The organism is Ligilactobacillus hayakitensis DSM 18933 = JCM 14209 (assembly GCF_000615845.1).
GTDB classification, from domain to species: domain Bacteria; phylum Bacillota; class Bacilli; order Lactobacillales; family Lactobacillaceae; genus Ligilactobacillus; species Ligilactobacillus hayakitensis.
Genome location: NZ_BAML01000004.1, coordinates 1 through 56,885, shown reverse-complemented (window position 1 = coordinate 56,885; position 56,885 = coordinate 1). Strand labels below are relative to the sequence as shown.

The window sequence follows — 56,885 nt, the reverse complement described above, 5'->3', positions numbered from 1 at the left end:
ACTAAGCGTACAGGTGACTATGACGAAGAATCCATTAGGGATGCCTTTAAACCTAAGATTTACGGTAGAACAGTTGACCAGTATCTCAAGTTAGCAAATGGCAAACAAGCAATAGCTTATACCTACAATGTTGAATCTGCTGAGAGATTAGCTAAGCAGTTCTGCCAGCGAGGTATCTTAGCCAAAGCAGTGTCTGGTACTACTCCTAAAGCAGAACGAGACCAAATTATCAAAGACTATCGAGCCGGAAAGGTAAGGATAGTTACGAATGCCGAATTGTTTACTGAAGGATTAGATTTGCCAAACGTTGACTGTGTAATCATGCTTAGGCCGACCCAATCGCTATCTTTGTACCTACAGTTCGCCATGCGGTCAATGAATCCTCGAGAAGGTAAAACAGCTATTATCATTGATCAAGTTGGAAATGTTCAAAGATTTGGTTTACCTACTCAAGATAGGTACTGGAGCTTAGAAGGAACTAAGAAACAGAAAGAAAGCAATAGACCCAAGATTCAACCAGTATCAACATGTCTTAGTTGTTTTGCAGCTTTTTACAGGAACGGGAATACATGTCCGTTTTGTGGGGCTGACTTAGTTGAAGAAAGAAAAATTGAAGTAGTTGATAAAGCAGAATTGAAAAAGGTTGTAGCACGCAGGAAAGAAATGTTTAAAAAAATCATAAATGATAAAGTCGCTAATAACGTAGTAGACAAGCGACCTTCAGACTTAAAGACTTACGTTGAGGTTAAGGCTTATGCAGAGTTGAAAGGGTACAAGCCAGGGTGGGCTTACTTTTATGCTAAGCAGCGAGGCTTTATCAAATGAAAGGATGATTAAAAGTGTCAATTTTACCACCGCTTAATAGACAGAAAAAGGTTAGAAGAATTCCTAGAAACTTCTTCATTTTCGGAGATACTATGTCAGGTAAATCTTATCTGGCTGAGAGATTTCCAGTACCACTATTTTTAAATACAGATGGAAACTCAGAAATGATTCCGGCGCAAGATATTCAATTATCAAACGTTAGGGATGCTCAAGGAAAACTCAAGCGTTCTGTAATTAACCAATTAGACGAGATTATTTTAGAACTTAAAACTAGGAATCCTGGTTATAAAACAATTGTAATCGACGTTATTGATGATCTAACAGTCATGATTGAACAAGCTATTTGTTATGAGAATGACGTTCAAAATTTAGCAGACATTCCATATGGGAAAGGTTACTCAGCATTTAACAGCGTGTTACAAAGTTTTGTAGTAGAGCTTAAATCGCTGCCTTTGAACGTTGTTTATATTTCAAGGGTTACAACCGTCGGAGAAAGTGACATTGAAGTGCCTAGTCTTAAAACTAAGTACTACAACATTGTTAACGGCAACTGTGATTTAGTTATCCAAACTAAACGCAGAGGGAAGAACTATATCAGAAGAGTTACTGATAGACGCACACATTATGTACGTGAAGAAATTGATGACAAAGATATTTTAAGAATCTTAGATAACGTTGTAGGAGTATTTGACAAACCTGTTAAAACTCCAATTAAAGAGCAAAAGAAAATTGTAGACAAAATTGAAACAGAAAAAGAAGTAAAGGTAGGTAAAGAATAATGGGATTAAGAGACGCAGCAGCTAAGGCTTTAGAAGGATTTGACACAAAAAAAGGAAGTGTAAATAGTTTTGAAGGACTACCTTCTGGAGATTATGTCGTAATGATTGATAACATCAAGAACCAAGATACTCCATGGGGGTCTGAACAATTATCAATTAGAGTTCAAGTTTTAGAAGGTGACTATGCCGGCCAAAAAGAATTTGTTAATTTGAGTTTAGATGAAACCACTGCCAAAGGAAATCCTAATCCAATTCTTGGGCGTAACATCAAATTGATTGCTAAGTTAGCATCTAACTCAGGTATTGAACTTCAAGATCAAGATTGGGAAGACATTGAAACTTTGGCTAATGCATTGGCTTTAGCTGAAGGCAGAACTGTTCTAATGCATTTAACAGTTAGTGAAAACAAGAAGAATCCTCAATATCCATATCGTAATTATGATTTTGAAGAAGCAGACGAACCAGATCAAATTACTGTTGATGATGACGACCTTCCATTCTAAAGACTAAATGGAGCAGTAACTCTAGACTACCGAACGGGTGAGATGCCCGTTAGAAAGGATTTGCTATGAAGAATTTAGTAAATGTAGCACTGGCATATCAAGCTAAAGGGCTGAGTGTGCTACCACTTTTTAATAAAAAGCCATTGATTAAATTCGCTGATAGACCAGCTTTAACAGCAGATGAAATCAAGGAATTATGGAGAAAATATCCCACTGCAAGCATAGCTTTAAAAACTGATAAATTCTTTGTAGTGGATATCGATACACACGAGAATGGAGCAGATGGCTTTAATTCATTTGACCAACTGCCTAAAGAATGGTTTCCAGAAACGCTATCTCAAAAAACTAAGCATGGTGGTAAGCAGTTATTTTATCTTAAAAGAGATGAAATGACACTACATCAAATGATAGCTTGGCAACCTGGAATCGACATAAAAGCACATCCTAATAATTATGTAGTAGTTGCACCTAGTGATGGTTATTCGTGGGAGAATAAAAAACCAATTGTCAAAGCTCCAATAGATTTGATTAGAACTATTAATCAATCTAGAGCTTCTAAAGGTCATCCCAATAGAGTTAGTGAAGATTTAAATCTAACTAGAGAACGTAATTCAACTACAGATGTACTAGAAACCATAGCAAGCGGTTTAGGAAATCAAGGTCAAAGAAATAAAGCTTTAGCTGCCTTATGCGGAGCGTTATTTTTTAGATCAGTTAAACCACGGTTAGCTTATAAATTAGTAAACATAGCAAACGAGAATTCAAATGATCCTTTACCACAAAAGGAATTAGATAGGACGTTTGAATCAATCCTAAATAGAGAAATGCAGAATGGAGGTGGATAAGAAATGAGTGTTGATGATGCAATAAAAAAAGCAGAAAACCAAGAATCAACAAACATTGTAAAGATGCCAATTCCATTCACAATGACTCAAAGCGGTACTATCAAAGCTAATTCTTTGCGTAATATAGGTTTAATTCTAGAACAAGATGATGTTCTCAAAGGAACGTTTGCGTATAACGAATTTTCTTTTGCTGATGAAGTTGTAAAAAGTATTCCACAGTTACACATAAAATGTGGATATGTTGAGGATAACTATATTTCAAGTATTCTTCGATACATTGAAGATAAGTATGGAGTTTTGTTTACTGAAAGATTATTGCAAATGGCTGTTAATAACGACGCTCAAGGGAATTCATATAATCCAGTCAAGAGATACCTAGAAGAAGCTGAAAAGGAATGGGACGGAGAACAACGTGTAGCGTTACTACTACCAGAATTTTTAGGTGTTGAAATCAGTGAAGTAACAACGTTGCAGACTAAAATTTTTTTCGTTGGTGCGGTAGCAAAAGTTTTCAATCCTAACTCTAAGTTTGACTATGTTTTAGATCTGGTAGGTGGCCAAGGTGTAGGTAAAACCACTTTTTTAAAGAAGATTTCAAATGGTTGGTACACAGACCAATTCACAGATTTTAAGGACAAAGATAGTTATATGAACATGCAAAGAGCCTTAATTGTCAATGATGATGAAATGACAGCTACTAACAATTCGGATTTTGAAACTTTAAAGAAATTCATTTCATCTGAGGAATTGGAATACAGACCACCGTATGGCAGAAATGCGGTTAGAAGACCCAAGAATTTTGTCATTGCGAGAACAACAAATGAATCAACTTATCTGAAAGATAAAACCGGTGAGCGGAGATTTATGCCAAACATGGCCAACAAACGCAGACAGATTAAAAGCCCTATCACAGATTTAACACCAGAGATCATCAAGCAATTCTGGGGTGAATGTGTTCATTACTACAAGGACGGTTTTGATTTTATGTTATCAGCCGAAGAAAATGAATTACTCGAAGAAAATCGGAAGTCATTCATGTATATCGACGAGGCTGAAACTCAAATTGAAGAAGTATTAGCAAGGTGGCCAGGGACATTCATAACATCATCCCAAATAGCTAAAGAACTTGGAGAAGAGAATCTGATTAGAAATAGAAAGCTGGCTAAAAAAATCAAATACATTATGGATAATCATAGAGAATGGGAGCCGGCTAAAAAACGAATTAACGGAGTTCCTAAACGAGGATATTCCAAAGTGTAGTCACTGTAGTCACTATGTAGTCACTAAAATTGGAGTTAGTGACTACGCTAAAACGTTGATATATCAAGGATATATTACTACCGTAGTCACTAATACATATATTTTGTATATAAAGTATATAAATATATAGGGTAAGGGGATGGGGGAAGAGAATAAAAATAGTCCTGGAGTTTCTCAAAAAGTTTAAAGTTAGTGACTACGTTTAAAAACGTTTATAAACATTGCCGTATCAATGTTTATGAGGTTTTTTGAAGTGACTACGTAGTGACTACACTAAAAATAAACCTTGATTTAATAAGCTTTTAAAGTGGTCACTGAAAAATGAAGTAGTGACTACGGCTAGATTTTAGTGACTACACTAGAAAGGATTTTACGATTGACTTTAGAACAAAAAATTCAAAATGACATTATGGTTGCTATGGCTAGACATGGATGCACAGTGTTTAGAAGTAACGCTGGGACGGTTCAGACAAAATTTGGAACAGTGATTAAATTAGCTCCAAAAGGTTGGCCAGATATCACAGGATTTAGACACAGCGACGGAAAAATAATTCTAATAGAAGTTAAAAATGAAACTGGAAAACTTAGGAAAGATCAGATTAAGTTTCAGAAATTCATTGAGAATAAACCTGTTTTATACGGCGTATGCAGAAGTGTTGAAGACGCAATTGGATTGATTGAAAGTAATTAGGAGGAGAGAATACCATGAAGTTATTTTTACAAATTCTAAGCGCTGTGTGCCTACTAGGGAGCGCGACATACTTAATCTTCTATAGAACTAATATTAGTGATTCAGCCGTTTTAGTGACTGCACTAGCAGTAAGCGCAGCTTTCTTAGCTGGAACAGTTGGATGCGACGCCGGCTTTGATGAAGGCGTTAAGTACGGCAAAATTTCACGCCGTTAATTGAACTTGTCGCTTGTTAAAGGGCGGCAGGCTATTGGAAGTTTGTTGGTTCTTCCAAAAAAATTAAATCTATGAACCCTGGCTGACACTAGGTAAAAACTAACACTTGTATGTAATACTCCAAAATTAAGTAAACCAAAAAATGTAATTGCAAGACAATGTTATATACAAGTCAACGTGTATGTCAATTTTTGATGGCTCTAAGGCAATTTGAGGTGCCTGCACGTTATTTCATTAGCTGATGAATAAAAACGATAGGAGAAATAAAGATGAAAATAAGAAAAAAAGAACCTTTGGAAGCAATGCGAGGAAAAGAATTGTCAAAGTTGCCATTACAAGAAATTAAAGCATGGTTTGGCGGTCGCTATCGAGAACACAACTCAATTATTGAGATGGTTACGTTTGTCAATAATCAAGGTGGTGTAGTTTCGGTATACGGTGAAGATTGGGTTATCAAATCTCTAGACGGTGGTTTTATACGTAAGATTACTGATCAAGAGTTTAGAGAATTGTACGAAGTTGTTGAAGAATAGAAGTGAGGTTGAAGATGAAAAAATATATTGTAATTGCAAGTCGAAAAAAAGAAGGATATTTAGAAGAAGTTCGCCATAATTCAGAAAAAATCGAGATTTATTGCCGTTGGAAGGTGGAGAAAGAGTGCTTGTTGACGAGGAATCTTCGATTTAAATTGGAAAATTTAGAAGATAACAAAGAAAGATTACTTGCCATCGATTTGTGGACAATGCCTCTAATCAGACTTTGGGGTCTTGAAAAATACGAGCGGATTGAGATTGAGGTGGAAGATTAATGAAGACAATTATAGAAAAATACATTGAAGATATAGACGAACGTATAGAACATCGGAAGAATAGTATAGACCAATGGTTTGATACATTGGCACTTTTACTCCGTGACTACAAAGATGGGAAAAAGAACAAGTTACAAACACTAATCGAAACTAAGAATATCATTGAAGCTATCGAAGCTAGGAGTAGCGAGAACAATGAACTGTTAGCAATCCAAGCTATGTTGACAAGGATGAACCAAGAAGTAAAGGAGAAAAATTAATGGATATATTTTTAGTCACTTATTACGATATGGCATCTTGGATTTGTTTCTGTAATTCTTGGATTGTTTCAGAATAAGTAGAAGTATCAATTTTTAATTTGCAAGTTTTAAATCGAGATTTTTTATCAAATTGAATAGATAAATAAGAAAGGAGGGATGTATTTTGATTTGTGATGGAGATAAAGTTAGAATCATCCAACTGGCGAGACTGGAAAAGTAACAGTCGTAAGTCAGTCGGGAGTGTGTTACGTTAAAGTTTTTGAAACCGGCGAGATTAAGGCGGTAAATCAATGTGATGTCGAGAGAATATAGATTAGGAGGTAAAGGATATGGACTCCAAAGAAAGAGAAAAAAAGAAGATGAAAAAAGCAGCAAGAGTATATCTTGTTGAATTATGTGAGAAATATGGATTTATTTATCCTGAATTTTTTAGCGAGAAAGAGCTTATGAGAATGCTAAATATTGTTGAAGCAAAAGACAGAGAGAAGCTCTATGCTTGTTACGAAGTTTTGAGAAAAGAATTTTCACCATCCCAAAGACCTAGTGATCGTCAAATTATCATGGGTGTTAAAAAATTGGTTAATGCTGGAAGAGTCCATGAAGTGAGTGAGTTTGTTATACATAGCATGGGTAATGTCAGCCGCTCTGTGATGAATGGTTTTTTGGATAGGCATTCCTTGATGGAAAATATTAAAAAAGCAAGAAAAGATACCAGAGAATGGTGTTTGGTTGATGAAAAGAATCAGATAAATTTTGTTTTCTCATCAATGAGTAAAGCTGCTAAGTATTTAGGTATTTCAGAACCTACTGCTCGAAGAAAAGCGACTGAGCGTATATCATTTTCAGACGGGAGTTTTCTAATCAGCTACTATGACTATTATTTGGATAGTGGGATGTTGTATTTCAAATAAAAAAAGCTTCGGGATATCCGAAGCCTCCTGAAAAATTAACACACATACTATTATACAGGAGGTAACTATGGTTAGAGAAGTTTTTTTGAATATTCCACTAGTAGATCAGATTGAAACGGCGGAGAATGTTCTGTATTTTTTGAAACAACATTACGAAAAGCAGTTGAGAGTTTATCATTCAACTAATATGGCGAACTTGCAATCTCCAAGTATCTCCGACATGCCAAAAGGCTCAATTTATGGTAACAGCAATGAAGAAAAAATGACTAAGTTTATTTCAGCGAAAATGATAGTTGATGGATTTAATCACACAGTAGAAATTGGTTCGTATGAATTAAAGATTGTCTGTCAAAACGTTCTAGGTAAGATAACAGCCACTGACGCAATGGAAAAGCTTTATTTGGAACGTACCAGGTACTACGAAGTGAAAAGACGAGCTTTAAACGAATTCGCAGATATCTTTGAGATGCAAACAGGATGTCCCGACTTACATGTATATAAGCAATAAGGTAGTTTTAATGGCTACCTTATTTTTGTATATACAAGTTGATACGTGGATGATATAATAAAACCACGGTTTATTTTTAGGAGGAAAGTGTCATGGCAAGAGGAGAGTTAACCTTATCAAGGTGGGGAAATAGTTTATCGATTAGAGTACCTAAAGCGTTATTAACACAATTTGATTTAAAAGAGAAAGATATTTTATTATTTGAAAGTGATGAAGATAAAATCATTTTAAAACCAAAAAGAAATCAAACGTTATTCGATAAAATGTTTGAAGGATACGATAGAAGCCAACCTTATCCATTTGAAATAGTAGATAAAGGCGGAGCTGTTGGAGAAGAATTATATTAATATTATTCGTGCGAGCATTTGATGCGCCTTAACACGAAAATATACTCTAAAGAAAGGAGGACTTTTATGAATTTAAAAGTCGGCGATATCGTTTTCTTATCAAACGATCCAAAGCCTCAAAATAATAATGAACAGAAAGGAGGACGTCCCTGGTTGGTTTTAAGCGTTGAAGGATTTAATCAAGTTACGCCCTTTGTGTGGGCGGTACCATTCACAACAAGCGAAAGGGATTATCCATTAGCTTATAAGTGGGATGTTGAAGGTAAAACTTCAGGAACGCTACTTTGTGACCAATTAACAACATTAGACGTAAAGCATAGAGATTACCAGTTTATTGAACACGTTAAAGTTCCAAACGAAGTAATGAATAATATACGAGCAGTGCTCAATATATAAAAAAAGCCCTAAGGACGACTTAGGACAAACAGACTATATACTTATGAACGCAACTTAAGTATATGGTCTTTTTTTTATTTTGTAAACATTATTTTGAAAATTTATTTAAAAATTAAAAGTAGGAAAAGGAATTCCAAAAGCGAACAAACGGCGGAATATCAACGAATAAAGAGCGGACGACAGGCGAATACACTAGATGTTATTATGATATTGTCAGATAGCTGACAGAAAATTTATTTTGTTTTTTCATATATACCATTAATTAACTTCTTTTCCTAAGGGAATGAATATTTGTCGAAAGACAGTGCGAGTGTGTGGGCAATAAGGTAGTTCGATTCTACCTACTCGCATTCATAAATAAGCAAGACTAGTGTAATCGCTAGTCTTTTTTTATTGACATAAAAACTATAACGAGAAAGGAGAGCGAATATGAATTCACGTAAGTTCATTCTATCAATCGCTTCACTTATGACAATTGGAACATTAGGAGCTGGAGCAGTTGAAGCTAAAGTAACTGATGAACAGGTCACTAAAGCTGCACAAAGAAACTTCAAGATGACTGATCAAGAAGATGCAAGAGTCGCTATTGTGATGTATGTCAAAGACGAGGTAAAAAATGGGGTTGTTTATGAAGTCGAACGTCCCGTCAAAGTTTTTGAAACTAAAAAAGCTGCGGAAGACTATGTTAAAGCTAACGAAGATATACATCAGTACAGAAGAGGACTATACACGGGTGAATTACGTATTCGAGTAAGCTACATTGAAAGATAGTCTAGATTTTGGAAAAGTACAAACTTATGAAGAGCTAAGGATGTTACGTGAGTTAGAAAAGCACTACAAGAAACATCCAGTAAAACATAAGCGTAAGTACAGTAAGAATACAAGTAAGATTAAATTAAAAGGTGGTGGGTGATGTGCCAAGAGTTAGACGATGTAGGTATAAAGATTGCCATGCGATGGTAGAGTTGCCAGACCATTATTGTCAACGACATTATAGTTATGAAGCAGAGTATATAGCTAATAGACAGAAGTGGGCAAGGTCAAGAAGTAAGGTATATCAGCATCACTACAATACAGTTACACGTAATAGGAATAGTAATAAGTCTGAACAATATAACTTCTATCGTAGTAAGCAGTGGGTAAACTTAAGACAGTTGGTATTGAATAGAGATTATTATTTGTGTCAGTATTGCAAAGTAATTAATAGGATTACCAGTGCTAAGACAGTAGATCATATTGTACCAATTGAATATGACACAGACTTGAGAGCAGATACTGGTAATCTTGCTACAATCTGTTCAAAGTGTCATAGACTCAAGACAGATTGGGAACGTTGGTACTATGGCACAGGTAAGGATAACCAGTTGAAACAAGTGCCTAAAATTACAAATATTAGTGAGATTGTTTTAAAAATGAATAGACTTGCTAAAACATCCCTAAAATAGCCGTAGATGTATTTTAAACAAATCGGATGAATTATATTAAAAGGAAATTTAAATTTATACCCGCCCCTATTAGGAGACAAGGAAGAGCGCACACATAGGAATCTCCTTATAAAAAAGTGCAATTTCTGAAATTTTTACCTAGGGGGGGTACCACAATTGAAAGGAGGTAAGCCGGTGGTTAAAAAAGTCTTTTATCAGCAGAATGATGGGCGTTTAAGCAGTACGCCGCCAAAGCACTTAGGAACAGTAGCAAAGGTATGTTGGCGCAAAATCGTGCCCTTTTTAGAAAGTACAGAGCGAGTTAAAAGAATAGATACTGCATTAGTAGAATTGTACTGCTCGCAATATGAGATTTATCGTCAAGCTTATGATGATGTCTTAGAGAATGGCATTCAAACTAAGATATTTAAATCACTTCAAGACGCAAGTGGTTCGATAGTGGGTAAAGATTTCGTTGGTTATCGTAAAAATCCAGCTGTTGCAACGATGAAAGACGCTAGTATACAGATAACCAGTATTGGTAGTCAACTGGGCTTATCTCCTAAAGCACGAGCTGAATTGATGCAATTGGTTGATAGTAAAGAAAAAGAAGATTCAACTGAAAAATTAGCAAAGATTTTTGGAGGTGAAAGTTAGTGGAAGTAGATTTGACTCAAACTCATGATGTTTTAGGAACATATCATAGTATCGATTTTTCAGATATTAGAAAGAAATATCAAGATGAAGGTACTAAATATGCTTTTAAAGTACTTGATGAAGAAATTGAAACAGGATATCTAATAAAGCTAGCTTGTTTTAGACACCTAAGAGATTTGCAAAGGCAGAACACAAAGGAATTTCCTTATCGTTATTCAGTCAAACAAGCTAAAAAACTATTGTTGTTTGCCTCAATGTGTCCAAATGTGGATACAGATTCTCCAACTGAATTAATGGATTGGCAAAAGTTTATTTTTTGTATGCTATTTGGTTGGAGAAATTTAGAAGGGCGAAAAAGATTTAGTCGTGCGATGGTATCTGTTGCTCGTGGACAAGGTAAAACTTACTTGATGGCAATTTTAATGTGCTACTCCTACTTTATAGAAAGTTTAGGATTGTCTAATCAAGATTATCTAGTGGCATCAATTAACTTTAAACAGACTAATAAGATATTTGGTTATATTAAAACAATGATGAAGTACATTGTTAAGACGGATATGTTTAAAGATTATGCTGCTACTGTTAACTTTAAAGCTCAAAGCGATCAGATGATTATGAAAGAAAAGAATAACGTTTTACGTGCTATCTCTCATGAATCAGGACAATATGATAGTTTTCACTTTACAACAGCTATTTTTGACGAAATTGGAGAAGTAAAAAGTAGAGAAAAGATTAGTAAGATTATTTCAGGTCAAGTTAAAGTGCCTAATCATCAATTCATTCAGATATCAACATCTTATCCAGACCCTAGCGTTCCATTTCATGAAGATCAAAAAATGATTCAGCAAGCGATGGAACAAGACTATAAGCGTGATGCAGATAACTTTTTAGGATTAATTTGGGCTCAAGATAGCTTAGATGAAACTTTTAAGCCAGAAACGTGGTATAAATCAAATCCTTTATTATATCTAGATAGTCAAAAACAAGTTTTAATGGAAGGATTACAAGATAAACGTGATGCAGATATGCTATCTGGTAATGTAGCAGACTTTCAAAATAAGAATTTAAATTTATGGTTAGCAGAAGCAACCAATAGTTTTTTGAAGTTAAGTGATATAGAACGAGCTATCCAGTCTAATTTCAATATTGAAGGTAGGACTGTATATATCGGCTATGACTATTCGATGTTTTCTGACAATACTGCAATAGCATTTGTATATCCTTATTCAGCCAATCATGGTGTTCCTAAATGGAGAGTTGAGCAACATTCATTTATTCCTTGGCAACACGCTGGTTCAATTGAGGCTAAAGAAAAGCAAGATGGTATAAATTATCGTGAATTAGCCAAGCAAGGTTATTGTACTATTACCAGTCATCCACAAGGTTTGATTAATGAAGAACAGGTTTATCATTGGTTATTAAACTACATACACGATAATGATCTTAATGTTATTTTCTTTGGCTATGATGATTGGGGAGCAACCACTACAATAAAGCAACTTGAGTTAAATACTGATTATCCATTGCAAGGTATCAGGCAACGGACATCAGAGCTAAAAGATCCTACAAAATTTTTGCAGAAGTGCTTTATTGAAGGAACAATTACACGTCCTGACGATAAAATCATGGAAAAAGCATTGATGAATGCTCAGATTTATGAAGATAAAATCGGTATTCAAGTGGATAAAGCTAAAGCAACGCTAAAAATTGACGTAGTGGATGCGATTATTGATGCGATGTATCAAGCAATGTACCATTTCGAAGATTTTGGAATAGCTAATGATAAGTCGAAACAAGTTGAATTAATGACAACTAAGCAAGTTGAAGATTGGTATATGAGTGATGAATCTGGATTATTAGGGGGTGATTTTGATGATTTTTAGACGAATTATAGGATATTTATGGCAACTTTCAGACGTTTTATTGTTTATTTCAGCAATGATTGTCCTAGATTATACAGCTTTTAGAGTTAATACTACATTAGGATGGTTCGTAATATCCTTAATATTATTTGTATTAGGTTGGCTAGTTGAAGTCATCTCTGAACGAAAGCGAGGTGATAGTTAATGCCAATATTCAATATTAATAACGCTTTAAAAACAGCAACCATGAGTGTGCCATTTGGCGATGAAAATGTCTTAGACTTTATGACTGGTGAGAATAGTAATACTTACATCAGTGCTAAAGAAGCTTTAAAAAATTCTGACATTTATTCAGCAATCTTTCAATTATCTGGAGATTTAGCATCGTCAAAAATTATTAGTAGTAAGACTAGATATCAAGGAATAATTGATAATCCAACTTTAACATCAAATAGTCATGCCTTTTGGCAAGCAGTATTTGCTCAGTTATTGTTGGGTGGAGAAGCTTTTATATATCGTTGGCGAAACATTAATGGTATAGATAATCATTGGGAATATTTGAGACCATCACAGGTTAGTACATATTTACTAGATGACGGTTCAGGTTTAATTTACAATATTACCTTTGACGAGCCAAAAATTGGAGTAAAAATGAATGTCCCACAAAATGATATTTTACATTTTAGATTACTTTCAAAAAACGGTGGTATGACTGGTATCAGTCCTTTATCTGCTTTAGCTAATGAACTGAACATTAAAAATGATTCTAATAAATTAACTAGAGCTGCATTAAGTCAAGCAATTATGGCTCCTGGTATTTTGAAAATCAAAAAAGAAGGTACTATTGATTGGAAATTAAAAGCTTTACGTTCTAAACAATTTATGAGGCAAGTTCAAGCTGCAAATAATGGACCAGTTGTAATTGATGATTTAGAAGAATATTCACCTTTAGAAATAAAATCGGATATTGCTAAATTATTAGCACAAGCTGATTGGACTGGTAATCAAATTGCTAAGGTGTATGGTATTCCCAATTCTTATTTAAACGGTCAAGGAGACCAACAGTCATCTTTAGACCAGATAAAAGGAATGTATGCTAATGCTTTATCTCGATATATGGAATCAATCGTATCAGAGCTTGATAATAAGTTAAATGCGGATATTAGATACAATATTAGACCAGCAATAGATCCACTACAAGATGGATACGCTCAAGTATTATCTGGTTTAACTAAAAATGGTATGTTGGCACATAATCAAGCTAGATACTTACTTCAAGAAACTGGTTATTTTCCAAAAGATTTACCAGAAGCACAACCTGCATTGTTAAAATCGAAAGGGGGTGATAGCGATGCGGAAAGTTCTAATTAAAGGAGATATTGTTGATGATAATACAGCGATGTTCTATGATTATTTTGGCATGACTTGTACAAGCCCTAAAAAAGTATCAGCAATTTTAGATGAAGAAGTTGCTGAAGGTGATGACGATATTGTTGTTGATATTGCATCGAATGGTGGCGATGTATTTGTTGCCTCTGAAATTTATAGTATGTTAAAGAATAATAAATCTAATGTAAAAGTTAATGTTACAGGGTTAGCTGCATCCGCTGCATCAGTAATTGCAATGGCAGGAGATACAGTATCAATTGCACCAACAGCTCAAATCATGATACATAAAGCGTGGACTCGTGTAGACGGCAATGCTGATGATTTAAATCATGAAGCAGGTGTTTTAAGTGGAATTGATGAATCGATTGCCAGTGCCTATGAATTAAAAACAGGCATGAAACAATCTGACCTTTTACAAATGATGTCAAATGAAACATGGTTGACTGCTCAAGATGCAGTAGATAAAGGTTTTGCTGATGAAATTATGTTCGTTAATGAAGAAGATGAACCAGTTATGAATTCTATGGAAGATATACCTAGTAAATCAGCTATTAATAAGTTAATGAATTTAATTTTAAAAGCAGACAAACAACAAAATAAAGAAACAAGCCAGTTTGAAAATCCAAGTTTAAAGGATAAGAAACTGGCTATTTTAATGGAAAGAAGGAAGTAAAACATGAATATTAATGAACTTAATAACGCTTGGATTGAATCTGGGCAAAAAGTAGCAGATTTAAACATGCAAATTAACGCTGCTTTAATTGATGATAATTACGATGAAGAAAAATTTGCTAACTTGAAAGCGCAACGTGATAAAGAAGTTGCACGTCGTGATAGTTTAAAAGAACAATTAGATACTGCACGAGCTGAACAAGTTTATAACATGCCAGATAGTGTAAAAGAACCATTGAATGATAATGAAAAAGATTTAAAAGCAAAATTCGTTAAAGATTTTATTGGTATGATGAATAACGATCCTAAAGTATTAGCGATGGTTACATCTTCTAAAGATGATAGTGGTAATAATGCTGGCCTAACAATTCCTGAAGATATTCAAACAGCTATTCATCAATTAGTACGCCGTTATGATTCATTAGAACAATACGTAAATCGTGAATCTGTATCTATGCCAAGTGGTTCTCGTGTGTTTGAAAAATGGACTGATGTTACACCATTAGCTAATCTAGATGATGAAACTGCAGCAATTGGCGATAATGATGATCCAAAACTAACATTAATCAAGTTCGCAATTAAACGTTATGCAGGTATTACTACTGTCACAAATACTTTATTGAAAGATACTGCAGAAAATATCTTAGCTTGGTTATCTGCATGGATTGCTAAAAAGGTAGTAGTTACACGTAACAAGGCAATTATTGATGTAATGAATAAGGCACCTAAGAAACCAACTATTGCAGATTTTGACGGTATTATCGATTTAATTAATACAGGAGTAGATCCTGCAATTAAAACAACGTCATTCTTGATGACTAATACATCTGGTTTGAATACTTTAGCTAAAGTTAAGGATGCAATGGGACGTTACTTATTACAACCAGATCCTAAACAACCAGATCAATACATCATTAAAGGTAAGCGAGTAATTGAAATTGCTGATCGTTGGTTACCAGATAATTCTGGAAATCATCCATTATACTATGGTGATCTAAAACAAGCAGTAACATTGTTTGATCGTGAAAATATGTCTCTATTATCTACTAACATTGGTGGAGGAGCGTTTGAAAAAGATTTAACTAAAGTTCGTGTAATTGATCGTTTTGACGTAGTAGCAACTGATAGTGAAGCTTGGGTAGCTGGTTCGTTCAAAACTATTAAAGATCAAGAAGCTAATTTAGCAGGCACATCTAAAGCTTAGAGGTGATTTAGATGGATAAGGAAATATTACTCGATGATTTAAAGTTATCTCTTAGAATTGATGTTGATGATGACGATAGATTACTAAATTCATATATTAATGCTGCTGAAGTTTATATTAAAACTGCAGTAGGTGGCGATAATGAATTTTGGCAACAAGAAGATGTTATTGCAATTCAAAAAATAGCAATTTTAGCTTTAGCTGGTGCTTATTATGATTACAGAGTGGCTTTACAAGATGTAATGACTTATCCTATTAATCTAACTTTAAATGCGATAATCTCACAGTTACGTGGGAAACTGGCGTTATATGAAGAAGGTGATAGCGATGCCTAAGAAGTTATTACATTCTTCATTTAATCAGCGTATCGAGTTCCAGACTGTTAATTTTGTAGCTGATGATTTAACTGGAGATACAGTTGAAAAGCCAGTTGGCTTGTTTAAATGTTGGTGTGCACCGCAGAGACGAACCATGTTTCAACAGTTTCAGTTAACAGGCTTAGGGCTTGATGATACTCTAACTGTGGCAATTAGACACAATGATAAAGTTCAAGAAGCCACATTAGCTAAATATAAAAATGAAACTTATGAAGTAGTGTCTATCTCTCCTGATGATACTAATAACTATATGGCTTATGACTATGTGGTTATTAGGAAAAAGAAAGGAGCTGGCAAGCGTGGCTAATGATTTTGAAAAATTACTACAAGACTTTAGTAAGAGTTTGAATAAACTTGTTCCTAATATGGAGCAAAAAAAGAAAATCACTCAAGCGGGAGCTAAAGTACTAGAAGAGAATTTACGAAAAAATACACCAGTTTCTAAGTTAAATCACAAGAAAGAAAAGCATTTAAAAGAATATGTTATGTCACAAGATACTAATGTTGACGGTCAAGAAGACGGCAGCTCAACAGTTGGTTTTGGTAAAAAGGCTTATATTGCTAGATTTTTAAATGATGGCACAGTTAAAATGCCAGCAACTCATTTTGTAGATAATACTGTTAATGAGTCCAAGACGGAAGTTCTACTAGCTAATAAGGCTGAATATGACAAAATAATGCGAGGTGGTAAGTAGTGGAAACACCAACCACGATAGCAAAAAAATTGATGAAGGATATTACTTGGATAGATGAGTTATACTCTGGTTCTATTCCAAGTAATGTGGAAGTAAATACAAATAAAAATACAGTATTAATTACTGAATATTTAAATGAACCTAGTCTTTATGCCAATATGAAGATCAAGTATTGGCAAGTAGGGGTTGAAGTTCAAATTTTCTATAAATTGAGTGGCGATGATTTTCAAAATCACGAAATAGAATTAGCTCAACTATTCAATAATGATGATTGGGAGATTGAAACTTCAAGGAATAGAATTAAGGACCCAGACACTAAACAATGGACTAAGGTTTTTTATTTTTCAAAAATTTTAAAAGTGAAAGAAGGTATATAGAATGGCAGGAGCAACAACTCATGGTATTTTATACGCAGCATTTGGTATCGTTGACGATAAAGGCGATATTATTAAAGATGCTAAAAAAGGTGTTAGTGAATTAGGAGTTGAAGTAGTTGATGGCGATGGAGAAGGTGCTACAACTGCTAATATTACTGGTTTAGAACAAAACGGTACAATTAAATGGGCAAATAATAAAGCTAAGCGTATCACTCATGGTAAACAACAACCACAAGTTGCCTTAACTATGTTAGATATCAAAAAAGATTTATTAAACCGCCTAAAAGGATATGTATCTGATGGTAAAGGTGGTTACGTGCTTACATCTGGTTCTAAGCCTAATGTGGCATTATTAATTTGTTCTGAAGATATGGACGGAACAAGAATTTATGAAGGCTTTGCAAATGGTGAATTAACTCAACCAGCACAAAACCACGGTACTGATAATAACAATATTACAGAAGCTGATACTGCTTTGACCTATCAAGCTTTAGCTCCAATTAAAGATACAACTTTTGTTGATGATAAAGGAGTAACACAACCTTATAAGGTTTGGGCTGATGATGAAGCAGGATTTGATATTAATGCAATGTTCAAAGAAGTTTTTGGTGGTTTTGATGGTGTTGCAAGCCTTAAAATTCCGGGCGGAACCAAGACTAATAGCGTAGCAGTTGATGGCGGTTCTGAATTACATTAATTAGATAAACAGAGACGAGAAATGTGAAACGTTGGAGGATTATTTATTATGGTTAAAATTAATACAAAAAAACTTGGATTAAAGAAACCAGTTTTTATTAAAGTAACGGTTAAGAAGATCAAATTAGCTGATATGATGATGAATAAACTATTAAAGCTAGGTATTGAGCAAGATAGAGCTGAATTACTAAAAGAAAGAGATACCAGCAATGAAGATTTTATTAACAATGCAATTAAAATGAATAACGCGGAAATTGAATTTGCTGACAGTGCTTTTGATTTCTTGCAAAAAGCTTTGAATTTATCTAATAAAGAGCGTGATCTTGCTGAAGATAACTTAACTTTTGAAGAATTAGGTAATTATATTAATTATGTAATTATGCGAATTAAAGGCCAATCCGAAGAAGATATTAAAGCTATGATGAATTCAGAAGTTAAAAAGGATAAAGATCCAAAAAAAGAATTAGACGCTTAGCAGATACTTTAATTGATACTCAAAATGAATATCAAGACTTGCTATACCTACAACAGAAATTGATGTTGGAATCTGGTATAGCGATATCTGTTAGCGATGAAGAAGAATTTGAAACGATAGTTGAAGTAATGTCTGCTAAAGCTAAGGAAGATAGACCAGTTACGCCAAGAGAAGCGTTAAGACGCTTACGGGGAAAGTAATTTTTTATAAATCACTTCTTTTATAACTTAATATGTTATATAATATTGGTAAATAAAGAAGGTGGTTTATGTGAATTGGAGCGAAAAGATAGATTTTATCTTAGATAGTGATTTAAAGTGTAAGAACATATATTTTAATGATAAAAAAAGACAAATCTTAATCTCATACTGGGACACCGAAAAATGTAAGCTATATAAGTATAGCGATTTGTTACAAGGTAGTGTTAATAGCGAAGAAAAATTAGAAACTAGATATGAAAGTCATAAATTTAGATGGGGAATTTTAGGAAGTTTATTTGGTAATCTTTTAGGAACTTTTATAGGTGTTTTGTATGCTCAAGATCATCCGAAAGAATATAAAGAACGTTTTTTATATAACCCAAGTGTAACTTTAATGTTTAAAGATGGTTTTTTGTATCAGTGTTATTTATATAAAGGTAAACTTCACCGCTATTCAATACGTGGAGAATGTATAAAAGAAAAAATAGAGGAATTTAATAGCAAGACGTTTAAGATAGAATACAATCAGCTATAATTAGGTGTGATAAAAATGGTAAAAAAAACATCAGAGGCACAGTTGAAAGCAAATAGGCGTTGGAAAAACAAAAATAGAGATAAACAAAGAAATTATCAGTATGGTTCATATGCTAGAAAATTTATTCGTGAAATTGCAAATGAAAAGCAATTAAATGAATTGGAAATATTAATAAAGGAACGAAAAAATATACTAAAATAGGTTGATTCTTAAGAAAGTCCCGAAGGTGAGATAGATGAAGAAAGTATTTAATTGGTTAAAGATAAATAATCACTTTTGGTGGATACTAATTATTTCAATAACACTAGCTGTAATTATTGGCACAGTGTTCTTCTGGGACTGGATGTGGAAACATATTTATATTTGGATTTTTTTATATATTATCTTAGGCATAGTAGGAAATGTAAGACCATATTGGCGAAGATAGGTAGGTTATACTTTGAATAATAAAAGTCAACTGAAAAAGTTGGCTTTTTTATTTTGAAAGAAAGGAGGTTAAATTTAAGTGAAAGTTCAAAATGAAATGGCGACAAAAATTACTGTAGATACAGTTCAGGCTGCTAAAAGTATTTCGGCCTTTAGGAATGGTATTTCAGCTTTGACTAATTCATGGAAAGCTAACGAAATGGCATATCGAACAGCAGGCGATAGTTTAAATGCCTTAAAGTCCAGATATGAAGGTATTAGTAATGTTATCGAGCTTCAAAAACAAAAAATTGATGAATTAAAAAATAGGCAAGAAGGACTTGATAGAACTAATAAGGATCAAGCTAATACTTGGTTAAAGTTAGAGAAAGATATTCAGACTGCTACACGTCAATTAGCTAGTTACGAAGCACAACAAGCTAAAGCTAAGACATCAATGAACTATTATAATAGCGGTTTGGCTGATTTGCAGAAAAGCTATAGAACTACACAAGCTTTATCTAAGAGTTATGTTGAAAGACTTAGAGCAGAAGGCAAAGAAGTAGAAGCTAAAAAAGCACAGTTAAGTGGCGTCAAGAATGCATTGAATAGTTTAAATGAACAGTATCAGTTGCAAAAAAAAGAATTAGAGTCTGTTGCAAGTAAAACAGGTATGACGAGTGAAGCATACATGAAGCAAAAGACTAGATTAAACGAAACTGCAACAGCAATAGCCAAAGCTAAAAATAAATTTAATGAGTTAAATAATTCTTTAAAAGAACAACCAACTACGTTTTTTGGCAAATTAAAAGATCAAGTATTATCTTTCGAAAAGCAGACCGAAAAAGTTGATAATAGATTATCAAAATTTAAAGAAAAAATGAATAATACTTTTGTTGCGGTAACTGCATCCAATGCAATTGGTACTCTTACAGGTAGTTTTTCTAACTTGATATCAGAGTCATTTAAAGCAAGTGATGCAATGGATAAATTTAAGTCGACTATGCAACTAGGTGGCTTTGGTTCTAAAGAAATTCAAAAAGTTTCAAAAGAAGTAAGAAAATATGCTGATGATACAGTTTATGAATTAAATGACGTATCTAATACAACTGCACAGTTAGCTGCTAACGGTGTTAAAAATTACATGAAATTAACTGAGGCAGCTGGTAACTTAAATGCTCAAGCTGGTGGGAATGCAGAAACTTTCAAATCTGTAGCAATGGTAATGACACAAACTGCTGGTGCTGGTAAATTAACTACCGAAAATTGGAACCAATTAGCTGATGCAATGCCTGGTGCATCTGGTAAATTACAAGAGGCTATGAAGAAAAATGGTGCTTATACTGGTAATTTTCGCGATGCTATGGAAAAAGGGCAAATAAGCGCTAAAGAGTTTAATAAAGCTATTATGGACTTAGGATCAACGGATTCAGCAGAGAAAGCAGCTAAAAATACAGCAACTATTGAAGGCGCTGTTGGAAATCTTGAAGCAGCAGTTGTTAGCGGTATTCAAAATATTATAGATACTTTTGGCAAAAGTAACTTTACAAATGTAATAAATGAAACTACTAAAAACATAGAAAATATATCTACTAAAATTGGGAATTTTTTTAAAGAAAATAAAGAACCAATACAGGGCATTGTTGATAGTATATCTATAATTTTTAAAACAGTAGGTAATGCAATCTGGGAAACATTTAGTAACACAATAGAAACTATTGGTAAAGCGTTTGGTGTAGTTGGTGAAAATAGTTCAAAAACTAATTCAACTTTAAAAACTATCGATTCATTATTAAAGAAAATCGCATCACATAAAAAGGCGATTGATCTTTTAACAAAGTCTTTAATTGGTTTATGGACTGTGAACAAGGGAAGAAAAATCTTGTCTAATGTGATATTTAAACCTAAAGTTGATAGTAAAGATGCCAAACGGGAATTAACTTTAGTTGGAAGGATTGCAAGAAAAACAGGGATAAGTATAAAAAAAGCTTTAAAATGGACTGCCAAGATTTCAATTAAAGCAGCAAAAGCAGCTTTGAGTGGACTTAGCAAAGCAGCATCAATTACAGGTAAAGCTGTTAAGGTTGCATTCAATGGTATGTTATCTGCAGCAAAGAAACTAGCATTAGGATTTAAAGCAGTATTTCTATCTAATCCATTTGGTATTGCAATTTTAGCGATTACTGCTTTAGGTGTTGCGTTTTATGAACTATATAAACACAATAAAAAATTCAAGAAGTTTGTTGATGGTTTAGTAAAGGATGCTAAAAAAGCATTTGATAATATAGTCAAGTTCTTTAAAAACTTACCTAAAGAGATATCTAAAGTAGGGAAGAATATTACAGGATTCTTCAGCAAAGGTTGGAAATCAATTAAAGATACAACTAACAAAGGTATCAAGAACACTCAAAAGAGTTGGAATAAGTTTAATAAAGATGTTGCTAAGTCTGCCAATAATATGTGGAAAGACACTAAAAAGAAGTTTAGCGATGGCTGGAATAGTTTAAAGAAAAATGCTGATAATGGTAAAGATAAGATTGTAAAATCATGGAATAATCTTAATAATGCAACACTTAATGTCGCTAAAAAAATGGCTAAAGAGAATCCTAAACAGTTTAAATTAGGATATAATGCTATTCAATCCTACACTAATACTTGGAAAGATTTTACCAGTGGACATTGGGATAAATTAGGCGGTGATATTAACGATACTGCTAAAAATATTCGTAAGTTTACTAAAAATATATTTAAGGATATGTATGATTGGTTGAATGATAAAACTGGTGGCAGATTAGGTGATATGGTAAATACTTTTACTGATAAATTCGGACAATTAAAAGATATTGTTGGTTCAGCAGTTAAAGGTGTTAAACATAAAACTGTAGATTTGGTAAACGGTGTGGTTAAACCATTCAATGATATGTTAGGTGGTTTAAAGAATGGTATTAACTGGGTTCTCGATAAAGTTGGCGCTCCACAAATAAATGCTAGTTGGGCAATTCCAACAGTATCTTATGCTAAAGGCACAGCTGATGTACAAGGTTCAAACGGAACACATCAAGGTGGATTAGCTTTAGTTAATGACGGTGTAGGTGAACATTACCGTGAAATGTTTAGATTACCTAATGGAAAAGTAGGTATTTTCCCTAAACAACGTAATATGGTGGTTCCTTTGCCTAAAGGATCAAGCGTTTTAAATGGCGAAGATACTTATAAATTAACTACAATGCTAGGAATTCCAGCATATGCCAATGGTATTGGTAAATTCTTTAAAGGTGTCTGGAATAGTGCTGTTGATTTAGTTGATGAAGCAGAAGATATTTTAAAGAAACCAGCTGAATTTTTAAAAGAAGTCTTTGAAAAACATATTGGTAATTTATCAGCTAAAGGATTAGCTGGCGATATTGTTACTAACTTTCCTAATAAATTGGCAAGTTTAGCGGTTGATTGGGTAAAGAAATTATTTGAAGATTTTGAAGCTGGTGGCGATGGAAATAGCCCTGCTGGTAGAATGGCTAAATCTGAATTTGCCAAGATAGCTAAACACGCTGCTAGATTGATGCATCAAAAACTTAGTAAACGTGATATAGAGCATTTGTACTATCAAGCATCAACTGAATCTGGTGTAGATCCTGCTCAAAATGGTGGTTATGATGATCATGACGGAACAGGTTTACCAATTGGATTATTCCAATATAAACTTGGTACTTGGAAAAGTTGGGCAGTTCCAGGACATGCTAATATTCATTCTGCCTTAGATCAAATTATGGCAGTTTTAAATGATAGTAATTGGAGAAATGATTTCCCACCAATCGGAGTAAAGAGAGGTTGGGGGCCTTCAGGTCATAGAATGATGGCTTATGGCGGAAGAATTGATACTAACCAATTAATCGAAGTCGCTGAAAATAATAAACCTGAATATATTATTCCAACTGATCCAGTTAAGCGTCCTAGAGCTTGGCAACTTATGCATGAATTGACTTCTGAATTTACTAAGCAAGATCCAGGACATTCAATAAATCGTGATAATAGAGATATAAAAGAATTAAACGATAAATTTGATTCGCTATTAGCGATGTTTAGTCAATTATTGGGGTTAAACAGTCAACAATTAAAAGCTATTCGAGAGAGTGGATTTGATAAAAATAAATTGTATAAGCAACAAGCAATAGATCAAAAATTGATTAACTATCAAACATTTTAGAAAGGAGTGATATTTTGAACGAATTTTATATTAAACCACAGAATGGGAAAGAGATGAGATTATCTGATATCACTCAGCATGTAGAATTACTTAGTTTAGATGAAAATCCAGCGATAACTAATACTTATCAATCTAATCCCGCACAAGATGGAGAGTTATGGAATTATTCTACCTATAACCCTACTGTTGTTAGTTGTGAGTTTCTATTATATTTTTCTACTTGGCAAGATTATATATTAGCAAAGCATGATATTATGAGAACTTTCATGCAAAAAGGGTTATTTAGAATTAGGGAAGAAATAAATAGTCAATTGGTGAGATATGTTAGAGCATCTTCATTTACAATTAGTCCTGACGATAAAGGATCAAATTGGGTTACTTTTACTATTCCATTCGATAATCCTAGTGGAATGAAATATAGTCTATATAGATCAGATGAAGTTGATTTAAATGCTTTAAAAGGATGGTCATATGGTCAAAACTTGATTGATAATGATTACTCATATAGATTCTCGGATAAATCCTTTAGAGTTTACAACCCTAGTGATATACCAATTGACCCTTATCTTGGTAAACATGATTTAAAAATCATTAGTAAGTTTAGTGGTAGTTCTCTAAAAATTACTAACACAACTAATGGAACTAGCTGGAGTTACAATAAATCATCTAATGGGAATGAAACTGTTCTACTAGACGGAATTGTAACAACTGTTAATGGAAACCCAGCAACAGTAAACACAGATTACGGTCATATTGTGTTGAATGCTGGATGGAATGATATTGTTGTTAGTGGCACGAATAGCAATGATATCACGTTCAGTTTTCCATTTATTTATATCTGATGTTTCAAGGAAAGATTTTAGTTCAAGGGGTTAATCGTGCTGAAAAAGAGCCTTTGAATTTGTTTGACCCTAAGTCTGTACAAATCCAGTGGGAAGTAAATCAGACTTGGAGCTTACAATTAACTGCATATAATGACGGAAGCTTAGCTTATCAAATGTTGGAAAGTGAAGCTTCTATTTTTTTGGACAATCAAGAATATATCATTAAACAAGTGGCTAATGATTCATCTAGTGGATTAGATAGTATTCAAGTAACAGCTACTCATGTTTATTTTGAAGTACAAAAAATTAGGAAGTATAAAGAGTACGTTGACCCAACAGACAAGGATAAACAAGCAGATGTTAAAGCTCTAAAAGATAATACTGATTCTTCTAAGTCTGATGATAGTGATAACGCTAAAACTAATACTAGCGAAAAAACAGAAGGTAATACCACAACTAAAGTAACAACTAAAACCACTGATGAAACACAACAGGATAATCAAAATCAAGTGACTTATTCAATTCAAGATGTGCTAGATCATTGGTTAAAAGATAACAAACTTGGTTTTGCCTATGAAGTGATTGGTAGCTTTGAAAAGAAAGAATTAGAAGAATTACAGGACGGAACTGGTGCTGATATGTTATCTAAGATTTCCGATACTTGGGATAATGCAATTATATATCCAGATAATCGGAAAATTAGAGTATATTCAACAGATGAGTTTAACCTAAATCGTGGTAATAGAATAGATTACTTGAATAATGCAAGTGAGATTAAATTTAGTATTGATTCAACATCATTAACGAATATGGTCTATTGCATTGGTGGAAAATATTCTGTTGAAACTACTACAGAAACGACTACTACCACAACAACTACTACAACAAGTGGCGGTTGGGGTTGGCCTTTTCCTAGTGTGGGAGAAGGTAATTTTATGCAAGCTCAAAGGTTTGGTAACGATGGTGGATATCGTCAAAACGGCTTTCATGATGGTTTAGATTTTGGTTCTGTAGATCATCCAGGACGTGAAGTACATGCTATTCATGGTGGAAAAGTTACAATCAAGTCATATATGGGTGGGCTTGGTAATTACGTTGTTATTTCTGGTGGCGGATATAATGTTGTTTATCAAGAAGCATTTTCAAGTGCTAGCAATATCATAGTTAATGTAGGAGATACGGTTAAAGTCGGTGATGTTATTGGCTATCGTGATACAAGTCATTTACATGTTGGAGTAACTAAAGCTGATTTCAACGTTGCTGTTGGAAAATCATTTACCAATGATGGAACTTGGTTAGATCCACTAGAATTAATTAAGAATGGTCCTAGCGATACTGACACTGAAACATCATCAGAAACTAACTCAAACTCAAATACGCAAGAATACTATTATTTTGCGCCGTTTATGTATCGTGATGAAGAATCTATCAAGAAATATGGTGAACATCCAGCAGAACCAATTGAAGATGATAGATTTAAGGATAAAAACGCAATGATTGAGTACGTTAAGACTAAATTGCAACCTAATCCGTCATTGTCTATTGATGTAACAACTACTACTGGCGTTAGACCAATAGCTGGAGATGTCATGCACGTCATGGTTAAGTCGCAGAATATATCAACAGACTTTACTTTGACTGGTTTCACCTGGTACCCGTATTCATATCCAGTTGATAATCAAACATCAATAACATTAAACTCCAATGTTCAAAATATCCTTGATTATCAAAACTCAAAGCAAAGACAAGTTAATAAGGCTATATCTGAATTAAAAAGTTCTACAAATGAAGTAATTAATAATGCTAATTCTAATAAATTCAGTGAATTTGGTGGGAATCAACAATTAAAAACGTGGCTGAATGATTTTGTTGGAGGCTAAAGTATGAATATTTGGGAATGGATAGATAAACTAACAAAAGGTCTGCAGAAATTGGATAGCAGAATTACAGTAATTGAGAACGTACTATTTGATGATAAGACAAACAATAAAAGTCCTATTGTTACTAAAGAACAACTTGATGAGATTAATGATAGGTTAGACGAGATAGAAAGAAAGTTAGGTGGTAGTGATGGAACAACTGAACCTTGATGATATTGGTTTGACTGATCGAACTCAGTATAATGCGACGGTTTCCAATTTCAATCAAATTCAGCGTGTTGTTAATGGCAATACTGATGAGATTGAAACAAAATTAGATAGCAAAACTAATTTGAATTATTTTGAAGATGAGATTAAACGATTAGATGATAAAACGGATGCTTTAAACGAAGATTGGAAAGCAAGGTTAAAGCGTGTAACTTTAGGTAGTGATGAGGAAATGATTGAAAATGTAGTAACTAAAATTTTACAAAAGAAAGGAGTAATCTAATGGCACAAACATTAAAATATGTGATTGGTAAAGATTATCGACCACTAACAATGCTAGAAGCTAAGAGCAGTAACGTTTCAAATATTGACTACGGCGCTAATCCAAACTGGGTGCAAGCTAGACAATATGAAGACGGACTAAGACAAGTCTTCGTTGAGATTGCCAACGAAGATGGTACACCGTTTGATTTAACGGGTGCGAACGTTCTTTTTGAGGGGGTTTTACCTGATAATGAACATAAGATTTTGGATAACGAACACGCAGTTTTTTATGAAGATCCAACATCAGGTAAGTTCCGCTTTGATTTACCAGCTCAAGCTTTTACGGTTGCTGGTCAATATAAGCAATCGTTTTTCCGTGTGATGAAAGGATATAAAAATATTGCGACACTTGAATTTAAACTTCAAGTACTTGCTGATTGGGTTATTGGCGGATTAACTCCTAGTGACTATATTAGTCCATTGGAAAAGTTCTTCAGTCAAATCAATGATGAGTTACTAGCCGACAAGAACAAACTTAAGCAAGCAGTTGATGAGTTTAAACAAGAAGTTAATGATATTCAAAAAGCGATTACTGATAAATCTGACGCAGCCGGAAATATGCTAGATAGTTTGACACAACGCATTGTAACTCTTGAAACAAAAATCAAAAATGATGATTTATTTACCAACTCCGATGCGGTTGAGTATAAACTGAAAATTAATGATGAAATTAACGACTTAAAACTATCATTACTTAATACTGATAAAAACTTACAAACTAAGGCCACAGAAATTTCCAATAAATTTGATGAAAACTTACAAACTAAGACCACGAAAATTTCTGACGAATTTAATGAAAAAATTGATAAACTTAATAAAACAGTTACAAGTTCAATGAGCGAAGCTAAGACACTTGTTGAGAATAAAATTGCACAAATGGATAATGGAGTACATGGATATCCCAATGCCAATGCAATTAAGCAAGCTTATCCTAATGGCGCTCAAGGTATTTTTGTTGCCGTTGACACAGGACACCAATGGTACTACGTTAATGGACAATGGACAGACGGCGGCGCTTATCAATCCCCTCGAGGAAACGCTGATGCAACAGCTACAGCGTTGCACAATCAAATGTTGGATGCGTTAGACCAACAAGATAAAATTTGGCAGAGAAAACTATATGTGAATGTTAATACTGGAGAATGGCTTAACGATAAAAATATGAGGGAAACACAAAGTAATTGGTGTTGGACTCCATATTATACTCCAGTAAAAAAGAATTCAGATTATATTTTTGCTGGATATGATGGTGTAAGCGCAACTCTAAAGTAGTTGGCATTTCATCTGTATACATTAATTTATATTCGTCAGATAAATCTTTCATTAAACAGATTTATACAAATAGAACTAATCCAGGTATTTTTAATACGGAAAACGCTGAATACATCAGATTTAGTATGTCAACGAATACCTTTTCAGATGAACAATATCCATCGCTTTTTAAGGGAAACACTCTTCCTAAAGAAATAGAAAACGACATTTATGGGCTTTTTGATACAGCATATAAACAGTTAGGTAATTCTCTTGCAGATTTTAAATTGCCACCTAGTCTTAGTTTGCCTAAAATGGCAAACTTACCTGTGCAAATCTACGATGATACATTAATTGAATATGCAGTAAATACAGACGTAATCAAGGTTTTTCTATATGATAATTTCAGTAATCTTATAGCTAAAAATAATAGTGGTAATGGTTGGAGAATTCCAGCTAATTCTGGTGATAGAGCATTGGATTTTAACGCTATTTTAGGTTCATCACCTGAAAATTATTGGAGATATGCACCAAAACTATACAGAAAACAATCAAAAATTTTTATCAATGAAATTCCAATCGATGCAGGTAAAGGGCAAAACATTAAAGTATTAATAATTGGAGATAGTTTAACAAATTATAATATCTATCCTAATCGTGCTGGAGAGTTAGCTAATTCAGATGAAAACGCTACGATTAAATTTATTGGAACTCGTGGAGATAACACCAAACACGAGGGTCGAGGTGGTTGGTCTGCCAAGATATATACAACTAGAACTCAGTACAATTCATATAATAATCCGTTTATCAATAACGGCAAGTTTGATTTCTCTCATTATATGAATACGAATAATTTTTCTGATGTTGATATTGTAATCATAAATTTAGGAACAAATGATGTAACGTTAAATAAACCTGATATGGATAATGATTTTTCAGAAGATTTCAAAGCGTATGATGAAATGATTAGTAGCATTAAAGCGTATGATTCAAACATAAAAATAGCCTTGGGATCTACAATCGAACCGGCTAGATTAAACAATGCACACATTGATGTTAAAACTAGACGGCAACGTTGGAATAGGTTAATGGCAAAGTATTGTTTGGATAATAATTATACTTATATCCCATATTGGTTTGTTGTTGATCCTATCAATGATTTCAAATATGAAGACGTTCAAATTGATGATTACAACACAGCGACAATTAGAAAAGTTGCTGACAGTACTCATCCAGCAGATAGTGGTTATAAAAAAATGGGCGATTTAACATATGCAACCATTAAGAAGTTAGCTGAAGATATTAGGACAAATAAATAAATTAATTAGCGGTGGGTGGGAGGATAAAGATACATTTAAATGTTCATAAATAGCTAATTTTGAAAAATAATAGTACACTCATCTTATGAATTAATAGAGGTGTTTATTATGAATAATAAAGATTTAGTGATTATGTCTGTTTTAACTGCATTTCTAAGTTCTATAATAGTTTTTATTTGCCTAGATATAAGTAATGGTAACTTTGATAATCTGGCTGATTGGTTCGGAGCTTTGGGTAGCATTGGTGCGATTTTAGCAGTTATATATCAAGTGCATAAACAGAGAGAAGAATTTTTAGATGCTAATCAAAAAGATGGAGAAGTTTGTCTTAAAGCATACAGAGATATGAGTGGATATAAATTAAAACATTGGATAGTAAATACAGGAAAATCTGTTGAAGGATATAGATTTATAGGATTTGTTGCTGAAAAAGATATAGAAGCATTGCTCAACGGAAGTAAGGGAGCTGAAGTAGCAGTTCAATTTTTTGGAAACGTACCTTATTACGATGTGGAGTCTAATCTAGAATCTTTAGTTCCTGCAGGACAATCCGAAAAAATAGAACTTGATATCACAATGTTGAAAAGTTTTTTTGACAGAAAAACTGTATATATAGTTTATAAAGGTTTATCAGGTGATTTTTATACTAAAAAAGTTACTATTAAATACTGAGTTATAAATAAAAATAAGGAGGTGACTATATGTGCACACATTGCTAGGATATTCCTGGGCGGAAATAGCGTCAATTTTGGCAGTTATTTCCGTCCTTTTTAGTGGAATTTATTGGCTAATTAGACATGGGGCTAAAGCATTAAATAATGCTATTACTATTGGAACGTATCCGCTGCAGCAGCAGTTTATAAAGTTATCGAATACGATTAATCGACTTAATAATAATCTTGAAGAACAACATAAAAGTTTGGTAAAACTGGAAGATGAGGTCGAAAAACACCATGACGAATTAATTAAACACGATAAGCGAATTGAAAGTTTGGAGCGTGATATAAAATGATGAAAGCATTATTAACTCAAGATGGTAAGTTGAACGCAAAGACGGTGACATCCTTAGCGTTGCTGGGCGTTGTGCTCGTTCAAGAAGTGGCCAAGTTATTCGGTTGGCATTTAACTGGCGACCCTAAGCAGGTAATGGAAATCGTCAATACAATTTTGACTATTCTCGGAACGCTAGGGCTTGCAAGCAATAGCGCTGACGTTAAAGATGATGAAATCAAAGCGAAAATTGAAGGAAAGGAGTAATATATGAAGAGAAAGAAAAATACTCGATTGATGATGGGACTTGCAACTTTAGGTGCAGGTCTTTTTTTATTGGCGCCTAATGTCAATGCTGCTAAGGGAGATTTCGGCGTAGACTGGGCTGTTTATCAAGGAGCTAACGGTAAGTTTGGATACGCTAAGGATAAGTTTGCTATTTCTCAAATTGGAGGTACAACTAACGGTTGGAGCATGTATGATCAGTGGACTTATCCCAGCCAAGTTCAATATACAATTGCACAAGGTAAAAGAGCACACACGTATATCTGGTGGCAGAACGTAACGACAAATGCTCAAGCAGACCGAGTGCTTGACTACTTCTTGCCAAAAATTCAAACTCCAAAAGGAAGTATTGTAGCTCTTGATATTGAAAGTGGCTATCAAAATACAAATGCTATTGCGCATGCTCTTCAACGAATTAAGAGTGCTGGTTATACTCCAGTTGTATACGGCTATAAGAATTATTTGACTAACAACACTGACTTGCATTATTTAGCAAAGCAAGCACAACTGTGGTTAGCTGAGTATCCAAATTACAATGTCACACCAACTCCAAACTACAACTTCTTCCCGTCATTCGAAAATATCGGCATTTTTCAATTTACTAGCACATACATTGCTGGCGGACTTGATGGTGATATTGACTTAACAGGAATTACTGATAATGGTTATAAAAAAGGAGAAGCCGATAATCCGAAGACGCAAACTCCGGCAGTTAAAGCCGGTATTGTTGCTGATTCTACTTCAAAATCTGATATTAAAGCTGGATATACGGTTAAGATAAACTTTAGCGCTAAGAACTATGCGACTGGACAAGCAATTCCAAGTTTCGTTAAAGGACAACCGCATGAAGTCTTGCAAGTATCCGGCGACAAGGTATTGCTTGCTGACATCATGTCATGGGTTAAAAAATCAGATATCGAAATTTTAGCCACAAACAAGGCGAGTGGCAATGTCGAGTTAAAGCGGCAAACTAAGGATAAATGGACTGATGATTTAGGAGTAACCTGGACTAAAGAAAAAGCAACTTTCAGAATTACTAAAGGTCCATTGCATTTAAGATGGGGAGCTAGTCCAAGATCAAGTGTGATTTCAGTTTTAGGTAATGGCAGTGAAATCAAGTATGATGCTTACGCTAAGACAAATGGATTTACTTATGTAAGACAGCCTCGCTCTAATGGTCAATATGGCTATATCGCCGTAAGGGACTCTCAAAGGAATGCTTACGGAACATTTAAATAACGAACGAAAAATTTTGGCCACTCCTAATAGTTAGTTAAAATCTCTAACCTTTAAAAGTGGCCACAAAAAAATATACGGCTTTAGCTCACTTCCCGTTTGGGAGGTGGGCTTTTTTGTGCTTAGATTTTTGTTTTTGGAAATAATTTAAATATTTAGGTAATTAAAAGAACTAAAAAATTAAAAATAGGCTCTTATTGACTTTTAATTGATTAATATGTACCATTATTTTAATAAAAGCCCAAAAATTAAAAAGAAGGTGATGAGATGGACTACAAAAATTTAAGTAAATGGAGTTATATTAATCCTGGGAAAGATGTGAAACAGGAGTACAATATTAGATACAATAATCCTACGACGATTAAAACCGGTTTATTCATAAACCAGTTTTAAGAGGGGAAAGGTTAAGTGATGTCAGAGAATTATTCGTGATACCTATTCAGGAAATTTTAACTTTACAAGATGCAATTATGCAAAACTCAAAGAAGATTACAGAATTAAGAAACACTCTACCGAGGATTGCGTCAGACCAACTGTTTAACTATACTTTATTAACAGAAATTAAAAGTACAAATGATATCGAAGACGTTAAGACGACTAGCGAAGAAATTACAGAGGCCATAACAAATGTAAAAAATAAGTCGAGGAAAAAAACAAGGTTGAATTCTTTCGTTAAGATGTATTGGAAAATAAACGATGGTGAAAATCTTAAAATAAGCAAATTGGAAGATATTCGGGAAATATATGATTTTTTACTAGAAGGTGAAATATCTAATGATGATTTTCCTGACGGAAAGTTATTTAGAAATTCATTTACGCGAATAGGAAATGATTTTACAACACATCACGTACCTAAGATTAATGAAGAAGATACATCTATTGATTTAATGAGCTGGATTAAATTTGTGAATGGTAACACACCATTTTTAATAAAGGCGTTAGTATCCCACTACTTTTTTGAATATGTACATCCCTTCAAAGATGGAAACGGCAGGACTGGTAGGTATATAGCTTGCGTTTATTTAGGATATAAGTTAGATCCTTTAACAGCAATTACATTATCTAGTGAAATTAATAAAAACAGAAGTAAGTATTATAAATCTTTTTTAGATGTAGAAAATCCCAGAAATTACGGAGAAGCAACTTTTTTTGTAATTGATATGATGAAAATATTGATTAAAGGTCAGAAATCATTGCTTAAAGACCTAGAAGAAAAAAGAGACATGCTCTCCTATGGAGAAAATTTAATTGCATCTTATGCAAGGACGGATATTGAAAAAGTATTACTATTTCTACATTTTCAGTCTTATTTATTTAATGACTATGGTTACGGAATAGAAGATAGAGATTTAAAAGAATATACTAAAGAATTTAAAAATACTCAAGTGAGAAGAACCTTGGATGAGCTTACTCAAGAAGGAGCGTTAGAGTTGACAAAAAAATCACCTAAGACAAGAAGATTATCTGTAGAGTGGTTTGATAAGTTACTGCAAAATTAGCCGCTCTCTTTTCAACGCGAATAAAGAAAAAAATTTATACTTATAGAGCTATGGTTAAAAAATTTATCCGTGATTTTGCGACGAAAAAAGACACTTTGTTTCTACTATTATATAAGTAGAGGCAAGGTGTCTTTTTTGATATAATATTTATGAGGGAAGTAACAGTTATTTTATCTAGGATTTATTGATAAAAATGGTAGCAATTTGGTAGCAAAAAAATAGTAATTTTTAATTAATATAGTAATAGTATAAAATATATAAAGTACAGACTAATATTGGTATATATACGTTTAAATAACCTTTAAGTTATAGAAAAATATCATGTGTAATTACGTGCATTACACGGTAAGGCAGCTCGTATTCCAGAACGCCGTCGTTAATATATTTCAAAAGAACGTTGATTTATCAACGTTCTTTTTTTGTTGTTTCATTAATAATGAATGATAAAATTATAAAAAAATATGCTAAGGGGAAATTTTGGGCAAACTATAAAAAATCAAGTTTACTTTCAAGTTGCTTTTGCTTCAAATCTGATTGAAAACGTTGGAGAAGTAGCTTGGAAAGACTTAGATATTTCATTTCAATACGACTTACCGCTACAGATTGCTCAAGCATTAGCTAGTTTGGGAGTATCAATGGAAACATGGTTGAAAGTTATTTCGGTTGTTGATGATCCTAAGCAAGAAGATAAGATGTTGAACAAACAAAAGCAACAATTCAAAAATAACTTAGAAATGATTGCTAGTGGCAACATTAAACCGGACGGTGAAGTAAATGACAACGGTCCAAGACGAGAAAAATAGAATTGATTACCTGTTACAAAGAGATAAAATTACGGATAAAGAAATTCAAAAAGCGTATGATGACGGCTTATATAAGTTAAAGGCAGTTATCAATCGCGCTTTTTCTTTATATTCAACTGACGGAGTACTTGTTCCAACTAATCTAAACTGTAAGGTTATTAAGAAAGATACAATGATGAGACCAGTTAAAGGAGAGGAGTATTATCATGAAAACCACAGAAGAGATTATAATGATTAATGGAGAAGAATGTATACATTGCCCTGTATGTGGAAGAATAGTGGCTCTTTTTGATGTTTGCGAATGCAACTGGGAAAATACTGGCGAAACTAATATCGATGGTGGTCCTAACCATATGACCTTAGAGGAAGCTAAAAAGGCTTATGCTGAAGGGCGTGAAATTAATTAATGTCCAATGCTCGATGCTCTACTAGCAACAGATCAAGCCCCTTTGCAGAGAGTTGTTTGAATGTGCGCACGAAGGTTTTTATTTCGGTTTTATAATATTCTGTACTGATGATAATTTTAAAACATATTTTAAGATTATCATCAGTATTAATTGACAATGAGCCTAAAAATATAGCCTCCTTGAAATTACCATACGTGGGTTAATCAAGGGGGCTATAAAACTAAGAAATAATAATATTTGTTTTGGCATTAATATAATTTAAAATTTCTTTGAACTCAGGTTCAGTACAACTATGATAATTCTGTTCTAAATCATTTAACATTGAAAGTGCCGAGTCAATTGAAGGCTGTACTTCATCAATTATATGAATACTAGGAGTATTTTGTTCAATGGTAATTGAATCTTCAAAATTGAGAGATTTAAAGTAATTAATTAAATTCAAATACTTTTCAGGCCAAAGTATTTGATAATGATTTTTTTTAGCGATACTGTCAAATCGAATCAATTGTTCTGGATCAAAGAAAGTTAAATTTAATGTAACATTAGATTTTTTCAATAAATCTTTTTCAAAATTTTTTATTGCGCCATTTTTTGAAAGAAAATTCTTGGAGCTTTCCTTATGGCCAATAATTAATGTATTTAAAGAATTAGTATTGAAGATTTTTTTCCAAGTTTTAATTCGTTTTTTATGAATACCTATTGTATTAAATTTTGAAACATAGCCAATTTTATTTTCATTATCTTCTATCAGAAGGGCAATTGAACCAAAAAGATCATCATCATTATTAAATGCGGTAATGCTAACATGCTTAGAAATTTCTACTTTATAGGTATATGGGAGAACTTTGATATTATTTAAGTTCAATTTAAGAAATTCTTCGTGTGTTAATCTTTGTAATAATGTTAATAAATCTTGTGACATATAAATCAGTGGATGCGATTCGTTAGTTAATAAGCGTAGCGTTTTTTTGGTAAGTCTAGTAATGATAATAAAATCGGTAGATGAATTTTCGTTGTAGTCATCAATATAAATGTTAGCATCAGTTAAAGTCAACATATTATTTTCAAATTTCATTTTGCTATCCTACTTTTTATAAATTAGCGTCTGTTTTAAATTTTAAGGGCGACATGTCCGTTGATAAAGTAATTAATTTGCTAATTAATTCATTATATTTGTCTAATCCAGTTTGTTGAAATTTAATTGAAGCTTCGGTTAGATGTTCTTCTAAATTTTCACCTGAAAGTAAAGTAGCTTTTTTATCAGCTTCTTTTAATTGGTTACCAATTAAAATGGCAACTTCTTTTTGAGTATCCTTTAATAATTTATCAAATTCAAGATAATGAGGATCTACTAAGACGCCAGCTAATTTATAAACCCAATAAGCTGAATCGGGGGTATATTCTTGTTTACCAACCTTGTATGCGGGGTGAACATCGGTTGCGCCTGCATACAAAGGAATAAATGAGCTTTGTGCAGTAACACCCATTGCTAACCAATGTAATCCTGAAGTTTCAACTGGTAAATTTGGACGTAATTGAAGAATATGAGATTCTTGAGTGGCTGGTAAACTAATAGGTCTAAATTTATGGCCATCGACATTCTTTTTGTTTAATGGATCATATGGAGTGTTTTGATAATGAGATCCTAATACATATTCAATGTCATCTAAATGTAATAAACGGTTTGGCTTCCGAATAAAAGGTAAACTTTCACTCATAGGATCTTGAGTATCATCACCTGAAAGATATTTTTGTCCATACCAAACACGTGGAGTACTATAAATTTCGTCGCTCAATTCATGTGTTCCAAATATTTCTCGGAAGTTAAACCCACTAACTTGATTATTTAAATTGTTTTGTGAAACGAATTCTTGAATATTTTGAGAAAACATGAAATTATTTGAATCATCAAAATCTATTTCTTGAATTGCTAATTGATTTGCGACAACAGCATAGGAATCATCTGGAATCCGTTGCGCTACCCAATGATGCCCACTTCCTGTTTCTAAATACCAAACTTCTTCATTATCTGAAAATAAAATCCCGTTGCTTTCGCTTGTTCCATATTTTTCAATAATTGAACCAAGTCTTTGTACACCTTCACGTGCTGTTTTAACATAAGGTAAAACAACTGTAACCATCGCTTCTTCGCTAATTCCATTTTCAACAAGGGGATCGCAAGTAAGAACACGGCGGTTGGCATAGGCACTTTCGGTTGCACTCATTGCAACGCCATATTCATTAATTCCATCTTCTTCGAAAACACCAAATTTATCGGTCCATTCCGGAGTAGCAGTATATTTATATCTTGTTTTTGGAAGAGTGATTTTGAAGTCACTTTCATTTGAAATGAATTCTTGTGGTTCTGAAAATTCTTTGTGTTTGTGAATAACTAGATGTTTTGGCCAAGCAGATTTTGAATCTTCATTACGTGCAATGATTGTAGAACCGTCTGCCATAGCTTTTTTTCCAACGAGGATACTAGTACATGCGGATAATTTTTTTTGAATTTGCATTTTATTTTTAATCTTCCTCTCTAAAATAGTTTACAAAGTTAATTGTATCATATGTGAAATTGATTTGAAAAAAGTTGAATTTTTTGGTTTAATTATAGTATTAAAATGAAGAGGAGAATGATTATGCCTTTAGTACATATCGAATTAATCGAAGGTCGTTCACAAGAACAATTAAAAAATTTAGTTAAGGATGTAACAGATGCTGTTACTAAAAATACAGGAGCACCAGCTGAACACGTACATGTTGTTTTAAGCGAAATGAAAAAAGATCGCTATAGTGTTGGTGGAGTATTAAAGAGCGACGAACAATAGATAAAAAAGGCTGAGGCAATAATACCGAAGCCTTTTTTTAGAATAGGGGAATGAAATTTATGGGAAATAATATTACAACAAATCAAGATGGTCATTTAACAATTGGTGGAGTTGATACACTTCAAATTGCTAAGGAATTTGGTACACCAACTATTGTATATGATGTTTCAAAAATTAAAGAACAAATTAATGCTTTTAAAACAGGTTTTGAAACTCAAGGGGTTAAATATCACGTTTCATATGCAAGTAAAGCATTTTCTAGTTTAGCAATGTATAAATTGATTTCAGAGATGAATATTGGAAGCGACGTCGTTTCTGGCGGAGAGTTATATGCTGCATTAAAAGGTGGATTAAATCCAAAAGAAATCGAATTTCATGGAAATAATAAATCTCGTCAAGAATTAGAAATGGCAATTGATAATGGAGTAGGATACATTATTATTGATAATTTTTATGAAATTGAATTACTAGGTGAAATTCTAGATGAGAAGCAAGCAAACGTAGATGTTTTATTACGTTTAGCTCCGGGAATTCATGCGGAAACACACGATTATATTTCAACAGGGCAAGAAAAGTCTAAATTTGGATTTGACATTAAAAGTGGTCAAGCCGATATGGCTTTGAAACAAGTATTAGATAATAATCGCTTTAATTTAATTGGAATTCATGCCCACATTGGTTCACAAATTTTTGCAACTGATGGATTTGTGCAAGAAGCAAATAAATTAATGGATGTTTTGAATGAATGGCAGCAAAAATATGATTTTAGCGCTAAAGTAGTCAACTTAGGGGGCGGATTTGGTATTCGCTATACAGATGATGATAACCCATTAGCGATTCAAGAGTTTATTAAAATTATTGTTGATGCGCTTAAATCAAAGAGTAAGGAATATGGTTATGACCTTCCTGAAATTTGGGTAGAACCAGGCCGCTCAATTGTTGGTGAAGCAGGAACTACACTTTATACAATCGGATCACGTAAAGATGTAAAAGGCGTAGGGAGTTTTGTTGCTGTTGATGGGGGGATGGGTGATAATATTCGTCCTGCATTGTATCAAGCAAAATATGATGCCTATCTTGCAAAGGATCCTACTGCAAAACCACAACAAAACGCTTCAATTGTTGGTAAATATTGTGAATCTGGCGATATCTTAATCAAAGATTATGATTTGCCAATGACAAAACCTGGTGATGTTTTAGCAATGCCATCAACTGGTGCATACGGATATGTAATGGCAAGTAACTATAATCGTAATCCTAAACCAGCCGTTGTTTTTGTCGAAGATGGCAAGGCAAGATTGGTTGTCAAACGAGAAACATATGATGATATGTTGAAAAATGAAATTCTATAATTAAAAGATATAACTGAAAAAGCAAGGTGTTGAAATTTAATCAATACCTTGCTTTTTTGACAATAAATATTATCTACAGTTTTTTAAATCACAGGTTTAATCTAGCTTCAAGATTTTTTCAAGGTGCTTGGCTAAACCATCATGATTGTTATCAAATTCTGTAATATCATCAGCGATGGATTTTAATTTATCTGTCCCATTTTGCATTACGATACCTAATCCAGCATATTCAATCATTGTTTCATCATTTTGTTCATCACCAAATGCAATGATATCTTCGCGATTAATATCGTAGATGTTTGATAAAAATTCGAGCCCATCAGCCTTGGAAACCCCTTTTGGACTAAGCTCTAAGATTGGATGTTCGCCACCCCAAACACTTACATTAATCGTATCACCGAAAGTATTTTCTAAAGAAGTAATAATTTCTGATTTTTTGTTTTCATCAACTAACATTGTCATCGCAGAAGGATCTTGTTGTAAGTTGATTTTATTTAAAATTTCGGTTGATTTTAAAGATGAAGGAAAGAAATCCTTGATAATTTCACTTGCTTTATCGGCAAGGGCATAGTTTTTTCCCTCAGCTGTAATTAACTTAATTCCTAATTCGTCTTTAGCAGAGACCAAATCTAAAGCGATTTTTTTAGAAAAGGTTTTGCTATATTCTTTATCCCATGATTGATGTGGTAAATGACCTAAAGCACCATTGAAATTGATAAGGGGAGTTTTGATACCTAATTCATCGTAAATGTGTTTTGAAATTCTATAGGGACGACCAGTAACAATTGATACGATATGGCCAGCTTGACCTACTTTTTGTAGTGTTTGTTTAGTTTTAGGTGAAATTTTTGATTCGCTATTTAAAGTTGTACCATCAAGATCGATAGTAATTAATTTTCGTTTCATAAAATCATCTCCCATAAAATATGTTAATTATATCTAAATTAACATAAATAATTGTGAAATACTAGAGATAAAGTAGTGTAAAGGGTATAATTTAGAAGATAAAGACAAATTAGGAGGAAGCAACTTGATTATTGTAGACGATAAAGTGATTAATGGGATTCCTGTATTAGAATTAGTTGATTCAAAATTGGAAGCTGAAAAGTTACCGTTAGCCTTTTTCTTTCATGGATGGAACGGTAGTAAAGAACGAGTTTTGCCTCAAGGATATGAGTTGGCTAAAAGAGGTTTCAGAGTAGTCTTGCCTGAAGCAAAATTTCATGGAGCCCGTAGTATGGGAAAGACTGAAACACACTTAATGGAATTTTGGCAAATAGTAAATAGTTCTATTAATGAATTTGGAGGAATTCTTGAACATTACCAATCAGAAGTTGGAATCAAAGATAATTTTGTTGGAATTTCGGGCTTATCGATGGGAGGTATAACAACTATTGGTATTCTCGACAAATTTACTGAAGTAAAAGCAGCTGTTTGTTTAATGGGATGTCCAGAACCAGGTAAATTTTTTGATTTAATGGTAACTAATATCATCGCAAAACAACCAATACCACAAGAAATTATAGATAGTCAAGCTAAAATGGTTGCTGATTTCGATTTAAGTTTAGAGCCTGAAAAAATCGCAAGTAGATATATACATTTCTGGCACGGAACTGCCGATTCAACTGTACCACATGAATTTACGAAGGAATTTTTTGATAAAGTTAAAAATAAAAGTTACGCTCAAAATGTTACTTTAACTTTATCAAAAGGAAAAGGTCACAAAGTTGATCAAGAAACTACGATTGATATGGCTGATAGAATGTTTGAATTTTATCAAGTAAACGATAAATAAAGGTGACTCTATATGTTTCGAAATAAACTACTTATTATATTTTGTACATTATTATTAGCATTTTTTAGTGTCTTTGTCTTTGTAAAAATTCAACAACGAGATACGGTAAATCGGCTAAATAATAATGATTTATCAAATTCTGCATATCTTATTAAATTAAAAAGTTCGGTATCATTACAAAACATTAACGAGAAGTTATCTAAAGAAGAAAAATTAGATAATTTTCAGTTACAATACCAAGATAAGAAAAATAAGAACATGATATTTTTCTATGGAAAAGGTAATTTTTCAAGTCCAGCAATGGAATCAGGAAGCTTTTTTACAGATAATGATTTTAATTCTTTAGTAAGTACGGTAATCGTCGGGAAAGATATCGCTAAAGACTTGTATATTCCTCAAAGCCAAGGATACTTACATTACAATAATCAATATTACCCCGTTTTAGGAGTTATGGGAACTAAGCAAAAATCGGGATTAGATAATAAAATTTTTATTTCTCCGTCAGTAGATATTTTAAAAAATAAGCAGAGTAAGGATTATAATATTATTTTTGATTCAGATAAGCCGGTAGATATTGAACGGATTAAAAAAATATTGAATGCGACTTCAGTTACTTCGATATTTAAAAATAATTTAGGAATTCCTAAAGGTGTCTGGTTCCAATCATTACTAAAAAAGGGAATTGCTCTGTTGGCAATTATAGTTAGTTACTTAATCCTTGCGACAATGTGGGCTAAAACTAAAGAGACTAAATATTATCAATTTATTGACGGTGGAATTTTGAGAGTTGTCTTCTTTGACTGGCAAGTTTATACAATTCTTTCAGCGCTTGGCACATTATTGGGTGTTGTTTTAGGATTATTGTATTTTACAATTTTAGACTATCGAGGATTAATAACATTTAACATTGCTACCGTTATTACAAGCAGTATTGTTTGTTTTGTAATTCTATACGCACGTTTAAACAAATTACGAAAGGAAAATACCAAATAAATATGAAACTACCACAGGATTTTATAGATAAATATACGCACCTTCTTGGGGATGAAGCGCCTGACTTTTTCGAAAGTTTAGATCAAGATAGTGTAATAGGATTTAGATTAAATCCTTTGAAAAATGATTATCGTAACATTAAGTATAGTTTAAATAAAACCATTGATTATACTAATGACGGATTTATTGGAAAAGTTAGTGGACGCTCATTAGAACACCAAACCGGATACGTATATAGTCAAGATTTAAGTGCGATGTATGTTGCAATTGTCGCCGATGCTAAACCAGGGGAAAAAGTTTTAGACCTATGTGCTGCTCCAGGTGGAAAATCAACACAATTAGCTGAAAGTATGCAAAATCAAGGTGTTTTAGTAAGTAATGAAATTAACTATAAAAGAGCAAAAATCTTAGCTGAAAATATGGAAAGAATCGGCGCTAAAAATGTTGTGGTTACTAATGAATCACCCGACAGGTTAGTTTCTGTTTTTAAGCATTACTTCGATAAAATTGTTGTTGATGCCCCATGTTCTGGTGAAGGAATGTTTAGAAAAGATCATGCGGCTACTAAATATTGGCATAAAGAATATCCAAATGAGTGCGCAAAATTACAAAAAGAAATTCTTGTGCAGGCGATGCAGATGCTAAAGTCTGGGGGAGAATTAATTTATTCTACATGTACGTTTGCTCCAGAAGAAAATGAAGAGATAGTATCGTGGTTACTTGAAAATTATGATTTGACCTTAGAACCAATTAAAAGATATGATGGAATGGAACCAGGCAGACCTGCGTGGGGAAATGGCGATCCTACAATCAGTCATACAGTGAGATTGATGTCACATAAATTTCAAGGAGAAGGCCAATTTTTAGCAAAGTTTAAGGATAATACTACAGAAAATAAATTTAAAGTGAAAAAGAAAAAAGCAAAAAAATCAAAAGGAATTTCGCCAAGTGAATTTGAACTTTGGAATGAATTTATTAAACCATTTAAATCAGAATTATCGAATTTAAATATCAATGATCTAAAATTAAATGGCGATTATTTATATTATTATCCACAAGAATTACCTGATATTGAAAAATTGAAATACATGCGTCCAGGGCTAGCGCTAGGTATTTTTAAAAAGAATCGATTTGAACCTAGTTATGCACTTGCATTAAGTTTGAATGAAGTTTCTGATGAAAGAGTAATTAAGGTTACAAAAGAACAGTGGAAACAATATGTAGCTGGAGATGTTATCCCATCAAATGAATCTAAGAAAAATGGATGGTATTTATTGGAAACAGAAGGTAAGTATTTTGCTTTTGGCAAACTTGTTAATGGAACTATTAAAAACTTTATGCCTAAAGGGCTAAGATTTACAGCAATTGATGAATCTGAATATCAATAAAAATGACGACCAAATTAACGGTCGTCATTTTTATATCTAAATTTGATCATTGAAATTCTTAAGTGAGGGACTAAGAATGTAATTTACTTTTGATAATTCTTCAATGTTCCTACAACCTAGCATTAACATAATGCGGCGGATTTGATCCTTCAAATCTTCAATAAATGAAATTAGACCATCTTCACCATCTTTAATCAAGATATGTAAGAATAATCCAGAAATACCAACATTTTTAGCGCCTAATATAAGACATTTAACAATATCAAGGGCAGTTGTTATTCCACCAGAAGCGGTTAATTCAATCTCTGAAGAATATTTTTTTGCAGCAAGTAAACTTTGGGCAGTGGTAAGGCCAATATTTTCTAAATAAGAAAAATCCTTTTTTAAGCGGCGTTGATTTTCAATTGCTACAAAATTCGTTCCGCCTTTACCAGATAAATCAATATATTGAACGCCTAAATTTTCTAATTTCTTAATTGTATTTGGTGTAAGTCCTTGACCAACGCCTTTCACTAAAATAGGAAAGTCAGCTTTTTTAATTATGTCTTCGATATTGCGACTCCAATTAAAATCAACATCACCTTCAGGCATTGTTAATTCTTGAGCAACATTCAAATGGAGTTCCATTGCGTTGGCTTGAATCATTGATTTTGCTTTTTGGAAATTTTCAAATGGATGACTAGCACCTAAATTACCTAATAAAAATAAATCAGGATGAGTAGTCCGAATTTTTTCAAAGCCGTCAGCAAATTCTGCGTTCTTGATTGCGATACTTTGTGAACCAGTTGCCATGGGGATGTTTGTTTTGGTAGCCACATTGGCAAGTTTAATATTAATTTTATTAGTTTGATCACTACCACCAGTCATTGCGTTAATAAAAAAAGGAGCTGGGATTTTTTTACCTACAAATGAAGTTGAAATATCAATATCATTTAAAGATAATTCAGGTAAGTTATCAAAAATTAGTTGAATCTCTTCTAGTTGATTAGAAGAAGGGGAGTATAACTTTTCTGCGATAAAAAAATGTTCATCCTTACGTTTTTGTTGAATATTCATACCAATTCACCTTTATTTTTCAATGTATACTCTAAAATTTAATGGGGTAATCCCAATTTCTTCCCATTTTTGGTAAAGTTCTTTATAATTATTTGATTTAGAAATGATTCCAATTCCACAATCACCGCCGCCAGCACCAGAAGTTTTAGCCATCCCGTCAAATAAAATAACAGATTCAATTAATTTCGTTAATAACGGAGTTTCAATTTCAACATTACTTGCAAGAGATAACTCTTTAAGTATTACTCTATTATTTTCAAGTGCATTTTTGATGCCACAATAATCATTGTGGTTAATTGAGGAAATTAAGTTATTAACGGTTAATGAACTATTTTTAACAAAATCACTATATTCTTTAGGATTAGTTTGTTGATAATCCTTAATTTTAGATACTAGTTTAGAAGTAGAAGCGGGAGAGCCAGTCCATCCAATCACAAGTTCTAAATCATCAGGAAAATCAAGTTGTTGGACTTCGAGTAATGGCCATGTTGCATTTAATAAATCAGTTAAGGTATGATTAGTTTTAAATTCATTGAGCCAATTCCAATCAAATCTTTTGTAGGAAATCCACCCAGTAAAAGCGCTAGCAGCAATATCTCCTAAAGAACCGTTTCCTTGTACATTATAATGTGCAAGGGCTGCAAGTTTAAAAATATCTAACGGCTTTAAGTTTAGTTGATACAATTCTTGTAAAGCTTTAATTGTAGCTACAGTAACGGCTGCAGAAGATCCTAAACCATATTTTTTTCCTTCAGTATTATCAAGATCGCTATCAAAATGAAGGGAAAATAATTTTAATGGGATTTTTTTTTCGATAACTAATTTTTCAACAATATTAATAGCTTCAATAATAAAATTAAAAGCTTCAATTTTATCACTATAAATCAACTTTCCAGAATTATCATGGAAGAAAGTTAAAGATTTATCTTTGTATTGATTAGAAGAAATAGTACCAACTGAATTGTTTTCTTCAATTTCAGCATATACGAAACGATTTAAAGCTACGATTACCGAGGGAATACCAGGGTTAACAACGGCATATTCTCCGGCAATATATAATTTTCCAGGTGCTTTTACTTTAATCAAGTTTAAACCTTCTTTCATTAATCTAAGAATTGGATTCCTTTTCCAGGTTTAGATTCCAATAACTCAATTTCTGGGAATTTTAATTTTAAAGCTTTTTGGATAACTTCAGAGTTTTTTCCTTCACAAATAATTTTTACATTTGGACCGGCATCCATAGTATAATATGCTTCAATGCCATCTTGACGTAATTGTTCGATAGCTTGCATAATTTCAATACTTTGAGGCTCAAAATAACTAAAATGAGGATGCGCTGTTAAATTGAGGGCATGCATTTTCATCGCATTTTCTTCAGAAATTTCGCCAAATGTTGTAAAGTTTTTGTCAAGAATTGCTTTTTTTATTAAGGGGATACTATTGTTGGCATTTTTAACCCATTCTCCATAAAAAGGAGAAGTATTTACTACCGTTTGCATCCCACTTCTAGAAGTTATTTTTTTTGGTTTTGAATTAACAACTGCAGCAATCATGCGGATATCCCATTCTACGTTTTCTTGGAAAGGCTTGGCATATGAATTTAAATCATTATCTCCACCAATCCATTCTGTAAAACCGCCATAAATTGAACGTGTCGCTGAACCTGATCCACGGCGAGCAAGGCGCGAAAGGTCTTTTCTAGAAAGATCTAATCCAAATGCCTTGCTACTTGCAGCAGCTAGTGCCGCATATGCGGAAGCTGATGAAGCCAATCCAGCTGTTGTAGGAACGTGATTTATTGATTCCACTTTAACAAATCCATTTTTTCCAGATAATTGTCGGACATAATCTAAAAAATTAAAAACGTTTTGTGATTCGATTTCTTCACCATTCAAGCTAAAGCTATCTTTTTTTAAATTTTCATCATATGTAACTTTAGTATCTGTATAAAAATGATCTAAAGTTAAAGAAAAAGAATTATTCATCGGGATAATAATATCTGTATTCTTCTTTCCCCAATATTTAATGAGTGCAATATTAGTATGAGCACGAGCTTTTACAATCTTCAATCTTATAATTCCTCCTTGAATAGGGGTTCAATCCAATTTTCGGTAACTCCATTTGCTTGCAAGATATTAGCAAGTTCATTTGCTTCATCGCGAGTTTTAACAAGACTAATGAAACACCCACCACGACCACCGCCTGTTAATTTACTACCAAGGGAACCATTTTCTTCCGCAATAGCGATGAGGTTATCTAATTTAGAAATGCTAACGCCTAATTTTTTTAAATTAACGTGGGCTTTTTTAAAGGTTTTGCCTAAACCAACCAAATTATTAGTTGCTAGTTGATCTTTAGCTGTAAAGGTGAGGTTTCCTAAATTATTTAGTAATTCATTAGTTTGAGTGGGATTGTTTTTTAAATTTTCTTGAACAATTTTAATTGCTTCACTAGTTTGTCCAGCTAAACCACTGTCGCTAATCAATAAATATCCATACATATTAACTGGAATATCAGTCGTTTCAACATCGCGAATCATCCAAATCGGATTTTCGCTTGAACTAGTTGCCGCATCTAATCCACTTGGATTTTTATGGGTGATTTTTTCAGCGATATTAGCTAATTTTAAAAGTTTTGCTTTAGTTAAGGGCTTATTTACGAAGTTATGGAATGCGCGAATAATCGAAATCGATATTGCTGCTGATGAACCCATTCCTCGCTCAGCAGGTAAATTGCTCTTTAGTTTAATTTTGATGCCAGAGGAAATATTCAAGTTTTCGACTAAATAAGTAATTAGATTCTTAATTCCTAACATTTGTTTAGGACTACTTGATAAATTTCCAGTGAAATAATTACTTTCTAATAAAATATCTTGATTAGGTAGAGAAGAAATAACGGTATTGGCAGTTATAGTTTTAAGCGGTAATGCAATAGCCGGCTTTCCATATACAACGGAATGTTCACCAAGTAGGATAATTTTGGCATAACTTGTTCCATTTCCAATCTGTTGTAATTCCACAGGTATGTCTCCTCTCAAAAATAATATATTTATAAATCTTTTTTTAGTTCAAATATTTCTAATTCATTTATAAATAAAAATCTTTTTGTAAGTTTTTATAAGTTTACTTCAAAAGACTTAACCATATTATTATACGCATTTAGCTAAAGAATTGCAGTAGTTTCTACAACATTTTTTTAAATCGTAATGTTTTCAATACGATAATTGCTATGTTGATGATGACAATGTTTTTTACTTCAATGGCGATGAAATAACACGAGAAGATATTGATGTTTTCATCCTTAAACATTCATCAATTGTTCGTGATTATGAAAAGTACCGTAATTACTACAAATCAAAACATACTGAAATCTTAAACGCTAAACCTAAGCCTGATTACAAGCCGGACAATCGTTTAGTAATCAATCATGCTAAGAAAATTGTGGATACTTATTCCGGTTTTGCAGTTGGAAAACCAATTCAAATTAGCTTAACAGAAGACTTAGCGAACACATCACTAGCTGAATTTAATCGTTCACGAAATATGGATACGGTGATTTCTCGTGTCTGGAAAGAAAGCTCTATCTTTGGTAGGGCTTATTTTTATGTCTACGGTGACAATGGAGAGATTAGAGTAACTAATACATCTCCACTAAATACGTTTGTTATCTATGATGATACGGTGGCTCATAAGCCATTGTATGCTGTTCGTTACTCTACTGTTGGTATGGGCTTGCAAAAACGAATTACATTGTATAGTGACAAGTTTATCTATGAGATTTCAGAAAAAAATGCTGGAATGGGTCAAAAGAAAGCTAATCCGTTTGACTTAATTCCAATCGTTGAAGTGGTAGAAAACGATGAACGCTTAGGGTTGATTGAAAATGTGATTACTTTAATTGATGAAGTAGATAAAGCAATTAGTGAGAAATCAAATGATGTTGCTTACTTTGCTGATGCTTATTTAAAAGTATTGGGTGCATTATTAACTGATGAACAGTTAAAAAATCTACGAGACAAACGAGTTATTAACATGAAGTCTGCCGAAACAGAAGATGATACTCCTGAAAGTTTGGAAGTTGATTTCTTGAGCAAACCTAATGCTGATGGAACGCAAGAAAACTTATTAAACCGTGTGATTGATAACATTTATCAAATGTCGATGATTGTTAACTTAAATGACAAGGACTTTGGTAATTCAACTGGAGTTGCTTTAGAAATGAAGTATAAACCAATGCTTAGCTTAGCAACCTTAAAATCACGGTTATTTTCAGAGTCATTAAAGCGAATGTATCAAGTTGTTTTTGCCTCAAATCTGATTAAAAACGTTGGCGAAAAAGCATGGAAAGACTTAGATATTTCATTCCAATACGACTTACCGCACGACGTGCTATCAGAAGTACAGACTGCTCAAGCATTAGCTAGTTTAGGGGTATCAACGGAAACATGGTTGAAAGTTATTTCGGTTGTTAATGATCCTAAGCAAGAAGAAGACAAGATGTTGAACGAACAAAAACAACAATTCAAAAATAACTTAGAAATGATTGCTAGTGGCAACATTAAACCGGACGGTGAAGTAAATGACAACGGTCCAAGACGAGAAGAATAGAATTGCTTACCTTTTGCAAAGGGATAAAATCACAGATAAAGAAATTCAAAAAGCGTATGATGACGGCTTGTATAAATTAAAAGCAGTTATCAATAGCGCTTTTTCTTTATATTCAACTGACGGAGTACTTGTTCCAACTAATCTAAACCGTAAAGTTACTAAGAAAGATATGTTGTTGTTAAAAGAACAATTCGATAAGTTACCAAGCGATTTAGAGTTACCGGAACAAAGTCGGGTAGATTATTATCTTGCGATGAGTCAGACTTCTGTTTCTAAGTTAATCTCAGCAACGCTAGGAATAGCCTTAATTGGAATTACAATGAAGTTAGGTAAAATCCTAAGGAAGAACAATAAAACGGCTGTACTTGAAGAATATCGCTATCAGACAGAACGATTAGATTTAACTCCAAAGCAAGCAAAGAAAGTCAGGGACAAGAAAAAAGAAATCACTAAAGATGATTATGTATTTAGCGATGAAAAAGCAAAAGAATATGTTCCTTGGCTTGATAGATTATGGTTAAATCATGATCAAACGTTAAACCGTATTGACAATAGTATTAATGAAATGCTGAAACAAGGTATGAGATCCCAAGATATAGCTGAAAAAATGTTCCCTGAGAACGCAGAAAGTATGCGGAAGGATAATATACCTAAAGCTATTAGAGAAGCTTCAAACAACGTTAAAAGGCTCGCTAGAACAGAAGCTGCAAGACGAGAAGATGAAATGGCAGAAGCAACATTCCAAGCTACAGGAGTAAAACAAATAAAGTTTGTTAACGAACCTGGAGCATGTAAAAAGTGCATCCCACTTCAAGGAGGTTATCCACTAGATGAGTCTCCAAGAATTCCTAAGGACACACACCCTAATTGTCGTTGTCGGAGAGTTCCGCTAAAGCTTGAAGATGAAACTAAGCCTAAAATTAACATGGATAGTGCTACTAAAGATGTTACATTGATTAAACAAAGATTAGACTGGTATCTTGAAGATTTTAAAAAGGAAACAGATATTGATGTTATGGAAACTATTAAAAACGGAAAATTTGGAGATGAATCAAATCCATACGACGATATTAAAGCTAAATTCATCAAATACTTGTTAGAACAAAAAGGATATACTCAATTACCTAAGCAAGTGAAAGAATATAGTGGAACTACGGTTTATCGTGGTATTCGTCCAAGTTCAGATGGGAAAGTAAGACCTGAAGATATAGATAGACACCTGAAAAAAGGTGACATGCATATTTCCGGAGCGTTGACTTCTGCCAACGGAAGAGGAATATACGTTACTGAGTTCAAACTGCAAGCTGATTTTTATTCTACAAAAGGTAAAGTTAAAGATGGAAAGGTGTTTGAATATGGCATTAGTGAAAACGCAAATGCTATAGATATAAATGAAGCTAACATGATATTATATAAAACTAATCTCACTCAATATGGCACAAAATATGATATTAACGTAGATATTATTGCAATAGTTTCTGGGAATGATATAATCAAAAATGGAGCTACGCTAAACATCTTGAATAGGGGGGCTATTGAATGGAAGAAAGAAACAAAAACAAAAAGTACAGAATAAGTAGCGTTGATTATGAGGGGGCTTTATTGTCTAGACATGTTATCAAAGGTAGTTATACATTTTGGGAACTTGAATCTATTAGGACTTTCATGACTGATTGGTACTGCTGTGATTTTGATAAAACTGATGCATATGATTATGTAGATGACATCGAAGAATTAGTGCCACCTGAATTAACGGACTCAGATAGAAAAAGACTCATTGAATATCTCAATAAATATATTGAAAAGATGAATTAAATATGTCAAGTTATGAAGTAGTAGCCACTAAAATCTTAAAATACTTAAATGACTGCTACGAAACAGGCCAAGTTCCTAGGATTAAATCTCTGAATGCTAAGTCATTACGAATTACAGTCAAGCAGTATGATGACACTTTGAAGATGTTATCTGAAGATAGCTTTATAGCTGGTATAGAGTTTTTTGATGGAGTATCCCCTAAATACAGTTCAGTAAATGATCCAAGTAATTGCAGATAACTCGATTAGGAATTGAGTATTTTAAAGAAAATAGTTTAATTACAAAAACATATAAACAACTAAAGGAAATCAAAGATTGGTTGCCTTTAACCTAGCACTTACGGTTGTAGGTGCTTTTCTTTTTGGAGGAGAATGAATGTTAGAAGAAACATTAAATAAACTAAAAACGAAGTACCCAGAAGTTGATTATCGGGTACTTCGTTTTAGTAATACTGACTTGAACTTTACGATGTCCATGTTTAAGAATAAAGTATCAGTATTAATTAATGGAGTGTGGTACAAGGGAGTATCATATACTGAATTAACTCACTCTTGGGTAAATGACGAAGCTATTTTAACTCTGATTGTTGATATAGAAACATTTAGAACTTCATCAACAATAGCAAGACAGTTAATTAGTCAATATGAAATCGATATCCCCAATCCAACTCCCCTCCCTTCAATGGAATATTAATATTATACCAAGCGTTAATCAAAACGATTAGCGCTTTTTTTATGTCCAAAACATGCTGATGACTCTAAAAGCTGCAAGGAATTAATCAGTCATACAAGACTTAAAAAAGGAGGTATCCGTCATGGATCAAGAAAATCAAACTGTCGAAACAAACGAACAAGATGTTGTTGAAACTCAAGGGAAAGAACAAGAACAACCACGTACTTTTACTCAAGAAGAAGTAGATGAAATTGTGAGTTTACGCTTGGAACGTCAAAAACAATCATTGAGAAAAGACTTACGGGCTGAATTGCAAAGCGAATTTAAGCAAGAACAATCAGAAGCTCGTAAGTTAAACCGAATGAATGAAGAACAACGTCGAGAATACGAGTACAAGAAAAAAGATGAGGAACTACAAACCCTAAGAGCTCAGGTTAACCGAAACGAAATGGAACACACTGCAACAAACATTCTTAACTTAAAAGGTATTGCGGTTAACACTGACATTTTAGATTTTGTAGTTGCTGATACTGCTGAACAAGCACAAGCAAACATTGATAAGTTTGTTGATTTAGTAGATACAACGGCTCGTGCAAATCGCAGAAAAGAATTTACTGACCCAGTACCTAAAGACGGAAACAAAGCTGGTAAAGAGATTGGTGTTGATGAATTCAATAAGATGTCTTACCAACAAAGTGTAGAGTAAGTTTAATTATTAGAATTACGTAATTCACATTTTACTATCATTGAAAGTTCCGTTATTATTAAAAGTATCAATATAAAGGTATTGTAGGTGAAATTTATGTCACAAAACAAGATTTTTGCTGTTGTTGATCTAGAAACTACAGGAACTTCTGTTGAAAATTCTGATAGAATAATTCAATTTAGTTGTGATTTTGTGAAAAATGATAAAGTTGTTAATCATTTTTCTACATACATTAACCCTGGTGTTCCAATTTCAAAAGAAGTCCAAGAATTAACAGGAATTAAGAATAAAGACGTTAAAAATGCCCCTTACTTTGACGAGGTTGCGGGGATGATTTATGCGATGTTACAAAATACAATTTTTGTAGCTCACAATGTTGGCTTTGATTATAATTTTTTATGCAGTGAACTTGAACGAGTGGGGTATCCAGAAATTGATTTGTTGAGTATTGATACTGTCCAATTAAGTCAAATAATCTTTCCTGATTTATTTTCTTATAGGTTAAGTGATATCAGTGAAAGTTTAGGAATTAGAAATGATAATCCACATCAAGCTGATAATGACACTGCAGTTACTGCTCAGCTATTAATAAAATTAAAAGAAAAAGCAATGAATTTTCCGTTGTTAACTTTGCAACATTTATCAAAGATGGGTAAAAATCTTACTGCTGATACAGGGTTATTTTTTGAAGAGATTTATAAACTAAAAAGTAAAGAAGAAGAAAAATTAGCTTCGAATTTAATGACGATAGATAATCTAGTAATTCAACGACCAATATTTAATACGTCAAAAATCCAACCACAAGAATTCCCTACACAAAGGGATGAAAAAAATTTAATTTTTGATGGGAAAATAACACTTCGTAATGAACAAGTTAAATTTATGGATGATATCTATAAGCAGTTAAATGATAATTTTTCGAATGTTACAGTCTTTGATGCACCGACTGGTCTTGGAAAAACATTAGGTACTTACTTCCAGCAGCATATGCATCAACTAGCGATGCTAGGGCTGTAATAAGTACAGCAACAACTACACTGCAAGATCAAATGATGAATTCAGATATAAAATTATTGCAGTCGGTATTACCATTTGATTTAAATATTTTAAATGTTAAGGGAAGCCATCACTATATTGATTTAGAAAAATTTAATCGGACATTGTATTTACCACAAAGTAAAGGTAGTAATTTACTGCAAATGAGAATTTTAGTTTGGCTTCTTCAAACTAAAACAGGTGATTTAGAAGAGTTAAACATTATTGAAAAAAATAATGCATTTTTAATGGATGTTAGACATTTAGGTTTAGGTAGTATTGATAAAAGTAGTAAGTTTAGCTCAGTTGATTTTGTTAAGCGTCAGCAACTATTTTTAGAAAATTCAAATCTAATTATCACCAATCATGCTTATTTACTAAGTCACGTTCAAGATTTTGCAAATGAAAAAACAAGTTTAATCATTGATGAAGCGCATCACTTAGGAGATAATTTAATTCAAAATAATAAGGATACGATTGATTTTGATGATATAAAGATTTTATCAGATACAATTTTAGTTAAGATGCAGTCGCATATTAATACTTCGTTTAGAAATTTAGTTGATATTCAATTCTTGTCAGAATATGAATACTTTAAACTACTTGAACCAATTCAAAAAATTGATCACACAATTGAAGATATTCGAGAAATATTCATGAAATATTTACCGGCAGATAAGGGGTTCATCAATCAAGCTCTCCCAATGAATAAATTAAGGGGAATTATAAAAGGGAACTTGGCTTTATTTAAAGAAATCAGTTTAAGTATTACTGAGTATCAAGAGTTAAATAAAGTGGTTCTAAAGCGTTTCATCGAATTTGTGAAAGAACAAAGATTAACTAATGATGAGGTTCATTTATTAAATGAATATCAAAAATTAACAACACTTCTATTCAAACAATTAAAAACGTGGTCAAAATTAGATTTAGCTAACTTGGAAGAAACTTCCGTTAAAAATTTAATTTGGTTAACTTATGCAAATGAAAACACATCCCATTTGAAGTTGAATTTTAGTATCTTTGATGGAAGAGGATTTTTAACTGAACGGCTATATAATCATTTTAAAAATGTAAGTTTGATTGGAGCTAACTTAGGAAAAAATGTCGTGAAGAATTATACGTTTAGATTTTTAGATTTGAATGAAGATACGCCAGTCATGAAATATCAGCCAATTTTTTCATATAATGATCAATCTAAAACATTCGTAATTGAAGACATACCTAATTTCACTAAATTAACACAAGCACAAGCAGCAGATATTATTACTGATAATTTAGTGAAGATATTAAATACAACTGATAAAAAAACAATGGTATTGTTTAATTCATTAGAGATGATAGATCAAGTATATTCGCGCTTAATTCATAAATTTAGAGGTAAACGTGAAATATTGGCGCAAGGTAATTCGGGCAGTAATGAAAGAATTAAAAAGCGCTTTTTAATGCCAAAATTATATTCACCTGTATTACTGGGAGCTGGGACATTTTGGGAAGGTATCGATTTACCTAAAGACAATTTAGAAATGTTAGTTATTGTGCGACTTCCATTTTCATCACCCACAACTCTTTTCAATCAGGTAAGAAATCAACAATTAAAAGCCGAAAATAAGAATTTCTTCACTGAATATTCACTTCCAGAAGCAATATTTAAACTGCAACAAGGTTGGGGAAGATTATTAAGAACAAAAGAAGATCGCGGTGTTTGTATAATTTTAGATTCCCGTTTGATTTCTAAGAGTTATGGCAAAGAATTTGAACGGGCATTTCCTAGAAAAGTTAAGATACACAGGATTAAATCTGATGACATTAGTCGTGAAATAAATAACTTTTTTAATAAATGAAATTTGGTATAATATTAGACGTAGTTGAATTATCTATTGGAAGGAGAAATTGTTGTAATGAGAAGGGCAAATAATTCCCATAGAAAAAGTAGATTCTACCTTCTAAGTATAGTTTTGATAATTTTTTTATTAGGTTTTTTAGGAATTGCTAAGGCGAAAAGTTCGATAAGTTCAGCTCGGAATACAGCATATACATTGGCTAAGAATTATGGCCATCTTACAGAGACAAATGAGTTTTACTTGTATAATCGAGGTAAAGTATTTTATGGTGTAGAAGGATTAGATGCTAAAAATAAAGAGGTATATGCAATTATTTCTGAAAATGGCAAAAAAATCTCAATTTACTCAAAAAATAAAGTTATCGACCAATTAAAGGCTCGACAATTAGTTCAACAAGAAAGAAATCCTAAAAAAATTACAAAACTCGCGTTAGGGATGTATCATAACAAACCAGTTTGGGAAGTAACATATTATAATCAAAATAATAAGTTATGTTACGATCTTCTTTCTTTAAAGGATGGACATGTCATGCAGTCAATCCAAAATATCTAATTAGGCAAAATATTAAAAATTAATTCAAATAACGACATTAATTATTGATGACATGTTTGGCTAGTTAGTTTATAATAGTAATCAGTTTGTGGCATCTCGTTGAATGAAAAACATATGCTACAATTGTATTTACATACTTGAATATCTAAGGGTAAATTTTTCGTATTTAAGTGAAATAAATATATAAAAATAAGATGGAGGTTATTAAACTGATGGAAACTATTAGTATTATTGAAGCTAAAAACCACGTTGATGAAAAAGTTAAAATTGGTGTTTGGCTTACTAATAAACGATCAAGTGGGAAAATTGCTTTCTTACAATTACGTGACGGTTCTGCATATTTTCAAGGGGTAGTTGTTAAAAATTCAGTTAGTGAAGAAGTTTTTAAATTAGCTAAAGAATTAAAGCAAGAATCAAGCATGTATGTCACTGGTGTTATTCATGAAGATTCTCGTTCTCACTTTGGTTATGAAATCGAAATTGAAGATATTGAACTTGTAGGACAAAGTGATGAATATCCTATCACACCAAAAGAACACGGAACAGACTTCTTAATGGATCACCGTCATTTATGGTTACGTTCAAAACGTCAATTTGCAATTATGCAAATCAGAAACGAAATGATTCGTGCTACATATGAATTCTTCAACAAAGAAGGTTTTATTAAGATTGATGCTCCTATTTTAACTGGTAGTGCACCAGAAGGAACAACAGAATTATTCCATACAGAATATTTTGATCGTGATGCTTACTTATCACAATCAGGACAATTATACGAAGAAGCAGCTGCAATGGCTTATGGAAAGGTATTTTCATTTGGACCAACATTCCGTGCTGAAAAATCAAAGACTCGTCGTCATTTGATTGAATTTTGGATGATTGAACCTGAAATGGCATTTATGCACCAAGAAGAAAGTTTGGAAATTCAAGAACGCTACGTGGCATTCCTTGTACAAAGCGTGATTGACAACTGTGAATATGCATTAAACATTTTAGAACGTGATATTGATGTATTAAAACAATACACTCAAACACCATATCCACGTATTTCTTACGATGAAGCAATTGAAATGCTTCAAAAATCAGGTAAATTCCCAGATGTAAAATGGGGCGATGATTTTGGTTCTCCAGAAGAAACTTTCTTAGCAGAACAATTTAATAAACCTGTATTTGTTTTGAATTATCCTAAAGCTATTAAGCCATTCTACATGAAACCACATCCAACTCGTGATGATGTTGTTGTCTGTGCTGATATGCTTGCTCCAGAAGGTTATGGAGAAATTATCGGTGGTTCAGAACGTGCCGTTGATCCAGAATACTTAGCTGAAAAAATTAAAGAAGCTGGGTTAGATATGGAAAATTATGAATGGTACTTAGATTTACGTCGTTACGGTAGTGTACCACATTCTGGTTTTGGTTTAGGCTTAGAACGTGCAGTAACTTGGATTACAGGTGAAGATCATATTCGTGAAGCAATTCCATTCCCAAGATTATTAAACCGTATTTATCCATAAAAATAAAAAAGACTGCGAGACTCTTAGTCTAAGCAGTCTTTTTTATTAAAATTTACGAGGAGAGGTAAAGTTTATGCAAGATATATTTGACTCGTATGTAAACGCAGGGCAAACTGTTATTTCAAATGTTATGTTTCAAAATTATCATAAATTAGGGATGACGGATGAAGAATTTATTATATATAT

General features: G+C 32.9%; 70 protein-coding genes (1 of these 70 running past the window's edge). 63 read left to right on the top strand and 7 right to left on the bottom strand.

What is annotated here, in order from left to right; all coding sequences use genetic code 11:
- The 47 genes from JCM14209_RS02015 to JCM14209_RS01780 form a co-directional block, all read left to right on the top strand.
- On the top strand, positions 1 to 825 hold the 3' portion of the coding sequence (locus JCM14209_RS02015; protein WP_025021966.1) for a DEAD/DEAH box helicase. It extends 543 nt beyond the left edge of the window; the window shows 825 of its 1,368 coding nt (coding positions 544-1,368); its start codon lies off the left edge, out of view; its stop codon occupies positions 823 to 825.
- A 14-nt stretch (positions 826 to 839) separates the two neighbouring features.
- Positions 840 to 1,604, top strand: a complete 765-nt coding sequence (locus tag JCM14209_RS02010) for an AAA family ATPase (protein WP_025021965.1) — start codon at positions 840 to 842, stop codon at positions 1,602 to 1,604.
- Positions 1,604 to 2,107, top strand: a complete 504-nt coding sequence (locus JCM14209_RS02005; protein ID WP_025021964.1) for a DUF669 domain-containing protein — start codon at positions 1,604 to 1,606, stop codon at positions 2,105 to 2,107. Before JCM14209_RS02010 ends, JCM14209_RS02005 begins: the two co-directional genes overlap by 1 nt.
- A 65-nt stretch (positions 2,108 to 2,172) precedes the next feature.
- Positions 2,173 to 2,952 (top strand): bifunctional DNA primase/polymerase, encoded by a 780-nt coding sequence (locus JCM14209_RS02000; protein WP_025021963.1) that lies wholly within the window; start codon positions 2,173 to 2,175, stop codon positions 2,950 to 2,952.
- A 3-nt stretch (positions 2,953 to 2,955) separates the two neighbouring features.
- Entirely contained in the window at positions 2,956 to 4,212 is a 1,257-nt protein-coding gene (locus JCM14209_RS01995) for a virulence-associated E family protein (RefSeq protein ID WP_025021962.1), read from the top strand.
- 376 nt (positions 4,213 to 4,588) lie between these two features.
- Positions 4,589 to 4,903, top strand: a complete 315-nt coding sequence (locus JCM14209_RS01990) for a VRR-NUC domain-containing protein (protein WP_025021961.1) — start codon at positions 4,589 to 4,591, stop codon at positions 4,901 to 4,903.
- A 14-nt stretch (positions 4,904 to 4,917) separates the two neighbouring features.
- Entirely contained in the window at positions 4,918 to 5,118 is a 201-nt protein-coding gene (locus JCM14209_RS01985; RefSeq protein ID WP_025021960.1) for a hypothetical protein, read from the top strand.
- 269 nt (positions 5,119 to 5,387) lie between these two features.
- Positions 5,388 to 5,651 (top strand): hypothetical protein, encoded by a 264-nt coding sequence (locus JCM14209_RS01980; RefSeq protein ID WP_025021959.1) that lies wholly within the window; start codon positions 5,388 to 5,390, stop codon positions 5,649 to 5,651.
- A gap of 14 nt (positions 5,652 to 5,665) precedes the next feature.
- Positions 5,666 to 5,926, top strand: coding sequence for a hypothetical protein (locus tag JCM14209_RS01975; RefSeq protein WP_025021958.1), 261 nt, complete (start codon positions 5,666 to 5,668; stop codon positions 5,924 to 5,926).
- Positions 5,926 to 6,186 carry a hypothetical protein gene (locus tag JCM14209_RS01970; protein ID WP_025021957.1) on the top strand — a complete coding sequence of 87 codons (261 nt, stop codon included), beginning with the start codon at positions 5,926 to 5,928 and terminating at the stop codon, positions 6,184 to 6,186. Before JCM14209_RS01975 ends, JCM14209_RS01970 begins: the two co-directional genes overlap by 1 nt.
- 329 nt (positions 6,187 to 6,515) lie before the next feature.
- Positions 6,516 to 7,097, top strand: a complete 582-nt coding sequence (locus tag JCM14209_RS01965; protein WP_025021956.1) for an NUMOD1 domain-containing DNA-binding protein — start codon at positions 6,516 to 6,518, stop codon at positions 7,095 to 7,097.
- A gap of 67 nt (positions 7,098 to 7,164) precedes the next feature.
- Positions 7,165 to 7,605, top strand: a complete 441-nt coding sequence (locus JCM14209_RS01960; protein ID WP_025021955.1) for an ArpU family phage packaging/lysis transcriptional regulator — start codon at positions 7,165 to 7,167, stop codon at positions 7,603 to 7,605.
- A gap of 92 nt (positions 7,606 to 7,697) precedes the next feature.
- The gene (locus tag JCM14209_RS01955) at positions 7,698 to 7,952 is read left to right on the top strand and encodes an AbrB/MazE/SpoVT family DNA-binding domain-containing protein (RefSeq protein ID WP_025021954.1); all 255 of its coding nucleotides are present in this window, start codon (positions 7,698 to 7,700) and stop codon (positions 7,950 to 7,952) included.
- A 66-nt stretch (positions 7,953 to 8,018) separates the two neighbouring features.
- On the top strand, positions 8,019 to 8,348 hold the full coding sequence (locus JCM14209_RS01950) for a type II toxin-antitoxin system PemK/MazF family toxin (RefSeq protein ID WP_025021953.1): 330 nt from the start codon (positions 8,019 to 8,021) through the stop codon (positions 8,346 to 8,348).
- A gap of 429 nt (positions 8,349 to 8,777) precedes the next feature.
- Entirely contained in the window at positions 8,778 to 9,119 is a 342-nt protein-coding gene (locus JCM14209_RS01945) for a hypothetical protein (RefSeq protein ID WP_025021952.1), read from the top strand.
- Entirely contained in the window at positions 9,109 to 9,261 is a 153-nt protein-coding gene (locus JCM14209_RS10195) for a hypothetical protein (protein ID WP_155830650.1), read from the top strand. The genes JCM14209_RS01945 and JCM14209_RS10195 overlap by 11 nt, the downstream gene beginning before the upstream one ends.
- Position 9,262: 1 nt before the next feature.
- Entirely contained in the window at positions 9,263 to 9,793 is a 531-nt protein-coding gene (locus JCM14209_RS01935; RefSeq protein WP_025021951.1) for an HNH endonuclease, read from the top strand.
- A 174-nt stretch (positions 9,794 to 9,967) separates the two neighbouring features.
- A complete protein-coding gene (locus tag JCM14209_RS01930) occupies positions 9,968 to 10,429 on the top strand; it encodes a phage terminase small subunit P27 family (protein ID WP_025021950.1) in 462 nt (153 codons plus the stop codon).
- A complete protein-coding gene (locus JCM14209_RS01925; protein ID WP_025021949.1) occupies positions 10,429 to 12,312 on the top strand; it encodes a terminase large subunit in 1,884 nt (627 codons plus the stop codon). Before JCM14209_RS01930 ends, JCM14209_RS01925 begins: the two co-directional genes overlap by 1 nt.
- A complete protein-coding gene (locus tag JCM14209_RS01920) occupies positions 12,302 to 12,496 on the top strand; it encodes a DUF1056 family protein (protein ID WP_025021948.1) in 195 nt (64 codons plus the stop codon). Before JCM14209_RS01925 ends, JCM14209_RS01920 begins: the two co-directional genes overlap by 11 nt.
- Complete coding sequence (locus tag JCM14209_RS01915) at positions 12,496 to 13,662, top strand: phage portal protein (protein WP_025021947.1); 1,167 nt, start codon at positions 12,496 to 12,498, stop codon at positions 13,660 to 13,662. Before JCM14209_RS01920 ends, JCM14209_RS01915 begins: the two co-directional genes overlap by 1 nt.
- Positions 13,643 to 14,353, top strand: coding sequence for a head maturation protease, ClpP-related (locus JCM14209_RS01910; RefSeq protein ID WP_025021946.1), 711 nt, complete (start codon positions 13,643 to 13,645; stop codon positions 14,351 to 14,353). The genes JCM14209_RS01915 and JCM14209_RS01910 overlap by 20 nt, the downstream gene beginning before the upstream one ends.
- 3 nt (positions 14,354 to 14,356) lie before the next feature.
- Positions 14,357 to 15,556, top strand: a complete 1,200-nt coding sequence (locus JCM14209_RS01905) for a phage major capsid protein (RefSeq protein ID WP_025021945.1) — start codon at positions 14,357 to 14,359, stop codon at positions 15,554 to 15,556.
- Positions 15,557 to 15,567: 11 nt separating this feature from the next.
- Positions 15,568 to 15,891 carry a head-tail connector protein gene (locus tag JCM14209_RS01900; RefSeq protein ID WP_025021944.1) on the top strand — a complete coding sequence of 108 codons (324 nt, stop codon included), beginning with the start codon at positions 15,568 to 15,570 and terminating at the stop codon, positions 15,889 to 15,891.
- A complete protein-coding gene (locus JCM14209_RS01895) occupies positions 15,884 to 16,240 on the top strand; it encodes a phage head closure protein (RefSeq protein ID WP_025021943.1) in 357 nt (118 codons plus the stop codon). The genes JCM14209_RS01900 and JCM14209_RS01895 overlap by 8 nt, the downstream gene beginning before the upstream one ends.
- The gene (locus JCM14209_RS01890) at positions 16,233 to 16,628 is read left to right on the top strand and encodes an HK97-gp10 family putative phage morphogenesis protein (protein WP_025021942.1); all 396 of its coding nucleotides are present in this window, start codon (positions 16,233 to 16,235) and stop codon (positions 16,626 to 16,628) included. The genes JCM14209_RS01895 and JCM14209_RS01890 overlap by 8 nt, the downstream gene beginning before the upstream one ends.
- Entirely contained in the window at positions 16,628 to 17,005 is a 378-nt protein-coding gene (locus tag JCM14209_RS01885) for a DUF806 family protein (protein WP_025021941.1), read from the top strand. The genes JCM14209_RS01890 and JCM14209_RS01885 overlap by 1 nt, the downstream gene beginning before the upstream one ends.
- Before the next feature lies 1 nt (position 17,006).
- A complete protein-coding gene (locus JCM14209_RS01880; protein ID WP_025021940.1) occupies positions 17,007 to 17,702 on the top strand; it encodes a phage tail protein in 696 nt (231 codons plus the stop codon).
- Positions 17,703 to 17,750: 48 nt separating this feature from the next.
- Positions 17,751 to 18,176: a phage tail tube assembly chaperone gene (locus JCM14209_RS08805; protein ID WP_025021939.1), complete on the top strand. Its 426-nt coding sequence runs from the start codon at positions 17,751 to 17,753 to the stop codon at positions 18,174 to 18,176.
- A gap of 62 nt (positions 18,177 to 18,238) precedes the next feature.
- The gene (locus JCM14209_RS10190; protein ID WP_164476338.1) at positions 18,239 to 18,376 is read left to right on the top strand and encodes a hypothetical protein; all 138 of its coding nucleotides are present in this window, start codon (positions 18,239 to 18,241) and stop codon (positions 18,374 to 18,376) included.
- Between the two features lie 70 nt (positions 18,377 to 18,446).
- Positions 18,447 to 18,911 (top strand): hypothetical protein, encoded by a 465-nt coding sequence (locus JCM14209_RS01865; RefSeq protein ID WP_025021938.1) that lies wholly within the window; start codon positions 18,447 to 18,449, stop codon positions 18,909 to 18,911.
- A 15-nt stretch (positions 18,912 to 18,926) separates the two neighbouring features.
- The gene (locus JCM14209_RS01860) at positions 18,927 to 19,112 is read left to right on the top strand and encodes a hypothetical protein (protein WP_025021937.1); all 186 of its coding nucleotides are present in this window, start codon (positions 18,927 to 18,929) and stop codon (positions 19,110 to 19,112) included.
- 304 nt (positions 19,113 to 19,416) lie between these two features.
- On the top strand, positions 19,417 to 23,520 hold the full coding sequence (locus tag JCM14209_RS01850; RefSeq protein ID WP_025021935.1) for a tape measure protein: 4,104 nt from the start codon (positions 19,417 to 19,419) through the stop codon (positions 23,518 to 23,520).
- Positions 23,521 to 23,534: 14 nt separating this feature from the next.
- Positions 23,535 to 24,362, top strand: a complete 828-nt coding sequence (locus tag JCM14209_RS01845) for a phage tail domain-containing protein (protein ID WP_051523346.1) — start codon at positions 23,535 to 23,537, stop codon at positions 24,360 to 24,362.
- Positions 24,362 to 26,224 (top strand): phage tail protein, encoded by a 1,863-nt coding sequence (locus JCM14209_RS01840; RefSeq protein ID WP_025021933.1) that lies wholly within the window; start codon positions 24,362 to 24,364, stop codon positions 26,222 to 26,224. Before JCM14209_RS01845 ends, JCM14209_RS01840 begins: the two co-directional genes overlap by 1 nt.
- Positions 26,225 to 26,227: 3 nt before the next feature.
- Complete coding sequence (locus tag JCM14209_RS01835; RefSeq protein WP_025021932.1) at positions 26,228 to 26,434, top strand: hypothetical protein; 207 nt, start codon at positions 26,228 to 26,230, stop codon at positions 26,432 to 26,434.
- A complete protein-coding gene (locus tag JCM14209_RS01830; protein WP_025021931.1) occupies positions 26,415 to 26,714 on the top strand; it encodes a hypothetical protein in 300 nt (99 codons plus the stop codon). Before JCM14209_RS01835 ends, JCM14209_RS01830 begins: the two co-directional genes overlap by 20 nt.
- Positions 26,714 to 28,027, top strand: coding sequence for a phage baseplate upper protein (locus JCM14209_RS10220; protein ID WP_025021930.1), 1,314 nt, complete (start codon positions 26,714 to 26,716; stop codon positions 28,025 to 28,027). The genes JCM14209_RS01830 and JCM14209_RS10220 overlap by 1 nt, the downstream gene beginning before the upstream one ends.
- A gap of 125 nt (positions 28,028 to 28,152) precedes the next feature.
- Positions 28,153 to 29,325 carry an SGNH/GDSL hydrolase family protein gene (locus JCM14209_RS01820; RefSeq protein ID WP_025021929.1) on the top strand — a complete coding sequence of 391 codons (1,173 nt, stop codon included), beginning with the start codon at positions 28,153 to 28,155 and terminating at the stop codon, positions 29,323 to 29,325.
- 108 nt (positions 29,326 to 29,433) lie between these two features.
- On the top strand, positions 29,434 to 29,997 hold the full coding sequence (locus JCM14209_RS01815; protein WP_025021928.1) for a hypothetical protein: 564 nt from the start codon (positions 29,434 to 29,436) through the stop codon (positions 29,995 to 29,997).
- A gap of 31 nt (positions 29,998 to 30,028) precedes the next feature.
- Positions 30,029 to 30,337, top strand: a complete 309-nt coding sequence (locus tag JCM14209_RS01810; RefSeq protein WP_025021927.1) for a hypothetical protein — start codon at positions 30,029 to 30,031, stop codon at positions 30,335 to 30,337.
- The gene (locus JCM14209_RS01805) at positions 30,334 to 30,582 is read left to right on the top strand and encodes a phage holin (RefSeq protein ID WP_025021926.1); all 249 of its coding nucleotides are present in this window, start codon (positions 30,334 to 30,336) and stop codon (positions 30,580 to 30,582) included. Before JCM14209_RS01810 ends, JCM14209_RS01805 begins: the two co-directional genes overlap by 4 nt.
- 3 nt (positions 30,583 to 30,585) lie before the next feature.
- A complete protein-coding gene (locus JCM14209_RS01800) occupies positions 30,586 to 31,839 on the top strand; it encodes a GH25 family lysozyme (RefSeq protein ID WP_025021925.1) in 1,254 nt (417 codons plus the stop codon).
- 467 nt (positions 31,840 to 32,306) lie between these two features.
- Positions 32,307 to 33,335 carry a Fic family protein gene (locus JCM14209_RS08785; RefSeq protein ID WP_155830648.1) on the top strand — a complete coding sequence of 343 codons (1,029 nt, stop codon included), beginning with the start codon at positions 32,307 to 32,309 and terminating at the stop codon, positions 33,333 to 33,335.
- A 461-nt stretch (positions 33,336 to 33,796) separates the two neighbouring features.
- Entirely contained in the window at positions 33,797 to 34,138 is a 342-nt protein-coding gene (locus tag JCM14209_RS01790) for a hypothetical protein (RefSeq protein WP_025021924.1), read from the top strand.
- Positions 34,110 to 34,376: a hypothetical protein gene (locus JCM14209_RS01785; protein ID WP_025021923.1), complete on the top strand. Its 267-nt coding sequence runs from the start codon at positions 34,110 to 34,112 to the stop codon at positions 34,374 to 34,376. Before JCM14209_RS01790 ends, JCM14209_RS01785 begins: the two co-directional genes overlap by 29 nt.
- Positions 34,345 to 34,545: a CPCC family cysteine-rich protein gene (locus JCM14209_RS01780; protein ID WP_025021922.1), complete on the top strand. Its 201-nt coding sequence runs from the start codon at positions 34,345 to 34,347 to the stop codon at positions 34,543 to 34,545. The genes JCM14209_RS01785 and JCM14209_RS01780 overlap by 32 nt, the downstream gene beginning before the upstream one ends.
- A gap of 220 nt (positions 34,546 to 34,765) precedes the next feature.
- Here JCM14209_RS01780 and JCM14209_RS01770 read toward each other — a convergent pair whose 3' ends face one another.
- On the bottom strand, positions 34,766 to 35,620 hold the full coding sequence (locus JCM14209_RS01770; RefSeq protein ID WP_025021921.1) for a hypothetical protein: 855 nt from the start codon (positions 35,618 to 35,620) through the stop codon (positions 34,766 to 34,768).
- Between the two features lie 16 nt (positions 35,621 to 35,636).
- Positions 35,637 to 37,061 carry a C69 family dipeptidase gene (locus tag JCM14209_RS01765; RefSeq protein WP_025021920.1) on the bottom strand — a complete coding sequence of 475 codons (1,425 nt, stop codon included), beginning with the start codon at positions 37,059 to 37,061 and terminating at the stop codon, positions 35,637 to 35,639.
- A 105-nt stretch (positions 37,062 to 37,166) separates the two neighbouring features.
- Between JCM14209_RS01765 and thmT the strand changes: the two genes are divergently transcribed.
- Complete coding sequence (gene thmT, locus JCM14209_RS01760; protein WP_263640344.1) at positions 37,167 to 37,373, top strand: 2-hydroxymuconate tautomerase; 207 nt, start codon at positions 37,167 to 37,169, stop codon at positions 37,371 to 37,373.
- Between the two features lie 59 nt (positions 37,374 to 37,432).
- Positions 37,433 to 38,725 (top strand): diaminopimelate decarboxylase, encoded by a 1,293-nt coding sequence (lysA, locus tag JCM14209_RS01755; RefSeq protein ID WP_025021918.1) that lies wholly within the window; start codon positions 37,433 to 37,435, stop codon positions 38,723 to 38,725.
- A gap of 96 nt (positions 38,726 to 38,821) precedes the next feature.
- Here lysA and JCM14209_RS01750 read toward each other — a convergent pair whose 3' ends face one another.
- Positions 38,822 to 39,631: a Cof-type HAD-IIB family hydrolase gene (locus tag JCM14209_RS01750; RefSeq protein ID WP_025021917.1), complete on the bottom strand. Its 810-nt coding sequence runs from the start codon at positions 39,629 to 39,631 to the stop codon at positions 38,822 to 38,824.
- Between the two features lie 124 nt (positions 39,632 to 39,755).
- On the opposite strand from JCM14209_RS01750, the gene JCM14209_RS01745 reads away from it, so the two are divergent.
- The 3 genes from JCM14209_RS01745 to JCM14209_RS01735 are packed head-to-tail and all read left to right on the top strand — an operon-like array spanning position 39,756 to position 42,901.
- Positions 39,756 to 40,520: a dienelactone hydrolase family protein gene (locus JCM14209_RS01745; RefSeq protein WP_025021916.1), complete on the top strand. Its 765-nt coding sequence runs from the start codon at positions 39,756 to 39,758 to the stop codon at positions 40,518 to 40,520.
- A gap of 12 nt (positions 40,521 to 40,532) precedes the next feature.
- The gene (locus JCM14209_RS01740) at positions 40,533 to 41,513 is read left to right on the top strand and encodes an ABC transporter permease (protein WP_025021915.1); all 981 of its coding nucleotides are present in this window, start codon (positions 40,533 to 40,535) and stop codon (positions 41,511 to 41,513) included.
- Positions 41,514 to 41,515: 2 nt separating this feature from the next.
- Positions 41,516 to 42,901, top strand: coding sequence for an RsmF rRNA methyltransferase first C-terminal domain-containing protein (locus tag JCM14209_RS01735; protein WP_025021914.1), 1,386 nt, complete (start codon positions 41,516 to 41,518; stop codon positions 42,899 to 42,901).
- A 36-nt stretch (positions 42,902 to 42,937) separates the two neighbouring features.
- Here JCM14209_RS01735 and fni read toward each other — a convergent pair whose 3' ends face one another.
- The 4 genes from fni to mvk are packed head-to-tail and all read right to left on the bottom strand — an operon-like array spanning position 42,938 to position 46,976.
- Positions 42,938 to 43,957 (bottom strand): type 2 isopentenyl-diphosphate Delta-isomerase, encoded by a 1,020-nt coding sequence (fni, locus tag JCM14209_RS01730; protein WP_025021913.1) that lies wholly within the window; start codon positions 43,955 to 43,957, stop codon positions 42,938 to 42,940.
- 12 nt (positions 43,958 to 43,969) lie between these two features.
- Positions 43,970 to 45,043 carry a phosphomevalonate kinase gene (locus JCM14209_RS01725; RefSeq protein ID WP_025021912.1) on the bottom strand — a complete coding sequence of 358 codons (1,074 nt, stop codon included), beginning with the start codon at positions 45,041 to 45,043 and terminating at the stop codon, positions 43,970 to 43,972.
- Positions 45,044 to 45,060: 17 nt separating this feature from the next.
- Positions 45,061 to 46,032 (bottom strand): diphosphomevalonate decarboxylase, encoded by a 972-nt coding sequence (mvaD, locus tag JCM14209_RS01720; protein ID WP_025021911.1) that lies wholly within the window; start codon positions 46,030 to 46,032, stop codon positions 45,061 to 45,063.
- Positions 46,029 to 46,976 carry a mevalonate kinase gene (gene mvk / locus JCM14209_RS01715; protein WP_025021910.1) on the bottom strand — a complete coding sequence of 316 codons (948 nt, stop codon included), beginning with the start codon at positions 46,974 to 46,976 and terminating at the stop codon, positions 46,029 to 46,031. Before mvk ends, mvaD begins: the two co-directional genes overlap by 4 nt.
- 250 nt (positions 46,977 to 47,226) lie before the next feature.
- Here mvk and JCM14209_RS08780 point away from each other — a divergent pair, with 250 nt between their 5' ends.
- From JCM14209_RS08780 to asnS, 11 genes are all read left to right on the top strand, one after another.
- On the top strand, positions 47,227 to 48,564 hold the full coding sequence (locus JCM14209_RS08780; protein WP_051523343.1) for a phage portal protein: 1,338 nt from the start codon (positions 47,227 to 47,229) through the stop codon (positions 48,562 to 48,564).
- Positions 48,536 to 50,140: a hypothetical protein gene (locus JCM14209_RS01705; protein ID WP_025021908.1), complete on the top strand. Its 1,605-nt coding sequence runs from the start codon at positions 48,536 to 48,538 to the stop codon at positions 50,138 to 50,140. The genes JCM14209_RS08780 and JCM14209_RS01705 overlap by 29 nt, the downstream gene beginning before the upstream one ends.
- Positions 50,104 to 50,379: a hypothetical protein gene (locus JCM14209_RS10185; protein WP_025021907.1), complete on the top strand. Its 276-nt coding sequence runs from the start codon at positions 50,104 to 50,106 to the stop codon at positions 50,377 to 50,379. Before JCM14209_RS01705 ends, JCM14209_RS10185 begins: the two co-directional genes overlap by 37 nt.
- A 2-nt stretch (positions 50,380 to 50,381) precedes the next feature.
- Positions 50,382 to 50,618: a YjcQ family protein gene (locus JCM14209_RS01695; RefSeq protein WP_025021906.1), complete on the top strand. Its 237-nt coding sequence runs from the start codon at positions 50,382 to 50,384 to the stop codon at positions 50,616 to 50,618.
- Positions 50,609 to 50,713 (top strand): YjcQ family protein, encoded by a 105-nt coding sequence (locus JCM14209_RS10465; RefSeq protein WP_263640343.1) that lies wholly within the window; start codon positions 50,609 to 50,611, stop codon positions 50,711 to 50,713. The genes JCM14209_RS01695 and JCM14209_RS10465 overlap by 10 nt, the downstream gene beginning before the upstream one ends.
- Before the next feature lie 41 nt (positions 50,714 to 50,754).
- Positions 50,755 to 51,072: a hypothetical protein gene (locus JCM14209_RS01690; protein ID WP_025021905.1), complete on the top strand. Its 318-nt coding sequence runs from the start codon at positions 50,755 to 50,757 to the stop codon at positions 51,070 to 51,072.
- A gap of 121 nt (positions 51,073 to 51,193) precedes the next feature.
- Positions 51,194 to 51,757: a DUF4355 domain-containing protein gene (locus tag JCM14209_RS01685; RefSeq protein ID WP_025021904.1), complete on the top strand. Its 564-nt coding sequence runs from the start codon at positions 51,194 to 51,196 to the stop codon at positions 51,755 to 51,757.
- A 96-nt stretch (positions 51,758 to 51,853) separates the two neighbouring features.
- Entirely contained in the window at positions 51,854 to 52,774 is a 921-nt protein-coding gene (locus JCM14209_RS10215) for an exonuclease domain-containing protein (RefSeq protein ID WP_051523340.1), read from the top strand.
- Between the two features lie 32 nt (positions 52,775 to 52,806).
- Complete coding sequence (locus tag JCM14209_RS08770; RefSeq protein WP_225349672.1) at positions 52,807 to 54,633, top strand: ATP-dependent DNA helicase; 1,827 nt, start codon at positions 52,807 to 52,809, stop codon at positions 54,631 to 54,633.
- 195 nt (positions 54,634 to 54,828) lie between these two features.
- Entirely contained in the window at positions 54,829 to 55,185 is a 357-nt protein-coding gene (locus tag JCM14209_RS01675; RefSeq protein WP_155830647.1) for a cell wall elongation regulator TseB-like domain-containing protein, read from the top strand.
- 212 nt (positions 55,186 to 55,397) lie between these two features.
- A complete protein-coding gene (asnS, locus tag JCM14209_RS01670; protein WP_025021902.1) occupies positions 55,398 to 56,699 on the top strand; it encodes an asparagine--tRNA ligase in 1,302 nt (433 codons plus the stop codon).
- The last annotated feature ends 186 nt before the right edge of the window (positions 56,700 to 56,885 follow it).

What these genes read in the sequence shown, in the direction of transcription:
- JCM14209_RS10215 (WP_051523340.1), top strand. Translation starts at nt 51,854, where the DNA reads ATGTCACAAAACAAGATTTTTGCTGTTGTTGATCTAGAAACTACAGGA.
- thmT (WP_263640344.1), top strand. Translation starts at nt 37,167, where the DNA reads ATGAAGAGGAGAATGATTATGCCTTTAGTACATATCGAATTAATCGAA.
- JCM14209_RS01685 (WP_025021904.1), top strand. Translation starts at nt 51,194, where the DNA reads ATGGATCAAGAAAATCAAACTGTCGAAACAAACGAACAAGATGTTGTT.
- JCM14209_RS01955 (WP_025021954.1), top strand. Translation starts at nt 7,698, where the DNA reads ATGGCAAGAGGAGAGTTAACCTTATCAAGGTGGGGAAATAGTTTATCG.
- JCM14209_RS01915 (WP_025021947.1), top strand. Translation starts at nt 12,496, where the DNA reads ATGCCAATATTCAATATTAATAACGCTTTAAAAACAGCAACCATGAGT.
- JCM14209_RS01900 (WP_025021944.1), top strand. Translation starts at nt 15,568, where the DNA reads ATGGATAAGGAAATATTACTCGATGATTTAAAGTTATCTCTTAGAATT.
- JCM14209_RS10185 (WP_025021907.1), top strand. Translation starts at nt 50,104, where the DNA reads ATGGAAGAAAGAAACAAAAACAAAAAGTACAGAATAAGTAGCGTTGAT.
- fni (WP_025021913.1), bottom strand. Translation starts at nt 43,957, where the DNA reads ATGAATATTCAACAAAAACGTAAGGATGAACATTTTTTTATCGCAGAA.
- JCM14209_RS01980 (WP_025021959.1), top strand. Translation starts at nt 5,388, where the DNA reads ATGAAAATAAGAAAAAAAGAACCTTTGGAAGCAATGCGAGGAAAAGAA.
- JCM14209_RS01920 (WP_025021948.1), top strand. Translation starts at nt 12,302, where the DNA reads ATGATTTTTAGACGAATTATAGGATATTTATGGCAACTTTCAGACGTT.
- JCM14209_RS01690 (WP_025021905.1), top strand. Translation starts at nt 50,755, where the DNA reads ATGTTAGAAGAAACATTAAATAAACTAAAAACGAAGTACCCAGAAGTT.
- JCM14209_RS01785 (WP_025021923.1), top strand. Translation starts at nt 34,110, where the DNA reads ATGACAACGGTCCAAGACGAGAAAAATAGAATTGATTACCTGTTACAA.
- lysA (WP_025021918.1), top strand. Translation starts at nt 37,433, where the DNA reads ATGGGAAATAATATTACAACAAATCAAGATGGTCATTTAACAATTGGT.
- JCM14209_RS01805 (WP_025021926.1), top strand. Translation starts at nt 30,334, where the DNA reads ATGATGAAAGCATTATTAACTCAAGATGGTAAGTTGAACGCAAAGACG.
- JCM14209_RS01830 (WP_025021931.1), top strand. Translation starts at nt 26,415, where the DNA reads ATGGAACAACTGAACCTTGATGATATTGGTTTGACTGATCGAACTCAG.
- JCM14209_RS01735 (WP_025021914.1), top strand. Translation starts at nt 41,516, where the DNA reads ATGAAACTACCACAGGATTTTATAGATAAATATACGCACCTTCTTGGG.
- JCM14209_RS01840 (WP_025021933.1), top strand. Translation starts at nt 24,362, where the DNA reads ATGTTTCAAGGAAAGATTTTAGTTCAAGGGGTTAATCGTGCTGAAAAA.
- JCM14209_RS01950 (WP_025021953.1), top strand. Translation starts at nt 8,019, where the DNA reads ATGAATTTAAAAGTCGGCGATATCGTTTTCTTATCAAACGATCCAAAG.
- JCM14209_RS01695 (WP_025021906.1), top strand. Translation starts at nt 50,382, where the DNA reads ATGTCAAGTTATGAAGTAGTAGCCACTAAAATCTTAAAATACTTAAAT.
- JCM14209_RS01880 (WP_025021940.1), top strand. Translation starts at nt 17,007, where the DNA reads ATGGCAGGAGCAACAACTCATGGTATTTTATACGCAGCATTTGGTATC.
- JCM14209_RS01975 (WP_025021958.1), top strand. Translation starts at nt 5,666, where the DNA reads ATGAAAAAATATATTGTAATTGCAAGTCGAAAAAAAGAAGGATATTTA.
- JCM14209_RS08785 (WP_155830648.1), top strand. Translation starts at nt 32,307, where the DNA reads ATGCAAAACTCAAAGAAGATTACAGAATTAAGAAACACTCTACCGAGG.
- JCM14209_RS01860 (WP_025021937.1), top strand. Translation starts at nt 18,927, where the DNA reads ATGGTAAAAAAAACATCAGAGGCACAGTTGAAAGCAAATAGGCGTTGG.
- JCM14209_RS01895 (WP_025021943.1), top strand. Translation starts at nt 15,884, where the DNA reads ATGCCTAAGAAGTTATTACATTCTTCATTTAATCAGCGTATCGAGTTC.
- JCM14209_RS01965 (WP_025021956.1), top strand. Translation starts at nt 6,516, where the DNA reads ATGGACTCCAAAGAAAGAGAAAAAAAGAAGATGAAAAAAGCAGCAAGA.
- JCM14209_RS01820 (WP_025021929.1), top strand. Translation starts at nt 28,153, where the DNA reads ATGTCAACGAATACCTTTTCAGATGAACAATATCCATCGCTTTTTAAG.
- JCM14209_RS01970 (WP_025021957.1), top strand. Translation starts at nt 5,926, where the DNA reads ATGAAGACAATTATAGAAAAATACATTGAAGATATAGACGAACGTATA.
- JCM14209_RS01995 (WP_025021962.1), top strand. Translation starts at nt 2,956, where the DNA reads ATGAGTGTTGATGATGCAATAAAAAAAGCAGAAAACCAAGAATCAACA.
- JCM14209_RS01905 (WP_025021945.1), top strand. Translation starts at nt 14,357, where the DNA reads ATGAATATTAATGAACTTAATAACGCTTGGATTGAATCTGGGCAAAAA.
- JCM14209_RS01800 (WP_025021925.1), top strand. Translation starts at nt 30,586, where the DNA reads ATGAAGAGAAAGAAAAATACTCGATTGATGATGGGACTTGCAACTTTA.
- JCM14209_RS01945 (WP_025021952.1), top strand. Translation starts at nt 8,778, where the DNA reads ATGAATTCACGTAAGTTCATTCTATCAATCGCTTCACTTATGACAATT.
- JCM14209_RS01790 (WP_025021924.1), top strand. Translation starts at nt 33,797, where the DNA reads ATGCTAAGGGGAAATTTTGGGCAAACTATAAAAAATCAAGTTTACTTT.
- JCM14209_RS01960 (WP_025021955.1), top strand. Translation starts at nt 7,165, where the DNA reads ATGGTTAGAGAAGTTTTTTTGAATATTCCACTAGTAGATCAGATTGAA.
- JCM14209_RS01780 (WP_025021922.1), top strand. Translation starts at nt 34,345, where the DNA reads ATGAAAACCACAGAAGAGATTATAATGATTAATGGAGAAGAATGTATA.
- JCM14209_RS01740 (WP_025021915.1), top strand. Translation starts at nt 40,533, where the DNA reads ATGTTTCGAAATAAACTACTTATTATATTTTGTACATTATTATTAGCA.
- JCM14209_RS02000 (WP_025021963.1), top strand. Translation starts at nt 2,173, where the DNA reads ATGAAGAATTTAGTAAATGTAGCACTGGCATATCAAGCTAAAGGGCTG.
- JCM14209_RS01765 (WP_025021920.1), bottom strand. Translation starts at nt 37,061, where the DNA reads ATGCAAATTCAAAAAAAATTATCCGCATGTACTAGTATCCTCGTTGGA.
- JCM14209_RS01770 (WP_025021921.1), bottom strand. Translation starts at nt 35,620, where the DNA reads ATGAAATTTGAAAATAATATGTTGACTTTAACTGATGCTAACATTTAT.
- JCM14209_RS01815 (WP_025021928.1), top strand. Translation starts at nt 29,434, where the DNA reads ATGAATAATAAAGATTTAGTGATTATGTCTGTTTTAACTGCATTTCTA.
- JCM14209_RS10220 (WP_025021930.1), top strand. Translation starts at nt 26,714, where the DNA reads ATGGCACAAACATTAAAATATGTGATTGGTAAAGATTATCGACCACTA.
- JCM14209_RS01705 (WP_025021908.1), top strand. Translation starts at nt 48,536, where the DNA reads ATGACAACGGTCCAAGACGAGAAGAATAGAATTGCTTACCTTTTGCAA.
- JCM14209_RS01985 (WP_025021960.1), top strand. Translation starts at nt 4,918, where the DNA reads ATGAAGTTATTTTTACAAATTCTAAGCGCTGTGTGCCTACTAGGGAGC.
- JCM14209_RS02005 (WP_025021964.1), top strand. Translation starts at nt 1,604, where the DNA reads ATGGGATTAAGAGACGCAGCAGCTAAGGCTTTAGAAGGATTTGACACA.
- JCM14209_RS08805 (WP_025021939.1), top strand. Translation starts at nt 17,751, where the DNA reads ATGGTTAAAATTAATACAAAAAAACTTGGATTAAAGAAACCAGTTTTT.
- asnS (WP_025021902.1), top strand. Translation starts at nt 55,398, where the DNA reads ATGGAAACTATTAGTATTATTGAAGCTAAAAACCACGTTGATGAAAAA.
- JCM14209_RS01750 (WP_025021917.1), bottom strand. Translation starts at nt 39,631, where the DNA reads ATGAAACGAAAATTAATTACTATCGATCTTGATGGTACAACTTTAAAT.
- JCM14209_RS10190 (WP_164476338.1), top strand. Translation starts at nt 18,239, where the DNA reads ATGTTGGAATCTGGTATAGCGATATCTGTTAGCGATGAAGAAGAATTT.
- JCM14209_RS01910 (WP_025021946.1), top strand. Translation starts at nt 13,643, where the DNA reads ATGCGGAAAGTTCTAATTAAAGGAGATATTGTTGATGATAATACAGCG.
- JCM14209_RS01835 (WP_025021932.1), top strand. Translation starts at nt 26,228, where the DNA reads ATGAATATTTGGGAATGGATAGATAAACTAACAAAAGGTCTGCAGAAA.
- JCM14209_RS08770 (WP_225349672.1), top strand. Translation starts at nt 52,807, where the DNA reads ATGATGAATTCAGATATAAAATTATTGCAGTCGGTATTACCATTTGAT.